The 57671-nt window shown below is 56.0% G+C and carries 40 protein-coding genes, 2 pseudogenes and 1 riboswitch (2 of these 43 cut by a window edge); of the genes and pseudogenes, 23 read left to right on the plus strand and 19 right to left on the minus strand.

Going from position 1 to position 57671, the window contains the following annotated elements:
• The 7 genes from G494_RS0115870 to nifH form a co-directional block, all read right to left on the minus strand.
• A protein-coding gene (locus G494_RS0115870) for a (2Fe-2S) ferredoxin domain-containing protein (RefSeq protein ID WP_028585308.1) crosses the window boundary here: on the minus strand, nucleotides 1-55 show its 5' portion. Its footprint begins 248 nt before the window's first position; 55 of the gene's 303 nt are visible here — the first part of the coding sequence; it begins with the start codon at nucleotides 53-55; its stop codon lies off the left edge, out of view.
• Nucleotides 56-150: 95 nt separating this feature from the next.
• Nucleotides 151-1359 carry a NifB/NifX family molybdenum-iron cluster-binding protein gene (locus G494_RS23950; protein ID WP_051305770.1) on the minus strand — a complete coding sequence of 403 codons (1209 nt, stop codon included), beginning with the start codon at nucleotides 1357-1359 and terminating at the stop codon, nucleotides 151-153.
• A 111-nt stretch (nucleotides 1360-1470) separates the two neighbouring features.
• A complete protein-coding gene (nifK, locus tag G494_RS0115880; protein WP_028585309.1) occupies nucleotides 1471-2844 on the minus strand; it encodes a nitrogenase molybdenum-iron protein subunit beta in 1374 nt (457 codons plus the stop codon).
• Nucleotides 2845-2868: 24 nt separating this feature from the next.
• Nucleotides 2869-4506 (minus strand): nitrogenase molybdenum-iron protein alpha chain, encoded by a 1638-nt coding sequence (nifD, locus tag G494_RS0115885; protein WP_028585310.1) that lies wholly within the window; start codon nucleotides 4504-4506, stop codon nucleotides 2869-2871.
• A 20-nt stretch (nucleotides 4507-4526) separates the two neighbouring features.
• Nucleotides 4527-4901: a P-II family nitrogen regulator gene (locus tag G494_RS0115890; RefSeq protein ID WP_028585311.1), complete on the minus strand. Its 375-nt coding sequence runs from the start codon at nucleotides 4899-4901 to the stop codon at nucleotides 4527-4529.
• Complete coding sequence (locus tag G494_RS0115895) at nucleotides 4898-5263, minus strand: P-II family nitrogen regulator (protein WP_028585312.1); 366 nt, start codon at nucleotides 5261-5263, stop codon at nucleotides 4898-4900. The genes G494_RS0115890 and G494_RS0115895 overlap by 4 nt, the downstream gene beginning before the upstream one ends.
• Before the next feature lie 31 nt (nucleotides 5264-5294).
• Nucleotides 5295-6122 (minus strand): nitrogenase iron protein, encoded by an 828-nt coding sequence (nifH, locus tag G494_RS0115900; RefSeq protein ID WP_028585313.1) that lies wholly within the window; start codon nucleotides 6120-6122, stop codon nucleotides 5295-5297.
• A gap of 566 nt (nucleotides 6123-6688) precedes the next feature.
• Here nifH and nifA point away from each other — a divergent pair.
• Entirely contained in the window at nucleotides 6689-8302 is a 1614-nt protein-coding gene (nifA, locus tag G494_RS0115905; RefSeq protein ID WP_035246979.1) for a nif-specific transcriptional activator NifA, read from the plus strand.
• 5 nt (nucleotides 8303-8307) lie between these two features.
• On the opposite strand, the gene G494_RS0115910 is transcribed toward nifA, so the two are convergent.
• Both G494_RS0115910 and G494_RS0115915 read right to left on the minus strand, forming a co-directional pair.
• Nucleotides 8308-9435, minus strand: coding sequence for a LeuA family protein (locus G494_RS0115910; RefSeq protein WP_028585315.1), 1128 nt, complete (start codon nucleotides 9433-9435; stop codon nucleotides 8308-8310).
• A gap of 266 nt (nucleotides 9436-9701) precedes the next feature.
• Nucleotides 9702-10481, minus strand: coding sequence for an enoyl-CoA hydratase/isomerase family protein (locus G494_RS0115915; RefSeq protein WP_028585316.1), 780 nt, complete (start codon nucleotides 10479-10481; stop codon nucleotides 9702-9704).
• Between the two features lie 588 nt (nucleotides 10482-11069).
• Between G494_RS0115915 and G494_RS0115930 the strand changes: the two genes are divergently transcribed.
• From G494_RS0115930 to G494_RS0116030, 16 genes and pseudogenes are all read left to right on the plus strand, one after another.
• Nucleotides 11070-12524 carry an aspartate kinase gene (locus G494_RS0115930; RefSeq protein WP_232362581.1) on the plus strand — a complete coding sequence of 485 codons (1455 nt, stop codon included), beginning with the start codon at nucleotides 11070-11072 and terminating at the stop codon, nucleotides 12522-12524.
• Nucleotides 12525-12622: 98 nt separating this feature from the next.
• Nucleotides 12623-12889: pseudogene (locus tag G494_RS0115935) on the plus strand (amino acid ABC transporter permease); the annotation flags it as partial.
• A 499-nt stretch (nucleotides 12890-13388) separates the two neighbouring features.
• Nucleotides 13389-15125: a gamma-glutamyltransferase gene (gene ggt, locus G494_RS0115945; RefSeq protein ID WP_028585321.1), complete on the plus strand. Its 1737-nt coding sequence runs from the start codon at nucleotides 13389-13391 to the stop codon at nucleotides 15123-15125.
• A gap of 1266 nt (nucleotides 15126-16391) precedes the next feature.
• Nucleotides 16392-17708 carry a substrate-binding protein gene (locus G494_RS0115955; protein ID WP_028585322.1) on the plus strand — a complete coding sequence of 439 codons (1317 nt, stop codon included), beginning with the start codon at nucleotides 16392-16394 and terminating at the stop codon, nucleotides 17706-17708.
• 19 nt (nucleotides 17709-17727) lie between these two features.
• Nucleotides 17728-21906, plus strand: coding sequence for a response regulator (locus tag G494_RS0115960; RefSeq protein ID WP_028585323.1), 4179 nt, complete (start codon nucleotides 17728-17730; stop codon nucleotides 21904-21906).
• Nucleotides 21907-22105: 199 nt separating this feature from the next.
• A complete protein-coding gene (locus tag G494_RS0115965; protein ID WP_035246984.1) occupies nucleotides 22106-22951 on the plus strand; it encodes a CheR family methyltransferase in 846 nt (281 codons plus the stop codon).
• Nucleotides 22935-23525 carry a chemotaxis protein CheB gene (locus G494_RS0115970; RefSeq protein WP_028585325.1) on the plus strand — a complete coding sequence of 197 codons (591 nt, stop codon included), beginning with the start codon at nucleotides 22935-22937 and terminating at the stop codon, nucleotides 23523-23525. The genes G494_RS0115965 and G494_RS0115970 overlap by 17 nt, the downstream gene beginning before the upstream one ends.
• Before the next feature lie 141 nt (nucleotides 23526-23666).
• Nucleotides 23667-25688 carry an ATP-binding response regulator gene (locus G494_RS0115975; protein WP_028585326.1) on the plus strand — a complete coding sequence of 674 codons (2022 nt, stop codon included), beginning with the start codon at nucleotides 23667-23669 and terminating at the stop codon, nucleotides 25686-25688.
• Between the two features lie 607 nt (nucleotides 25689-26295).
• Complete coding sequence (locus G494_RS0115985) at nucleotides 26296-26922, plus strand: YigZ family protein (RefSeq protein ID WP_028585327.1); 627 nt, start codon at nucleotides 26296-26298, stop codon at nucleotides 26920-26922.
• Nucleotides 26923-27451: 529 nt separating this feature from the next.
• Complete coding sequence (locus tag G494_RS0115995) at nucleotides 27452-28264, plus strand: class I SAM-dependent methyltransferase (RefSeq protein WP_028585328.1); 813 nt, start codon at nucleotides 27452-27454, stop codon at nucleotides 28262-28264.
• 368 nt (nucleotides 28265-28632) lie between these two features.
• Entirely contained in the window at nucleotides 28633-29886 is a 1254-nt protein-coding gene (locus G494_RS23955) for an amidohydrolase (RefSeq protein WP_084456977.1), read from the plus strand.
• 314 nt (nucleotides 29887-30200) lie between these two features.
• Nucleotides 30201-32768: a transporter substrate-binding domain-containing diguanylate cyclase gene (locus G494_RS0116005; RefSeq protein ID WP_084456980.1), complete on the plus strand. Its 2568-nt coding sequence runs from the start codon at nucleotides 30201-30203 to the stop codon at nucleotides 32766-32768.
• 238 nt (nucleotides 32769-33006) lie between these two features.
• Complete coding sequence (locus tag G494_RS0116010) at nucleotides 33007-34776, plus strand: APC family permease (RefSeq protein WP_028585330.1); 1770 nt, start codon at nucleotides 33007-33009, stop codon at nucleotides 34774-34776.
• Between the two features lie 73 nt (nucleotides 34777-34849).
• Nucleotides 34850-35165 (plus strand): annotated as a pseudogene (locus G494_RS28150) (DMT family transporter); the annotation flags it as partial.
• Nucleotides 35166-35616: 451 nt separating this feature from the next.
• The gene (locus G494_RS0116025) at nucleotides 35617-36513 is read left to right on the plus strand and encodes a DMT family transporter (protein WP_208597701.1); all 897 of its coding nucleotides are present in this window, start codon (nucleotides 35617-35619) and stop codon (nucleotides 36511-36513) included.
• A gap of 134 nt (nucleotides 36514-36647) precedes the next feature.
• Nucleotides 36648-37922, plus strand: coding sequence for a diguanylate cyclase (locus tag G494_RS0116030; protein ID WP_028585333.1), 1275 nt, complete (start codon nucleotides 36648-36650; stop codon nucleotides 37920-37922).
• A gap of 222 nt (nucleotides 37923-38144) precedes the next feature.
• On the opposite strand, the gene G494_RS0116035 is transcribed toward G494_RS0116030, so the two are convergent.
• The 3 genes from G494_RS0116035 to G494_RS0116050 form a co-directional block, all read right to left on the minus strand.
• Entirely contained in the window at nucleotides 38145-38810 is a 666-nt protein-coding gene (locus G494_RS0116035) for a response regulator (RefSeq protein ID WP_153305915.1), read from the minus strand.
• A gap of 94 nt (nucleotides 38811-38904) precedes the next feature.
• A complete protein-coding gene (locus G494_RS0116040; protein WP_028585335.1) occupies nucleotides 38905-40089 on the minus strand; it encodes an HD-GYP domain-containing protein in 1185 nt (394 codons plus the stop codon).
• A gap of 398 nt (nucleotides 40090-40487) precedes the next feature.
• Nucleotides 40488-42923 carry a Lon protease family protein gene (locus G494_RS0116050; protein ID WP_028585336.1) on the minus strand — a complete coding sequence of 812 codons (2436 nt, stop codon included), beginning with the start codon at nucleotides 42921-42923 and terminating at the stop codon, nucleotides 40488-40490.
• Nucleotides 42924-43344: 421 nt separating this feature from the next.
• On the opposite strand from G494_RS0116050, the gene G494_RS0116055 reads away from it, so the two are divergent.
• Complete coding sequence (locus G494_RS0116055) at nucleotides 43345-43917, plus strand: DUF4410 domain-containing protein (RefSeq protein WP_161630007.1); 573 nt, start codon at nucleotides 43345-43347, stop codon at nucleotides 43915-43917.
• Between the two features lie 325 nt (nucleotides 43918-44242).
• On the opposite strand, the gene G494_RS0116060 is transcribed toward G494_RS0116055, so the two are convergent.
• The 5 genes from G494_RS0116060 to G494_RS23965 form a co-directional block, all read right to left on the minus strand.
• Complete coding sequence (locus tag G494_RS0116060; protein WP_035246989.1) at nucleotides 44243-46144, minus strand: TonB-dependent receptor plug domain-containing protein; 1902 nt, start codon at nucleotides 46142-46144, stop codon at nucleotides 44243-44245.
• Between the two features lie 283 nt (nucleotides 46145-46427).
• A riboswitch (cobalamin riboswitch) is annotated at nucleotides 46428-46613 on the minus strand.
• A 120-nt stretch (nucleotides 46614-46733) separates the two neighbouring features.
• On the minus strand, nucleotides 46734-47372 hold the full coding sequence (locus G494_RS0116065; RefSeq protein ID WP_028585339.1) for a hypothetical protein: 639 nt from the start codon (nucleotides 47370-47372) through the stop codon (nucleotides 46734-46736).
• Nucleotides 47373-48608: 1236 nt separating this feature from the next.
• Nucleotides 48609-48839: a thioredoxin family protein gene (locus G494_RS0116070; protein ID WP_028585340.1), complete on the minus strand. Its 231-nt coding sequence runs from the start codon at nucleotides 48837-48839 to the stop codon at nucleotides 48609-48611.
• Between the two features lie 68 nt (nucleotides 48840-48907).
• The gene (locus G494_RS0116075; RefSeq protein WP_028585341.1) at nucleotides 48908-49972 is read right to left on the minus strand and encodes a permease; all 1065 of its coding nucleotides are present in this window, start codon (nucleotides 49970-49972) and stop codon (nucleotides 48908-48910) included.
• A 19-nt stretch (nucleotides 49973-49991) separates the two neighbouring features.
• Complete coding sequence (locus tag G494_RS23965; RefSeq protein ID WP_332307535.1) at nucleotides 49992-50345, minus strand: ArsR/SmtB family transcription factor; 354 nt, start codon at nucleotides 50343-50345, stop codon at nucleotides 49992-49994.
• A 425-nt stretch (nucleotides 50346-50770) separates the two neighbouring features.
• Between G494_RS23965 and G494_RS0116085 the strand changes: the two genes are divergently transcribed.
• The 4 genes from G494_RS0116085 to G494_RS23970 are packed head-to-tail and all read left to right on the plus strand — an operon-like array spanning nucleotide 50771 to nucleotide 54270.
• Nucleotides 50771-51706 (plus strand): metal ABC transporter substrate-binding protein, encoded by a 936-nt coding sequence (locus G494_RS0116085; protein WP_035246993.1) that lies wholly within the window; start codon nucleotides 50771-50773, stop codon nucleotides 51704-51706.
• Between the two features lie 23 nt (nucleotides 51707-51729).
• Nucleotides 51730-52233: a hypothetical protein gene (locus G494_RS0116090; protein WP_028585343.1), complete on the plus strand. Its 504-nt coding sequence runs from the start codon at nucleotides 51730-51732 to the stop codon at nucleotides 52231-52233.
• A complete protein-coding gene (locus G494_RS0116095) occupies nucleotides 52223-53011 on the plus strand; it encodes a metal ABC transporter ATP-binding protein (RefSeq protein WP_035246996.1) in 789 nt (262 codons plus the stop codon). Before G494_RS0116090 ends, G494_RS0116095 begins: the two co-directional genes overlap by 11 nt.
• Nucleotides 53011-54270: a metal ABC transporter permease gene (locus tag G494_RS23970; protein WP_035246999.1), complete on the plus strand. Its 1260-nt coding sequence runs from the start codon at nucleotides 53011-53013 to the stop codon at nucleotides 54268-54270. Before G494_RS0116095 ends, G494_RS23970 begins: the two co-directional genes overlap by 1 nt.
• Before the next feature lie 152 nt (nucleotides 54271-54422).
• Here G494_RS23970 and G494_RS25695 read toward each other — a convergent pair whose 3' ends face one another.
• Both G494_RS25695 and G494_RS23980 read right to left on the minus strand, forming a co-directional pair.
• A complete protein-coding gene (locus G494_RS25695) occupies nucleotides 54423-55775 on the minus strand; it encodes a hypothetical protein (RefSeq protein WP_051305772.1) in 1353 nt (450 codons plus the stop codon).
• Between the two features lie 290 nt (nucleotides 55776-56065).
• Nucleotides 56066-56800: a sulfite exporter TauE/SafE family protein gene (locus tag G494_RS23980; RefSeq protein ID WP_051305773.1), complete on the minus strand. Its 735-nt coding sequence runs from the start codon at nucleotides 56798-56800 to the stop codon at nucleotides 56066-56068.
• Between the two features lie 267 nt (nucleotides 56801-57067).
• On the opposite strand from G494_RS23980, the gene G494_RS23985 reads away from it, so the two are divergent.
• Nucleotides 57068-57671: the 5' portion of an ABC transporter ATP-binding protein gene (locus G494_RS23985; protein WP_232362583.1), read on the plus strand. The gene runs 113 nt beyond the window's last position; 604 of the gene's 717 nt are visible here — the first part of the coding sequence; it begins with the start codon at nucleotides 57068-57070; its stop codon lies beyond the right edge, outside the window.

Raw genomic sequence — 57671 nt, forward strand, 5'->3', positions numbered from 1 at the left:
CACCTTTGACACGAAAACTCTGGCAGACGAGAATCTGCCTTTCAGGTAGAGCCATTATTCTATCTCCTTGTTTCTATCCCCTTGTTATTGATCGTTACGATTCCTTGATCCTCTCTCGGCCGACAGGCGCAGACGCCGACTCCAACCACTTCAAGAGCCGCCTTGCCGGGTTCCATCTGTACATCTCCCCTGTTTGCCGCCTCCGTAGAGCCGGTCGACACAGCCTTCGATGGCATCGGTGACCACCATCACCCCTAAGCCGCTCTCCCCCAAGATTTGACGCGGACGTTCACCAACACCGGCAACAAGCAGGGCAAAACAATCATTGGTCACCCTTGCCAGGGCCTGCCAGCGTTCTGCCCCTCCACCAGGTTCAGGCGCGTCTCTGGTTTCAAGCAGGCAGGGAAGCCTATCCCTGTCCCGAGGGCCATAGACAAGGATCTTGCGCGCCTGTCCCAAATGAAGGTCAATATCCATCCCACTGGAACTGACCACCGCCACATTGGGCCGCTCCATGCTCGCCAGGGGGAGAACCTGGCCGCCTGGATGCGTTTCTTTACTCTGCAGGCAGGGTAGACAGCTGGAGAGAGAAGGCACCACGGGTAAAGATCGTTCAGCCAGGCGGAGCAGCTCTGCCAGCGTTTCCGGATCAACCGGGCCATCGATTACAGGATCATGGGGAGCCTTCACCTCTGTCCCAAGCCCTGCTGCCTGAAACGGCTCCACCGCAATCCCATCCGCACCAAGGTCTGCCAGGATCGTACTCACGGGTTCCACTTGGTCCAGATTACAGCCCGGATAGAGTGTGATGGACCCATAGACCCTTATCCCCTGCCTCTTCAAGGCAGCCACCGTTTCACCCTGTTCCCTGCAGAGAAGTGCGGCGGCCTTAGCCATGGGCAGGGTCTTACGCCCAGGCCTGATCCAGAGGTACAACCCAGCCAATGCAGCGGGGCTCACCCCGTTAACAATCAGTTCCACATGGCTCACCCCGGCTGCGGCCAGCGACTCTGCCAGCCCAGCCCCAGCGATGCCCAAGGTGCGCAGGGCAAAACGGGCCGCCGGGTACGGCTGTTGAATCAAGCCAATGGCCTTGAGGGTCGCCTCGGGTGAAGCCAGGGGATCACCAGGACCGATAATCGCAAGAAGCATCCCCTCCCCAGGTACCGTCTCCTTGGCCTTGAGCCATCCTAAAGATTCCCGGGGCAGGAGGCTTTCGCTCTGGCCCAGGACAGATGTTTCAAACTTGGTGCGTGCCACAGCCAAGGGTGCCACAGGCAGCGGCACCAGGGTATTGCCCAGGTATAATGGTTTGACAGCCCCTTCTTTTCGGCAGGTAGAAAACGATGGGATACTCATGGCTCCTCCTTCTCCTCTACAAGGTGACTGCTGCAGCGACGGACGAACATCGCTGCAGCAGGGTGACAAAGCGGAGACCACCCACAGCAACGAGCTGGGCCGGCCCCACGCTTACAGAACCAATTCAAATGTGGTCTCCTCGTCATCGCGATCCTTGCGGTCCAGCAACGCGTTCAGGATCTTTTCCAAGATGCGCAGCCCACCCATATAGCCGACCGTGGGAAAATGCTGATGTCCCTGCCGATCCAGGATCGGAAATCCCCAGCGTACCAGGGGGATATCTTCATCACGGGCGATGTACTTGCAGTAGCTGTTGCCCATGAACAGATCCACGGGCTCATTCTTAATCCACTGGTGTAGGAGGAACATGTCACCCTTGGCCTTGACATTGACCTCCCTCCCCATACCCTCGGTCAATTCCCGAATCCGCTTTTCAAACTTCTTGCCGGGTGTGCCGGTGACAATATGGATGGGGCACATATCAATGGAGACCAAAAACTCGGTCATGGCAATCAACTGATCAGGATCGCCGACCAGCGCGACTTTCCTGCCGTAAAAATACTGGTGCATATCTGAAATCAAATCCAGCAGCCGTCCCCGTTCGACGGCAACCTCGTCGGGCACCGAAGAACCGGCCAGAACGCGCAGGGCATCGATAAAGCGGTCGGTCGCCTGCAGACCAAACGGCATATCCAAAACCGAACAGGGAACCTTACACTTGGTATCCAGTAATCGTGCCGCATCGGCAGAACAGTATTCTCCCAGGGCCAGGGTACCCAGGGCAGCTCCACTCTGCCGGATCTCTTCAATGGGGGTGCCTCCATCCGGAAACATCCTATACTCCCCGCTGAGTGGGGCATTGAGCACCCCGGAGGTATCCGGAAACATGGTGACAGCCACCCCGATCAGCTCGGCCAGACGTTTCAGCTCGGCCATGTCCGAGGGCTCGACCCAGCCGGGGATGATATTAACCTTACCGTTTTTCTGCTCCCCGGGTTCAGCCAGGGCAGCCATCGCCTTGACCATGTTGGAAAAACCAGTCACATGGGAGCCGACATAACTCGGGGTAGGTGCCCCCAAGAGGGTCTTGCCTGGCGGCACCTTGTTATCTTTACGGGCCTTATCAAAGATCTGGGGCAGATCATCACCAATGGTCTCTGACAGACAGGTGGTATGGACCGCGATCACCTCCGGTTCGTAGACGGTGAAGATATTATCAATGGCCTGGACCAGGTTGGCCTGGCCGCCGAAAACCGAGGCCCCTTCGGTAAAAGAACTGGTTGCAGCCGAAACCGGCTCCTTATAGTGTCGGGTCAGGGCGCTGCGGTGATAGGCGCAACATCCCTGGGATCCGTGACTGTGGGGCAGACAGCCGCGGATCCCCAGGGAGGCATACATGGCGCCTATGGGCTGGCAGGTCTTGGCCGGATTGATGGTCAGGGCCTTGCGCTCTGCTACTTCTTTGGGTGTATGTCGTAGTAACATGATGGTACCTTCTCTCCTTCTTTGTTATTCCCACACATAGGTCGCTGAAAGTTCTGGATTTTCCTGCCAAGGCGCCTTCATGTAGCTCCACACCTTGCTGTTGACCAGGCGATCAATCTCGGCATAGAAGTTAACCGCCCCCTTAAAGCCGGCATAGGGTCCGCCGGAGTCATAGCTGTGGAGCTGTTTCATCGGCACCCCGGTTTTCTGAATGGAATACTTCTCCTTGATCCCGGCACAGAAGAGATCGGGCTTCATCAACTCCACCAGCTTTTCCGCCTCATACTGGTTGAGGTCATCGATGACCAGGGTTCCCTCTTCCATCTGGGGATTGAGCCCCTCGTACTCCTTAAACTTCAACCCAGCTTCTTCCAGGGCAGCCAGTTCGGCCGCGCTCTTCCGCGGCCGATAGAGCTCAGGGTCCGCTTCGACCTGGATCTCTTCAATGTTGCGGCTATCGGCATCAACCTTCAGGTTTGGGATAACCTGTCGCCCCTCGTAATCATCCCGATGGGCAAACTCATATCCGGCCGAGATGGTCTTCATTTCCAGCTCTGCAAACAGATCCTGATAATGATGGGCCCGGGAGCCACCGACAAAGAGCATTGCTGTTTTTCCTGTGGTCCGCGGAACCACCTCGAGCTGGGCCGTTTCAACCGCCGCCATCTCTTCGGCGATCACCGTCTCCACCCTGTCGATGAGTTCCTGCTCGCCAAAGTACTGGGCAATCTTGCGCAGGGACTTGGCCGTTGACTTTGCGCCGATGAAATTCACCTTGATCCAGGGGATGCCGTACTTGGTCTCCAGCATATCAGCCACATAGTTGATGGATCGATGGCACATCACGCAACTGAGATCCGCCTGGTTGGCCGTGGCAAACTGTTCATAGCTGGAGTTGCCGGAAAAGGTGGCGATGTTGGTGATCCCGCACTTCTGGAGGATGCGGTCAATCTCAAAACCATCGCCGCCGATGTTGTACTCTCCCAGCAGATTGATCTTGTACCTGTCACTCCTCTCTGTCTCGCTGGTACCCACCAGGTGGGTAAAGACCTGATTATTTGCGATATGGTGACCGGCAGACTGGGAGACCCCCTTGTAGCCCTCACAGCTGAAGGCAAAGACATTGCAGTCGCCGAACTTTTCCTTCATCTTCCGGGCAACCGCATGGATATCATCACCGATCAGCCCCACCGGGCAGGTGGCAAAGACTGCAATTCCCTTGGGATGAAAGAGCTCATAGACCTCCTGGATAGCGGCCTCCAGCTTCTGCTCTCCGCCAAAGATGATATCCGAATCCTGCATATCGGTGGTAAAGGCATAGGGCATGAAGTTATCCTCACCCTTGATGCCGGCATCGGTCTGGTTCCTCCGGGTCAGCCAGGCATAGAAGCTACAGCCCACCGGTCCGTGGACCAGGTTGACGATGTCGCTGGTCGGCCCCATGATCACGCCCTTACAACCGGCGTAGGTACAACCGCGCATGGTAATAATTCCGGGAATGGTTCGAACATTGGCGACTATTTCCGGGGTGGTGTTCTCCAGCGCCTCGTTGATCATGATCTGCCTGGCACGTTTGCGGGCCACCTTGGGAGGATACTTCCTTAACAGCTTCTCCTTGATATCATTGGGCTCCCACTGCACCAATGTTTCTGCATTTCCCATAACATCTCCTCCTGAAGAAATTATTGAATTGAGGCCATGCCCCGTTCATTGGTTCTCACCCGGGCGGCATCATCCATGGGAAGGACAAAGATCCGGCCGTCACCAGCCTTGCCTGTTTGATTGGCAGCAATGAGTACGGCAACAACCCCATCGACCTTGTCGTCGTCAACCACAATGGTCACCATGCGTTTGGGATAGAGATTACCCTTCTCGCCGAGCAGGGCCGAGGCCTCCTCATAGCCCTGCTCAGCACCTTGAACCAGCTCTCGGTTCACCAATCCCACCCCCCGGCCCTGGGCCTCGTTGGCAAAGAAGGCATCCACCCCGGCCTCGGTCAGGGCCGCCTTGGTCCTGTTCATCATGTTCATCCGGACAATGGCTACGATCTCTTTCATGCGCTCACCTCTTCAGCTGCCATTTCCCCGGCGGTCCCCTCCTTGACCCCGGAGCTGATGGTATAGACAGCGTCCACTCCGGAGACAAAGATTTTACCGTCTCCAAAGGCTCCCTTGTTCCCTGATCGGGCGGTATCTATGATGGTATCAATCACAAAATCCCTGTCCGCCTCAGGAACCACGCTGATCAACATGGTCTTGGGGATCTCGTCATAGGTCACCTCACCGATCTTGATCCCACGTTGCTTGCCCCGTCCAGCCACCGCATATTTGGTTACCGCCGGAAAGCCGGCATCCATCAGCGCCGCCAGGACCTCATCTGCCTTTTCCGGTCGAATAATCGCCCTTATCATCTGCATCATCTTAATTCTCCTTGCTTGTAGTAAAGAACGCTTAGGCTTCCAGCAGACCGAAGTCCAACAACAGCTGCTCCAATTCTTCTATTTCCAGGGGCTCGGGAATGACGAACATATCGTTGTCGTCAATGGCCTTGGCCAGACCGCGATACTCGTTGGCCTGATCGCACTCCCCGTTCCACTCGATCACGGTTTTCCGATTAATCTCCGCTCTCTGGACATCGTTATCCCGGGGCACAAAGTAGATCATCTGGGTACCGAGCTTTCGAGCCAGCTCCTCGATCATCTCCTTCTCGTTATCCACGTTTCTGGAGTTGCAGATCAGACCGCCCAGGCGAACCGCACCGGACTGGGCATACTTCATGATCCCCTTGCAGATGTTGTTGGCGGCATACATGGCCATCATCTCACCGGAACAGACGATATAGATCTCTTCTGCCTTGCCGTCGCGGATGGGCATGGCAAAGCCTCCGCAGACGACATCGCCAAGCACATCGTAGAAGGCGTAGTCCAGGCCTTCGCTCTCTTCATAGGCCCCCAGAGACTCCAGCATGTTGATGGAGGTGATGATGCCACGACCGGCACAACCTACCCCGGGTTCAGGCCCACCGGATTCCACGGACCAGGATCCGCCATAGCTCGGCTTGCGGATATCATCGAGTTCCACATCCTCACCTTCCTCCCGCAGGGTATCCAGCACCGACTTCTGGGCCAGCCCACCCAGAAGCAGCCGGGTGGAGTCGGCCTTGGGATCACAACCGACCACCATGACTTTGCGCCCCATCTCCGCAAGCCCAGCCACTGTATTCTGGGTGGTGGTGGACTTGCCGATCCCGCCTTTACCGTAAATTGCTACCTTTCTCATGATTGTCTCCTTGTTGCTCAGGTTGTGCGCCCCAGCCTCTCAGGCGTGGATGTACCTGTTCACAGCCACCAGGCCGGGCAAAACATGTGTTGCTCACACGTGGTATACCTCTCCCTTGAGCAAGGGCTGTGCCAGGAAGAGCCCTTCAGGAAAACAATAACAAAAACAAACCATTACAACAAAGGACCTTACAGACCATCCCCTGCATTGCCTGCCACTCTCTTCATTCTTGCCAGGATCCTTCCCTTTGGTAGCCTTTGCTACAATTCTGTCTCTCCGGAGTCTCCCCGAGCCACAATCCAAATATTTTACATTTCTGAAACAGAGACTTGATTTCACTCACACAATTGTCAACAACCTGAACAGAAGAATCCGGCCTGTGTATTTTTCCAATATAATATCAGGATATTAACTGGACAAACGCCTGAAAAGGCAGCTGGCATCCCTCTTGCTTCAGAAGATGAAGAACAAGGCCGGTCTCTTCTTTGCCACAACCGTCACGGCCGACAAAACAGAACCAAGCCCAGCCAAGCCGCTTACCTCAGCAGCACCAACGAGAGCAGATCATGGATTCAAACCAGAGGACAGGGCCTACAACCAGCGCCGATGCCCAGAAGATGGAGCTGTTGGCGCTCCACCGAATAACCGAGCTCATCGGCAACGCCGCCAACCTGGAGACGACCCTGGCTAACATCCTGGCCGTGCTCTACAATACCATGAAGATGGAACGGGCAACCCTGTTGCTCTATGATCAGCAACGGCAGAAGCTCGCCATCAAGGCCTCCTACGGTCTCTCTGCAGCGGAAGAAATGCGGGGGGTCTACAGTCTGGATGAGGGGATTTCCGGCCGGATTTTTCGGACCAAGTCCCCCTTTGTGGTCCCGGATATTCAGAGTGAACCCCTCTTTCTCAACCGGACAGGGGCCCGTTCACAACTGGACCGGACCAAGGTCGCCTTCCTCGGGGTACCGGTATCGGTACAGGGACGGCCAGAGGGGGTGCTCACGGTGGATCGACTCTTTGGAGACGAGGTCTCCTTTGACGAGGACATCCGCTTTCTCATGGTCCTGGCGACCCTGATCGCCCAGTTCCTTACCCTGCACCGGGAGATCCAAAAAAAGGAGGCCAGACTGGTCCGGGAAAACGAGTCCCTGAAGGCCAAGCTGCATCGAACCCATAAGGGCCACTACATCATCGGTCACTCCAAGCCCATTGGAGAGGTCTTTAATATCATACAAAAACTTTCGCGAAGCAATGCCACCGCCCTGCTTTTGGGAGAGTCCGGGACCGGCAAGGAGCTGGTGGCCCGTGCCATCCATGAAAGCGGCCTGCGCTGCAAGCGCTCCTTTATTAAGATCAACTGCGCGGCCCTGCCCGAGACCCTGCTGGAGAGTGAGCTGTTCGGCCACGAACGAGGTGCCTACACCGGCGCGCACACCTCCCGTGCAGGACGATTTGAGCTTGCCGACAGGGGCACCCTCTTCCTGGACGAGATAGGAGAGATGCCCCTGGCCCTCCAGGCCAAGATGTTACGGGTACTCCAGGAGAGGCAGTTTGAACGGCTGGGCGGGACCAAGACCCACAGCGTGGATGTCCGCATCATTGCCGCCACCAATGTCAGCCTTGACCAGGCAGTGACCGGGGGGAGGTTCCGTGCAGACCTCTACTATCGCCTCAATGTGGTACCCATAACCCTGCCCCCGTTGCGGGAACGAAGCGACGATATCCCCCTGTTGCTCAACCACTTCCTCAGCGCCAGTAACCAACGCAACGCTCGGCGGATAAAGATCAGCTCTGAACTGCTCGATTTCCTGATGAGCTACCAGTGGCCGGGCAATGTCCGGGAGATGCAGAACCTGGTTGAGCGAATGGTGATCCTGGCCGAAGGCGACCGACTCACCTTAAACGACCTCCCCTCTGACCTCCTGACCTGCTCTGCACCCCTGGGGAGCGTTCTTCCCCTGCCGGACAGGGACAGAGGGAGGGTCACGCCTCCGACGCCCCCTCCGTCATCGCTTCAGGAGTTGGAACGCAGCCAGATCATTGCCGCCCTCAACCGCAACGGCTGGGTCCAGGCAAAGGCGGCCAGGGAGTTGGGACTCACCCAGAGGCAGATCGGCTACCGCATCAAAAAGTTCAACCTGCAGCAGGAAAACCCCTACCGCCAGGACTCGGAGTAGCCCCTTCAGCTGAGCTGCCAGAGGCTCTTCAGTTCCTGAAGGGTCAAACCACGGCCCTTGTCCCTCCCTGCCCGGCGGACCTTCTCGACCAGGCCATCGAGCCTGGCCTCACTGGCCGGACCCTCAAGCAGGCCAAGACGCTCCAACTGGTGACCCAGGGCCGCCTTACCGCTCTTGGCCCCGATCAACAGCCGGCGCTTGCTGCCGATTCGTTCCGGCGGGTAGGGTTCATAGGTGCGTGGCTCTTTGAACAGGCCGTCGAGATGGAGACCGGACTCACAGCTGAAGATGGCCTCTCCCAAGAGCGGCTCTCTGGAGCCGATGACGACTCCCGCTTCGGCTGCAAGGTAGAGGGCCAGAGACTTCAGGGGCTTGAGTTGCATCCCCCCCTCTCCCCGCAGGATCACCAGGTAGGCGACCAGCTGTTCCAGGGGAGCACAGCCGGCCCGCTCCCCCAAACCGAGGAGCGCCCCATCGGCCCAGTTGGCCCCGGCCTCCAGGGCGGCGACGGCATTACCGCAGGCCAGGCCAAAGTCATTGTGGGTGTGCACCCCCAACTCTGCCCGAATGGTCACCTCGCCTACCTGTTCCACCAGTCTGCTCAGGCTCCCGGGAGAGGCAACCCCCACGGTATCGGCAAGCCTGATCCGGACGGCACCTGCCTCTTCGGCAAGCCGGGCCATTTCCCGGACAAAGCCGGCCTCTGCCCGGGTGGCGTCTTCGAAGCCGACCGCCACCTCCAGCCCCAGGCCGATGGCCAGCCCGATGCTCTCTGCCAGGGTCCGGCAGGCCCAGGCACGATCCCTCTCCAGCTTATGGCGCAGATGGATATCAGACACCGGTATGGAGAGGGAGACCACCCTGCCCCCCAACTCGGCTGCATGTCGAATATCAGCATCCAGACAACGGGCCCAGAGGGAGGTACGAAGCCCGGGATGGTGGCCTGCACAGTAGGCCAGCAGTTCAGCGAGTTGGTGGGAAAGGGGGGAGGCAATCCCCAATTCGACCTCAGCCACCCCGACTTGGGCCAGGTGATCGACGATGCTCTTTTTCTGCTCCAGGCTGAAGTTCAGCCCTGGGGTCTGCTCCCCTTCTCTGAGGGTGGTATCGATGAGTTTGTACGAATCTGTCATGAAGGGCTCCTTGAATGAGGTTCTCCCGAGGGTACAGCAAGAGCGATACCAGTCCGTGGCGGTGGCTACAGATGATTCAGGAGAACCGCCGCCTCATCGGCTGAGCCGAGTTCATCCTGGACGCTCTCCCCTTAAAAAAAGAAGAGCCGAACAGCACAGTGCTGTTCGGCTCTTATCTGCAAAGGCCCCTCAAGCTGCGTTCAAGGCAGCCTCAAGAGAGGCAAAAGGGCTGCCCTTCCAGAGCCTGCCACAAGGCAGGATGATCCCTACTTTTCCTGCCAGACCGGGTTGCGCCGTTCAAAGAAGGCCCGGACCCCCTCCTTGGCGTCATCGGTGGTGCAGAGGCGGGCAAAGGCCTCGTTCATCAGGTCAAACTGACGGAAGTAGTCCATATCCTCAGAGGCATAGTAGCCCTGCTTGGCAATCTGAACCGCCACCGGGCTCTTCTTGGCCAGGGTCTCTGCCCAGGCCAGGGCTGCGTCCTCCAGCTCCTCCTTGGCGACTATCCGATTGAGCAGGCCAAGCTCCTTGGCCTCAGGGGCCTTGATCAGGTCACCGTAGAGTAACAGTTCAAGGGCCTTTTTCCTCCCCACACAGCGGGCCACCGGCACAATCGGGCCCACACAGTTCAGGCCCACATTGATGGCGGTCAGTCCCATCTTGGTATTGTCTGCGGCAATGGCCAGATCCGCTGCCGCAACCAGGCCCATACCGTTGGCCGCCGCAACTCCCTGCACCTGGGCAATAACGGGTTTTTTCAGACGGGCGATGGTGATCAGCGGCTGCTCCATGTGTTCGATCCAGGCCCGGTACTCCATGGCACTCTTGCCTTCCAACTCGTTGACATCGATGCCCGCGCAAAAGGCCTTGCCCGCCCCCTTGACCAGGATCACCCGAACCGCGGGCTCCTCGTCCATGGCCCGCAGGGCCTGGGCAAGCTCCCCGGCAAGACCACTGTTAAAGGTGTTGAGCTGCTCCGGCCGGTTCAAGGTGATGGTGCCGACAAATCGGTCGTTTACATCGCTGAGAAGATGGGTGTACGCCATGGGTCTACCTCCTGTTTAGTGTCTAGCCCTAAAAGGCTGCTTCACTCCATCTCGGGGTCATACTCAAAAAAAACATCCTCGAAATATCAATCAGCCACCTTGAAAAATTGCTTTTTTTTCCAATCTCGGCGTTGCACTCAAAATTTTATCCTAGGAATATCAATTATATGCCTGCGGTAAAATTTATCGCGCGCCTTGACTTTGATCGAAAAATCTCATTTTTCAAGGTTCCCAATTATATGTCTGCGGTGTTTTTTCTCGCAGTCCTTGAGCTTGAGCGAAAGAGCCCATCTATGGACAGGCACTGTTTTAAGTTGAACTACGCCTACCTCCGACAAATCAGACTTGGTTAGTCCGTGTTTTTTTGAAAAACGCTTACCCTTCCAGCGGGTTCTCCAGGTGAGCCGCAGCCCGCCGGGCCCGGAACGGCCCCGGTTCCAAGGGGAGTATCCACACCACCCTGCAGTTCAAGGCTCCCTAAAAATCCCCTGGTCAGAGAAAACAGGGTTTTGTATTTTCCTCTTCTGTGGCATATTCAGCCACCCCAGGCAGACAGGGATCCGCTCCCGGACACCTGGGAAAAAAGCCATGCACAACAAGGAGATCGAAGAGAACACCTCCTTCACCAATACCTCAAAACGCCAAAAATACCATCGAAAAATGAAAGTAATAAAAATCGGCGGCGGCTGCCTCAAGGGTATCAAGACCATCCGTCACATCTCCCGTCTCATCCCCAGCTACGGCAAAGGCCATATCCTTGTGGTCTCGGCCCTCTACGGGGTCACCGATATCCTGATTAACGGGATAGACAAGGCCCTGAAAGACGAAGAGCTGATCCTGCCCCACCTGGAGATCATCCTCAAGCTCCACCTCTCGGTTGCCACCCACCTGATGGAATCGGCAGAGTGTGTCCAGGGCTACAAGCGTGAACTGGCGGACACGGTCAAGCTCCTGGAGCGCTATTACTACGGCCTCAACTTCACAGGGGAACTCACCCCCAAGATGGCCGACGCCATCAGCTGCCTGGGTGAGCGCTTCTCGGCCCAGCTCCTGGCCTGGACCCTCCGCTCCTACGGCCTCAACTGCGGCTATATGTTTCCCCAGGAGATGCCCCTCTACACCGACGGCAAGTTCGGCGACGCCACCGTTGACCTGGAGGCCACCGGCAAGGCCCTGCAGGACTCGCTTCTCCCCTACCTTGCCGCCCATGACATGGTCTTTGTTCCCGGCTTCTACGGGGTCAGCCAGAAGGGAGAGATTACCACCTTTGGCCGTGGCGGCAGTGACTACTCGGCTGCTGCCATTGCCGCGGCAGCCGATGCCGAGGTCCTGGAGATCTGGAAGGATGTGGACGGCTTCATGACTGCTGATCCCAAGTTTGTTCCCCAGGCAGAGTTTATCCACTGCCTCTCCTACGAGGAGTGCGCCGAGCTCTCCTACTTCGGGGCCACCATCCTCCATCCCAGGACCGTGGAACCGGTCCGCCAGCGCGGCATCGAGATCGTGATCAAGAACACCATGCGCCCCGAGGCACGGGGCACGGTGATTACCGACTCCTCGGGCCAGAGCGCAAAGATCATCAAGAGTATCACCTATACTGAGGATATCGCCATCCTCAAGGTCCATGCCTCGGGAGTGGGCTACCGGCCGGGGATCCTCAGCATCGTCTCCGGGGCGATCACCGATGCGGCCTTAAACATCAAATCCGTGGTCGCCACCCAGACCTGCATCAGCTTCCTGCTCTCCAAGAAGGACCTGGACCCGGCCTTCGCAGCCCTGGAACGGATCCAGCCCAGACCCTATCGCCTGCTGGAACGGGAAGACGAACTGGTGCTCCTGGCCATCGTCGGCGAAGGCCTCTCCAGCAGCATGGGGGTAGCGGCCCGCTGCTTCAGCGCCATCTCCGGGGAAGATATCAACGTGGAGATGATCTCCTTTGGCCCCTCCAAGGCGGCACTCTACTTCCTGCTCCACCGGGATAAACTCTACCAGGGGGTCCACGCCCTCCACCAGACCTTCTTTGCGGCAGCACAGCAAGCGTAGCATGCTGCCTGCGGACACTGCCGGCCTTGTTGGCTGAGCCCCTGTATGAGGGTTCAGCCAACAGCGCCGGCCGACCATCCCCGCCCCGGCTGCCGACGATCCTGCCCCAGGCCCTCAAACAGATGCTGCCGGCCATTGTCGGCCTGTTCATCGCCGCCGTCAAGGATACCTCCCTGGCCTATATCATCGGGGTGATGGAGCTGACCACCGCGGCCTACTCCATCAACAACCGGCTGATGCTCTACCCCTTTGAGATCTACACCACCATAGCGGTGCTCTACTTCATCTGCTGCTACCTGCTCAGCCGCTACGCCAACCGGCTGGAGCGCAGACTCAGCCCGGAACGGACCAGGCTGGCGATGTAGGCCCGCCCACACTCCGCCAACAGGCCCCCCGGAGAGTTGCTCAGCCCTTACAGGCGAGCACAACTCCAAAGACGGTCACCATTGCCCCCGAGACCTTCTCCACTCGAAAGATCCACCTCCTCAGCCCCTGTTTGCTCCGCCGGTTCCCCAAGACCTCCCGGACCAGAACCACCAAGGTCATCCAGGGGGCATAAAGCCAGGCCACCAGGCTAGGGCCCTTGCCAAGCTGAGCACAATCTTCCTTTGCCTCAGCCCACACCATTCTCCCGTCCCAGCAACATTCCAGCCACCTTCCTGTCGGAGCCGACCCCATTGCCGCTGCTGCAGCCAAGATACAAGCACCGGCAATAGTTGCTTTTCAGCAGAATCCATGCTAGCTAACTGCCAAAATTCTATAAAAATTATTACCAAAAAAGATTAACACTGTAGCTGTCAAAAAAAATTACATGGCAACTGCACATTCCCCGGTTCCGGGGACAACATTTTCCAGGAGAATCGTATGAGGCAAGATAACCTTCTCACCCGCTGCAGCCGGTTGGCATTGCTGGCCTGCGGGGCCCTGCTCATCCAGGCCCAGCTCGTCCTTGCTGCCGCCATCATCGAGGGCGAGCGGATGCATCCGGTCCAGGGCACCAGGGGGATGGTGGTCACCAGCCACTTCCTGGCCACCCAGTCGGCCCAGGAGGTACTGAAAAGGGGCGGCAACGCCATTGATGCCGCGGTGACGGCCGCCTTTTCCCTGGCCGTCACCCAGCCCCGTTCAGGCAACATCGGCGGAGGCGGTTTTATGCTGATCTCCTCGGAGAAAAAAGATGAGGTGGTAGCCATCGATTACCGGGAAAAGGCCCCGGCCAAGGCCTATACCGAGATGTTTCTCGACCAGGATGGCCACGCCGACAACCAGCTCTCCCGCTTCTCCCACCAATCCGCAGGCGTGCCCGGCACGGTGGCCGGTCTGGCCCTGGCCCTGGAAAAGTACGGCACCATCACTCTCCAGGAGGCCATGGCCCCGGCCATCAAACTGGCTGAAGAGGGCTTCATCGTCACGCCCCGGTTCAGCGAGGGTCTCAAGGCCAAACAGAAGCGCCTCCAGCAATGGGACTCCTCCCGGAAACTGTTCTACAAGGCGGACGGCAGTTTCTACGAACCCGGCGATCTCTTTGTCCAGCAGGACCTGGCCGCGACCCTGAAGCGGATCTCCGCCCAGGGACCCCGGGAGTTTTACACCGGCAGGACCGCAGAACTCCTGGTGGCAGAGATGGAGCGCCACGGCGGGATGATCACCATGGAGGACATGAAGAATTATCAGCCTGCCATCCGCACCCCCATCCACGGCAGCTACCGCGGCTACGATATCTACTCCATGTCGCCGCCCAGCTCCGGCGGCACCCACGTGGTCCAGATCCTCAACATCCTGGAGGGCTATCCCATCGCCGACTATGGCCACAACTCGGCCAGGACCATCCACCTGATGGCCGAGGCCATGAAGCGGGCCTATGCGGACCGTTCCCTCTACCTGGGTGACGAGGATTTTGTCCAGATCCCCCTCAAGGGACTCACCTCCAAGGCCTATGCCGCCTCCCTCCGGGAAACTCTCAACCAGGAACAGGCCACCCCCAGCAAGACCATCCTGCCGGGTACGCCCGTGGGCTATGAGAGCAACGAGACCACCCACTTCTCCATCACCGACCAGTACGGCAACGCCGTCTCCACCACCTACACCATCAACTTCAGTTATGGGTCCGGGATCGCCGTGGAAGGCGCCGGCTTCCTCCTGAACAACGAGATGGACGACTTTTCCGCCAAGCCCGGCTCTCCCAACGGCTACGGCCTGATCGGCGGCAAGGCCAACAAGATCGAGCCCAACAAGCGGATGCTCAGCTCCATGTCCCCCACCATTGTCAAGGATAAGGGCAAAAACTTCCTGGTCACCGGCAGCCCCGGAGGTTCCCGGATCATCACCACCACCCTCCAGGTGATCATGAACGTGATCGACCACGGCCTGAACATCCAGTCCGCCGTGGCTGCCCCCCGGGTACACCACCAGTGGCTGCCCGATGAGATCCGGATCGAGGAAGGTATCAGCCCGGACACCATCGCCAAACTCCAACAGATGGGCCATGCTGTCCAGCAGAAGTCTTCCATGGGGGCGATCCAGTCCATCATGGTCAAAGACGGGGTGATGTACGGCGGTGCCGACCCGAGACGAAGCACCGGCCAGGCCATGGGCTTGTAAGCCTCTTCATTTTCCCGGGTGGACAGCAGAGTCTGCCCACCCGAACCGTTCCCCCTCCCCTCGAACACCTCTACCCTGCGTAGCCGGAGTCCTCTGAACCTGAGGGGTAGAAAAAAACTTTCTCTGTTGTCTCGCCTCCTTCAAAGCCTGCAAAGAGGAGCAGGGCGCCCCCCCATGGGCCCAGGCCTCATTGGACAGCTCAGCCATCGCTCTATCGTTTATTCCTGATCGCCTCAGCCATTGCCCCACCTCCCTGGTCAGCTTCTTTTTTTAGGCCTCAACCCTTGCCAGTCCTGCCGCTCCCCTGGCCTCTACAGGACAAGGGCTTGGTCAAGGCGGAGAGACTGCCGTAAGCCAGACAGGTGCAACCAAGCCAGGGGAAGAGATCCCTTTGACACGGCAGCCCAGAAGACAAAGAGAGACCTGACCCCTTGCCCCTTTCCCGGACTGAGCACTATCCTCTGCTGGCCAAACAGGGGAACAGCCAGGAACTGCGTCAGGATATTTTCCAGTGACACCAGGCCCTCTGTCGGGACGGGCAAAAGTTGTTGGTAGCAGCGGGCCCTCTCCCTCACCAGTTAGAGGCCAAGAACAACGAGAGAGCCGGACAAACAAATGCGTTGAATAATCACCTAGTTTCAACCAAAGCCACCACATAACCACAAACTAACATTTCTATCATAAAAACTGATATCATGATATTTCCTTGACAAAACAGGGCGAAAAGTAAAAAATGAATGAGCACTCAGCTATAAAACCACCTTCAGATCTACCTGACTCACCACCATCCACCTTAAGAGGGCTCTTCTTCGCATGACAACCACGCTGTTTCCTGGGCACAGGCTCCAGGACACCTCCAGTAACTGTTTTTCCTCCTTCAGCCCTCATCATCCCGCCCTGACTGTTCGCCCTACGGGCTACGAACCATTCATTACAACCCTCTTGGGAAGATGACAGGCCGGCCCGTTCCCGGGGCAGCACCGAACCGCTCGAAACTGGCAGAGAGCTCTTATCCAGGGGATAACGGCTGCACGGCTTAAAAGCAGGGTTCGCCTTTCCCGGATAGAGCTAAGAAATTGACCACGCAGCAAGAGTGGGGCAGAGATCAAGACAAGAGGGTGTACAATTACTGATACCCCCTCTATACTGTAGCAAGGCTCACCTTTCAGAAAAGAGCAACAGCCCACAGACGAGCCGGTATGGAGCGGCTGCTCCCAGACATCATCTCAACATAGAGTTTCAGAAGATCCGCCAAGGAATCCAGCCATGAGAAACCAGATCTCCACCATCTCGCGGGTATCCCTCACCCTCCTCATCCTCCTGTTCTCAGTTTCCCGCTCATCCGCCAGCACCCCAGATACCACCTTATCCATCGATACCACCCTACGCATCGGCCTGAACTACCCCAAAACCGGCCCCTACTCTGTTCAGGGAGCGGATCAGTTCAGGGCCGCAAGCCTGGCAGTTGAAGAAATAAACCGTACCGGCGGTATCCTGGGCAGAAAGGTGGAACTGATTAGCCGTGACTCTCAATCAAGGGTGGCTACCACCTATCGCAATGTGAGAGAATTGATAGACGAGGAAAAAGTAGCCATGGTTTTTGGCGGCTCTGCCAGCGATACCGCCATTGCCGCCTCAGATCTCTGCCGACGAAAAGGAGTCCTCTTTTTCGGGACCCTCACCTACTCCACAGCCACAACCGGTGCAGAGGGCAACAGATATACTTTTCGTGAATGTTACAACTCCTGGATGGGGGCAAAGGCTTTAGCAGCCTATCTGAACCGCCTCTATCCAGCCAAGACCCATCGATACTTTTATATCACCTCTGATTACACCTGGGGACATACCACCGAAGAGTCCCTGAGGATCTTTACCGGTACAGAAGAGCGAAAGACCCACAAGAGGATCACCACTCCCTTCCCCGATGCAAGGGACCAAGATTTCAGAAAGGCCATCGCCTTTGCAAAACTCATCAACCCTGATGTTCTGGTCCTGGTACTGTTTGGCAAGGATATGAGTACCGCCATACGTCAGGCAACGATCCAGGGACTTAAAACAAAGATGCACATTGTGGTCCCCAACCTGACCCTGGGTATGGCTGAAAGCGGTGGCCCCAAGGTTATGGAAGGGATCATAGGCACCCTGCCCTGGACCTGGCAGGTTCCCTATAGATACAACTATCCGAGGGGAAAAACATTTGTTGAAACATTTGCCCAACGATTCAACAGATACCCAAGCACATCCGGGGCATCTGCATATACTATTGTCTACCAATACAGGGATGCCGTGGAGCGCGCCGGCTCCCTGCAAACGCCCGAGGTGATAAGGGCCCTGGAGGGACACAGCTATCAACTGCTCAAAGATAAGCAGAGCTGGCGTTCCTTTGATCACCAATCGGTGCAAACGGTGTACACCGTCAGATGCAAGCCCCAGACAGAGGTACTCAAAGACAAGTTCAAACTCGACTTCTTTGAGATAGTGGACTCCATGCCTGGTGAACAGGCGGTGCGAACACGATCGGAATGGAATGCAGCAAGGGTAACGGCCGGAAAGCCTTTGAGTCTGGAAAAGCTGGATCTGTAAAAAAAAGCAGGAAAACGACATGAGAGCAGCCGCCTTGAACACCTTTTATTTTGCAAGCCTGAAGCATAAGATTCTCTTTGGATTCCTGTTCTCCATCCTGCCCATGTTGGTCATTGTCTTGATCAGCTTTTTTCCTGCCAGGGAAAGTGCCCTGAGCAGCAGTCGTAATCAGATTGGCCTCATCAGCACCAGTGGCAGTGAAAAGATAAACGGGTTTTTCCAAAGCGGAGCAAACATCTTCTCAGAATGGACCCAGGAGGATGTGTTTGGCATGGCCATAGAGTTTGAGGCACTTGACGAGTTAAAAAAGCATGTTACCTCCTTACAATCTCGACATCCCGAGTTTCATCTGGTCCTGATCACCGATGCAAACGGTATCATCCTTGCGAAAAACAGCAGTTCACATCTCAATGGCCAAAACATCCACTTGACCACAGGCAGCAGTGTCCGGGAAACAGACCTGATCATTTCCGGCCAGGATCGTGCTGTATTCCTGGTGGACAACAACCCCATCGCAAGCTCGCAATCGCAAGCTCGCCCATCTCTGCTCTACAGCTTCAGGACTTCCGACTCATCGGGTAAGGCAAACGGTTACCTCCTCGCCTACAGGGAATTAACAGCCTTATCGGCCAACACCGAGAGTATCCTTCTGGAAATGAAACGCAGCGGATTCATGACCAGTCGGGTTGCTGTTATGAATACGGCTTCGGAAAAGCTCATCGTCTTTTCAGGCGAGAATATTTCCGCTGGCCAACAGGCCTTTGGCCCCTCCCTGCAGCCCCTCCTGCGCCAAGCCATGCCTGGCGAGATCAGCAGCATCAGCAGCGAACGCGGCAGCGAACAGATCGTATTTATGCCCTTGATCATGGCTCCCACGACCTATCGTAGCTTCGCCTCCGCTCAAGACGGCTCAGTGCTCTCGCTGGTGATCTCGGTCGAAGAAGAGGAGATCATCTCAAGGGTGAACAGGACCTTGATGATCTCGGTGATTATCGGAGCAGTCGCTCTCTTTGCCATCATCTTCATCGCTTTTTTTACGGTCAGATCAATAACAGGCCCCATCGGCAACCTGGTTGAGGTTCTCCAGAGGTATGCAAGCGGCGACCCAACGGTACGAGCTGAAATAACGAGCCGTGACGAAATAGGCTATCTTAGCGAAGAGTTCAATACCATGCTGGAGCAGATCAACCATTCCGCCAGCTCCCTTCAGGAAAGTGAATCTCGATACCGCCTGATCTTTGCCAATCTTCAACAGGCGGTCAACGCTAAGGAGTATGCCTTCAGGTTTAATCCCGGCTCAACAGATGATGACCTGGCCATCTCCCTCAACAAGATGCTCGAGACCCTGGAAACCAGTGACCTCAGGGCAAACCGGGAAGACTGGTTGAAAACCGGCCTGACTCACTTAAGTGAGAAGATCAGCGGCGAACATAAACTTGCAGACTTATGCCGAATCGCCATCACCTTTATTGCAACCTACACCGGCGCCCAGGTGGGCACGATCTTTGTCAAAGAGGGTGATTCTCTGGGCAGTGGGGATGAGTGTTTCAAACTCATAGCCAGCTATGCCTTTCGCAGCAGAAAGGGATTGGCCAACAGCTACCAGAAAGGCGAAGGACTGGTCGGCCAGGCAGCGCTGGAAAAGAAGACCATCCATTTCAGCGATATTCCGGACGACTACATCAAGATTGAATCTTCGCTGGGGATGACCCCCCCAAAAAACCTCCTGGTTATCCCCCTGATCTACGAGGGCGATGTCAAAGGCATTATTGAACTGGGCGCAAGTTTTCTCTTTACGCCACGCTATCTCGACTTCTCCGAACAGGTCGGCAGCGTGGTGGCCGTTGCCATCAATGCAGCCATGGCCAATGACCGCTTAAAAGAGCTTCTTGAACAGACCAGGAGACAGTCGGAAACACTCCGCAACCAGCAGCAAGAGCTCCAAAAAGCCAATGCCGAGTTGGAAGAGCAGACTGCAGAGCTGAAGGAATCTGAAGCCAGGCTGCAGGTCCAGCAGGAGGAGCTCCAGGCGAGCAACGAGGAGATGGAAGAAAAGAACGAGCTGCTTGAAGAACAAAAGAAGGAGAATGAATCCAAGAACCGTCACCTGCGGGAAAAACAAGAGGAGATAGAGGAGAAGGCACGACAGTTGGAACTTGCCACCAAATACAAGTCGGAATTCCTCTCCAACATGTCCCATGAACTCAGAACCCCATTGAACTCGATCCTGCTGCTTGCAAATCTGCTTGCAGAAAACGAGGAGAATAACCTGAACGATGATCAGGTCGAGTCAGCCACAGCTATCCACAGGGGCGGCCAGACCCTGTTACACCTCATTAACGAGATCCTGGATCTTTCCAAGATAGAGGCAGGCCAGGTGGAACTGAGCCTGTCCGCAACCACTCCGAAAACCATTGCCACCAACTTTGAGTTGGAATTCAACCATCTTGCCAAGAGCAAGGGACTGGAGTTTCGAACAGAACTCGGAGAAAACCTCCCCGAAAGCCTGATCACCGACGAATACCGCCTGGAGCAGATCGTAAGAAATCTCCTTGGAAATGCCTTTAAATTCACAGAAAAAGGAAGCATCACCCTGACTATAGCACGACCAGGAGCCGGAACCATCATCAGCAGAAAAGATCTTGACCCCAGCCATGCAGTAGCAATTTCGGTGACAGACACCGGACCCGGAATACCGGCAGACAAGTTGAACCTGATCTTTGAATCCTTCAGGCAGGTTGACGGATCCATCAGCCGGAGCCATGGCGGGACCGGTCTCGGCCTTTCCATATCCAGAGAACTGGCTCAGCTTATTGGCGGTCACCTCACGGCAACAAGTACCCTCAACCAGGGGGCGGAATTCACCCTGATCCTCCCTGAGACCCTGAGCAGAGATGAGGTCCAATCAGTACAAGCACGCCAACAACCGCTGGCGCCCCCAGGGGAGACAGAAGCCGCTCCAACCGCTCAGGCGGAAAAGGTGACTGAAGAGCTGGTTGCTGCTCCAGCCAGTGAAGGCAGCAGTTCCGGGAAGAGTATGCTGATCATCGAAGACGACAAGGTGTTCGCCACCATCCTTTCTAATTACTTCCAAAAAAACGGCTACCAGAGCATTGTCGCCGACAGCGGAGAATCCGGGGTCAAGTACGCCATCGAGCATAAACCGACAGCTGTCATCCTGGACATAGGCCTTCCTGGGATTGACGGCTGGACGGTTTTAAATGAACTGAAAAAGAACCCTGACACCAGACATATCCCTGTTCATATCATGTCCGCCTTCGATGCCTCTGGCAAGGGGCTCCAACAGGGGGCTGTTGGTTACCTGACCAAACCCGTCGGCAGCCAAGAATTACGAACCGCCCTGGAGAGCATAGAGTACGTCCTGGAAAACGAGGTAAAAGAACTGCTGGTTGTTGAAGACGACGCAACCCTGCGCAACAATATCATGAGGCTCATGGAAACCCAGGACATCCATACCACAGCCGCGGAAACCGGCGCCCAGGTAATGGAACTGCTGAGATCGACCCGTTTTGACTGCATGATCCTCGACCTTGGCCTGCCGGACATTTCCGGCTTCACCCTCCTTGACGAGATAAAAAAAGACGCCTCCATCACCCCTCCGCCGGTGATCATCTATACCGGACGTGACCTGACACGGGAAGAGACGGAGAGGTTGGAACAATACTCCTCCACCATTGTCGTCAAGAGCGCCTACTCCCAGGAACGACTGCTTGATGAAACAGCGCTTTTTCTCCACCGGGTTGAACAGAACATGCCGGATGCTCACAAGAAGATGATTCGGGAGGTGCGGGAGAAAGATTCCAGCATCAAAGGGAAAAAAGTCCTCCTGGTGGATGATGACATGAGAAACGCCTTTGCCTTGAACAAGTTTCTGACAAGCAAGGGGGTCGAAGTCACCATTGCAGACAACGGCAGAAAGGCCCTGGAGCTCCTGGAAAAAGAACAACGTCCTGACATCGTCCTGATGGATATCATGATGCCGGAGATGGATGGCTACGAAGCGATAACAAACATCAGAAAAAACAAAAAGTTCAAGGAGCTGCCCATCCTCGCCCTAACGGCAAAGGCGATGGAGACAGACCGTGAAAAATGTATCAGCTGCGGCGCCAATGATTATCTCTCCAAACCCATTGACACCACCAAGCTCTTGTCCATGTTGAGAATTTGGATGTACTAGAGGGTATCATGGATACTGAAATATCTTGTTCAAGATCAGTTAAGCGCAGCCCCCGAGGCATACGAGGAAAAAAGACCACAGGTATCCAAGAGGAGTCTACGCTTAGCTCCGAGGATAAACCCTTGAGCACGAGGCAGGCACTGGGCGAAGTGACAACGCATCACGCTAGCCTCAAACCATAAAGTCCAGACAGGGAACAATGGACAACGAAGAACTGGAAATAACGCTTTTACTCGAGGCCATGCAATCCCGCTACGGCTATGACTTCCGGGGATATGCCCGGGCATCGTTGACAAGACGAATCAAGAAAGGCTTGGCAGAAACAGGGCTGCAGAGAATCTCCGAACTGATCCCGCCGATACTTTACGACAGGGATTTCTTCAACAAGTTTGTCGCAAACCTCTCTGTTCACGTGACGGAAATGTTCAGAGACCCCCTTTTCTTCAAGGCCCTTCGTGAAGAGGTCATCCCCTATCTCAAGACCTTTCCATTTATAAAGATATGGTCTGCAGGTATCTCCACAGGCGAAGAGGTCTACTCACTTGCCATCGTGCTCAAGGAGGAAGGGCTCTACGAGAAGAGCAGAATCTATGCCACGGATTTTAGCGATACCGTCCTTGAAAAAGCCCGAAAAGGCATCTACCCCACAGACTTGATAAAGAAAAGCACCAAAAATTACCAGAAATCGGGCGGGAGTACATCGTTTGGAAACTATTACCACGCCGATTATGAGTCTGCTATCTTTGACCGAGCCCTCAAAAAAAATATAGTCTTTGCCAACCACAACATGGTGACCGACAGTGTTTTCGGCGAGATGCACCTTATCCTCTGCAGGAATGTCCTGATCTATTTTGATGCCAATCTCCAAAACCATGTGTTCCAACTCTTCTTTGACAGTCTGCGCCCCAATGGCTTCCTCTGCCTGGGCAGCAAGGAGACCCTCGAGTATTCAAAAGAAAAGGATAACTTTGTAGCTGTTATCAAGAGACAAAAAATTTACCAGAAAAAGAAAACCCATAGAGGGTACCATGCAGAATCACTATGAGGCCGTTGTCATAGGCGTATCTGCTGGTGGATTCAGGGCCCTGCACACTCTGCTTTCCGAGTTGCCCGACCATTTTACCCTTCCGGTCATGATCGTTCAGCATCGCAAGGCCTCGGCCGAAAACTACCTGGTCACCTCCCTTAACAAGAACTGTCGACTCCTGGTCAAGGAGGCTGACGAGAAAGAAAAAATCACCTCTGGGACGGTCTACCTTGCTCCGGGGGATTACCATCTCCTGGTGGAAAAAGACAAAACCCTATCCTTATCCATAGATGAACCTGTCTGCTACTCGAGACCATCAATCGATGTCCTCTTTGAAACAGCGGCAGCGACGTACCAGGCCGGCCTCATCGGAATAATTCTCACCGGCGCGAACAGCGACGGCAGTGCAGGGATACGGTCAATAAAAGCAGGCGGCGGACTGACGATCTCCCAACATCCTGAGACGGCAGAAGCTGATACCATGCCGCTGGCCGCCATCGCTACCAAGGCGGTTGATTACATCCTCACCCTGCAGGAGATCTCCCCCTTCCTCAATGACCTGCTGGAGCAGTCCCATGAAACCAAGGAGTAGTAAGGAAAAAATTGACCTCTGCAAACAGGCGAAGACCAGCAGCTGCCATGTAGAAGAGCAGCAGAGCAGGGTTCTCTGTCCTGACAGGACGATGCATTTTGCGATTATAAAGATAACACCAGTCTCTTTCAGTTAGATTCCATGAATAAAGATATCGACCAGAGTAGATCACCACAAAATAGCGCCCCCCCCAAGGTGCTCGTTGTTGACGACACCCCTGAAAACATCATTGCCCTCAAAAAGCTGCTCAACAAACTTGACCTCACTGTTACAACCGCAAATTCCGGAAATGAGGCACTGGCTGAAACCTTATACAACGACTTCGCTCTCATCTTTCTGGATGTACAGATGCCGGAGATGGACGGTTATGAGGTAGCCGACATTCTTAAATCAAATGAAAAGACCGCCTCGATACCGATTATTTTCATTACAGCCATTGATCGAGATCACACCAAGGAGCTCAAGGGCTACGACAAGGGAGCAGTCGATTTCATCTTTAAGCCTTTCAATGAATTCATCCTCCTCAACAAGACCAAGATATTTCTTGACATACATAAGATGAAATCCAGCCTGGAGACACTGGTGTCCGAAAGGACATCTGCCCTCAACGAGAGCAACCTGCAACTACAAAGGGAAATATCCAGGAAAGAGGAGACTGAAAGAGAGCTCATCAGGACCAAATCACACCTCACCAGCATCATCAATTCCATGTCATCGATTCTGGTGGGAACGGATGCCAAGGGCCTCATCAAGGACATGAACCTGACCGCTGTCAACTTTTCAGGCATAGACTTTAGCGATGCCCAGGGGAAATCGATTCATGAAGTTTTACCTTTATTTTCAGAGACAGTAAGAGAGCTTCTCGAACGATCCACCAGCAATGGTCCTGTTGAAAAGACCAAGATTCCGATAAGCGTTGATGGGGTCGAAAGTGTTTTCAACTTTGCACTCTACCCTCTGATTGGCGAAGATTTTGACCAGGTCGTGATCAGGGTCGATGACGTGACCAAGGCTCAACAGATGGAAGAGGAAATAGAAAAACGCCGTCACATCGACTCGCTTGGACAACTGGCCGGAGGCGTTGCCCACGACTTCAACAACATGCTCAGTGCCATCATGGGAGCGGCAGAGATGCTTCGGCTTAAAGCCGGAGGCAACCCCAGCCTGGCCAAATATATCGACGGCATCATATCATCGGTGGAACATGCTGCAAACCTCACCAATAAGCTGTTGAGGTTTGCCAAGAAGAAGGCAGGAGGAGAGGAGACCGTTGACGTCCACAGCCTAATTAAGGACACCGTCCTCATCCTGCAGAGAAGCATAGATAAGCGTATCGAGATTGTCGTCAAGACAGATGCAGCCCAGAGCATGGTACAGGGAGACAACTCAGAACTGTCCAATGCCCTGCTGAACATAGGCATCAACGCAAGAGACGCTATGCCCAACGGAGGCCTCTTAACGATCACCACTAAAAACCGCCTCATCAATGACAGCCACACAGCCTCCACCCTTGAACTCTCAAAAGGACAGTACCTGGAGTTGAGCGTCGCAGACACCGGAACAGGTATGAGCGACGAGGTAAGGAACAAGGCCTTTGAACCTTTTTTTTCGACCAAGGAACCGGGCAAGGGGACAGGGCTCGGACTGGCCAGTGTCTATGGCACCATAAAATCACACTCCGGAACCATTCGTCTGGAAAGCTCGCCGGGAAAAGGAACCACCTTTACCCTTCTCCTGCCAACCAGCACCAAGGTGGCCAAACATCCCCGCCCAACGCCGCATCCTGATTTGGAAGAAAAAATTCAGGGCACGGTCTTGTTGGTAGATGACGAGGAAAACGTTCGTACTATCGGCTCCGCCCTTCTTGTAGAGTTGGGCCTGGAGGTGCTCACTGCAAAAAATGGCCGGCAGGCGGTTGATATTGTACAAGCGCAACAGGATAAGATTTCACTTATCATTCTCGACATGATAATGCCCGAGTTAAACGGTCACGACTGCTTTCAAGAGATTAAAAAAATCATGCCGGACGCAAGGGTTCTCATCTGCAGCGGCTACGCTCCCGATGAAACAGTCGCAAAACTCCTCCGGGAAGGTGTACTTGCTCTCATCAAAAAACCATTCCGCTTTGCCGAACTCAAAGAAGTTGTCCACACCTATCTATGAACCAGGGGAGTGCAGACCTCATCTGACAGCCTGGCTCTTGGCAAGAGCCAGGGGCAGCGGCTTTCAGAGAGAAGCAACTTGCTTGCAAATGGATAGCGGCTGTGGCCCTCTTCCAGTCGCTCTCCAAGAGCTCCCTCAACGGCTCGATTCGAGCAGACGCCTGGCCCTTGTTTTTCCGGATATGCGGCTGCAGGCAACACTGCCCTCGTCAGGGGCCACTTCTGCTGGTACCTGCAGGCCGGACAACAAATAGCCCGCCCTGAAACAGACCCTATTTTTTCATGGATTCCGGGTTGAACCCTTTCCCATCCCCAGTCCGTTCTTGCCGCTCCTTCCCCTCTCCTGCAGGACTCCTCTGCCTGGACCAGCCCTGGAGATCCAAACGATAATTGCTTGGAAAAAATAATAAAAGACGATAGCCTTGTATCATCGCGAACACGATAGAGGATCATCCCAAAAGGGATGCCAGCAGAGAGGACAACAGAGGGATAGAGATGACCGTTCAACCAATCCTGATGATAGGCAACGATACCTTGGGGAAAAGATCCACGGATATCGACTTCAGAAAAGACAAAGACGCCAGCCAGGAAACCAGCAACTCTCTTCCATGAGTGAGCGCTATCTCATCCCAGCCCTGGCCGGTAGCGAGATCCACCGGGTGGAGGAGACCATCAAACGCAGCCGCTTTATCACCACCATCGCCCACAGCCCTGATCCGGAAGGAGCCCGAGCCTTTATCGCCCGCTTAAAGGAAGAGTTTGGCGATGCCAACCATAACTGCTGGGCCTTCCAGTGCGGCCCGCCGGGAGATACCTCCCAGGTAGGTATGAGTGATGATGGAGAACCCCACAACACTGCCGGCAAACCCATGCTCAACATGCTCCTCCATGCCAAGGTCGGCGAGTTGGCCTGCGTGGTCAGCCGTTACTTTGGCGGGATCAAGCTGGGGAGCGGTGGTCTGGTTCGGGCCTATTCCGGAATGGTACGACTGGGCCTGGAAGAGCTGGCAACCCGGGAAAAGGTCGCCCTGATCGATCTCCAACTCATCATGGCCTATGCCCATATCAGCCCGTTCAAACGCCTCCTGGCCGAGTTTGAGGCAGAGATCATCGCTGAAGAGTTTGCCGCTGATGCCGGCTTCACCCTCCGCCTGCCCCAGGAGCAGCTGACCAAACTGGAAGAGCGGCTCACGGACCTGACCCGTGGCGAGATCTTGATCGAGCCGATTGCGTAGCCGGGTTCCCTGCTCGGTTCAGCAAGGGCTCAACCGGACTCTGACCATCCCCCCTGGAGACAATGGAGAACGGTAGGGTCTGGGGGGCCTTGGTAGCCCCTACCAAACTCAAAGGGGATGGAAGCTATCGAGCTATTTTTGAACAGTATCTCAAAGAGGGGCCTCTGCCAGGGGCAGAGGAGAACAATCATTCTGACCTTGCCGGTAAGGTGAAAATTCGCAGCAAGTAAAGACTCCTTTGAAAGGTCGATTTTTCAAAACACCTGGGTTCGACCTCGGCAAAGGATAGGGGCCGATGCCGGCAGGATACGGCTGGAGCTGGAACAAGGACCTCCCAGGTAAACCGATTTGCGAAACTCAGCCACGGCGAGCTCTTGGTTTGGCAGAGTGCGCAGCCCGCCTAGGCGGGCAAGTTGTTGTCATAGATATAAGCGCCATACCCAGTAATAGAACAACGCCGACACGAGCCAATCAGCAGCGATCAGCGGAAAACGGATAAGCAGAGCAGCAAGCAGAAAGGAGCGCCCCGATGAAACAAACGACCTCTTCAAAAGACCAACAAAAAGGCTGGCAGCGCAAGGCCACAGCCTACGACGAGATCTCTCTTCCGGCGACCAGCCAGGCCTTTGCACCGCTTTTGGACAGCATCGGAACGCTCCGGGGCCTGCGGGTGCTGGAACTTGCCTCAGGCACCGGACACCTGGCAGAACAGGCGGTGGCACGCGGCGCCACGGTCGTCGGGGTTGACATAGCCCCAGAGATGGTGGAAAAGGCACGTCGGCGTGTCCCTGCAGGGGCCGAATTTTTCCAGGGCGACGGGGAGGAGCTCTCCTTTGAGGAGCAGAGCTTCCAGGCCGTCCTCTGCAGCTTCGGCTTCCTCCACTTTGCCCACCCGGAACAGGGTCTGCGCGAGGCGGCACGGGTGCTGAAGCCCGGCGGCTGTTGTGCCTTTACGGTCTGGCAGGCACCGGAACAGGGCAACGAATTTTTTCAGCTTATCATGGGGGCCTACCGAACCCGGATCAAACCTGAACCTGGATCGCCTCCGTCCCTCTTTGGCCTGGCCGATCCCGAGGTCCACCGGCCGATGCTGAGCCAGGCAGGTTTTACGGATATTCACCACCAGGAGTTGGAGATCAACTGGCCCCTGAACGGACCGGAGACCCTCTTCGAGTTCGCCCTCAAGGGCGGGGTACGGACCCGGATGCTCTACGAGCAACAGCCAGCCGCTATCCGCCAAGCTATCCGCAAGGCACTGATCAGCGGGGCCCAGTCCTATCTGACTGCGGGCAAGACAGCTGTCCCCTGTCCGGCGGTGCTGGTAAGGGCACGCAAGCCCTGATGAACACAGCGCCCTCAAACCACCAGACTCAAGCCACCACTGCGACCCCAAGTAGATGACCAAGCCGCACGCCTCGGCCCGACAGATCAGGGATCGCCATAACCAGACCCTCCAAGACCTAACACCTTTTGGCCCCAGGATCAGCGCCATCCCCTCTGGGGAAATCATCTTTTGGCTGTCGGGAACAGCGAGAGCGGACAGCTGCGGCCCAAGGCCTGCTTTTCAGCTCCGAGTCCTGACAGGGAATCGAGCAGAACCTATCCTCCCCGGCACCACCCAAGAGCCGAACTAAAAAGAGGTCAAAGCCGGAACACGATGAAGTCGCCCTGATCCCGTAAGCCCTAGATGAATCCTCAAAAAGAGCAGCCATGATCGAGCCAATCCTCCACCTCCGTCGCGAGTTGCATCAATACCCGGAACTGTCCGCTAAGGAAGCCGATACTGCAGGGCGCATTGTCCGATTCTTCACGCCCCTGGCAGCAGACTCCATCGTTGAGGGCCTGGGTGGCCATGGCGTGGCAGTGGTCTTTGGTGGTAAAGTGGCCGGCCCCACCATCCTGCTCCGCTGTGAACTGGATGCAGTACCGATCCAGGAACTGAGTCAGCGTGACTATCGCTCCACCAGAGCCGGCATCTCCCATAGCTGCGGTCATGACGGCCACATGGCTATCCTGGCGGCGGTTGGCGCGGAACTTGCTGCCAGCCCTCCGGAGCGCGGCAGAGTGGTCTTGCTCTTCCAGCCAGCCGAGGAGACCGGCTGTGGGGCCGCTGCAGTGCTCCATGACCCCAGGTTCGCAGCAATCAGGCCAGACTTTGCCTTTGCCCTCCACAACCTGCCGGGGGTTCCCCTGGGCCAGGTCATTGTCCGTAGAGGTGCCTTCAACTGTGCCTCCCGGGGCATGACCATCCGTTTGAGCGGCAGCACCGCCCATGCAGCCCAGCCGGAGTCCGGCCGAAGCCCTGCCCGGGCCATGTGCCGCCTGATTCAGGGACTCTCCCTCCTCCCACCCGGGATCGCCGAGCAAGGAGAGACAGCCTTTGCCACCGTGGTGGGAGCAGAACTGGGAAAGAAGGCCTTTGGCACGGCCCCGGGAGAGGCCGAGATCTGGTGTACCCTGAGAAGTGAGAGCGATGCAACCATGGCCCGGCTGGTCCGGTTCAGCGAACAGCTGGCAGCAGAGCATGCAGGCGAAGACGGCTTAACCGTCAGCATTGCCTGCCAGGACGTCTTTGCGGCAACCATCAACTCAGAATCGGCCGTACAGCGGGTGCGGGAGGTGGTGGCTCCGGAGACACTGACCTTCGCTGAGAGACCGTTCCGCTGGTCCGAGGATTTCGGCCTGATCACGGCCAGCTGTGAAGGTGCTCTGATCGGCATCGGCGCCGGGGAAGAGCTGCCGGCTCTGCATAACCCGCAGTATGACTTTCCCGAGGCCCTGATCCCTCCGGCAAAGGCGCTGTTCCTGCGACTCATCCAAAGGTGCCTGACCGGGGGGGGGAGTTGTGAAGCGATGAAGAACAAGGGACCATCTCTGCCCAGGTTCCCCCTCGCGGTCTGGATGGCCATAGCCCTCCTGGTCATAGATGATACCTCGCAGCTCTCTCTGCCGGGACTCATCTGAGAAATGAGATGTTTTATTCAAGCTACCCTTAACCCGATTAAAGCAAAAAACAGTAACAGCGTATCCTTTCATTTTTAGGATGTTACGGCTACAATACGATATATTTTTCCCAAAACGATCTTCTCAACGGGGAAAAAGAGCATCTCCACTGGCCCACTGGCATGGCAAAGAATTTCCTCCATACCAGGAGTTCAAGCGAATGCAGCAGGCACAGACCAACAATCCCCCTTTCAACGCCATTCAATTTCAAGCTATTGCAGGTGACAGCCGGCGAAACATAACCTCCAACAACAGCCAGGCTCAACAACAGCACCATGACTCGAACTCTTCCACAGCCAGGGATCTCCGGCCATTGGCTCACCCTGCTCATGATCATTGCCGCACTCTTTGCAACAGCACCCCAGGCCGCAGCACTTGAACTGAGCGATGATGAACAGGCCTGGATCGCCCGGCAGCAGACGATTACTGTTGGCGGGGAAAGAGACTGGGCTCCCTTCGACTTTGTCGATGGAGAGGGAAACTATACTGGTATTGCCAAAGCCTACCTGGACATCCTCAGTGAACAGACCGGGCTGCAGATCAAGATGGAGATCGATGACTGGGACCGCCTGCTGACCAAGATCAAAGCCGGCCAGATTGATCTGCTCCCGGCCATCTACTACTCCAGGCAACGGGAACGCTTTGTCAACTTTAGCGAATCCTACAGCAAGCATGCAGAATTTATCTTTGTCAGAGAGGGGCAGAAACACTTCTCTTCCCTTGAGCAGCTCCACGGTAAAAGGGTCGTTGTCGTCAAGGGGTATACCATCGAGGCCTTTCTCAAGAAAAACCACCCGGAGATCACGGTTACCACCGAACCGAGCATACTCAGGGCCTTGAACGCCCTGCTCACCGGTAAGGCAGACGCCCTGATCAACGACATAGCATCCACCTCCCATGTTGCTCACACCTACAACATCACCGGCTTTGAGCCCACCGTACTGCTCGAAGAGCGCATCAACGAGCTGCGCATGGCCACCCGCAAAGGGGCCGCCCCGCTGACCCGTATCATCAACAAGGTGTTCCAGGGGATCGATGCCGACACCCACCGCCGTATCCAAAAACGATGGATCACCCTGACTCCCCAGAAAACCAAGACGCCGCAACTGGTCCTGACCCCCAAGGAAAAGAGCTGGCTCGAACTCCACCCCATCATTCGCTGTACCAGCGACCCATCCTGGATGCCCTACGAGGGACGTGATGAATCCGGCAACTTCATCGGTATCTTCAGCGACATAACCGAACTGATCTCCCAACGGCTGGCCATCACCATCGACTATATCCCCTCCAAGAGCTGGGATGAGGTCATCCGGCGGGCACGGCACAAGGAGGTCGACTTTATCACGGCCATACCCTCACAAAAACGGCAGGAGTTTCTCCGCTTCACCTCGCCGATCATCGTCAAGGAGCTGGCACTGCTCACCCGAAAGAGCCATCCCATCATCTCCTCGTTCAGCAGCTTCCCAGGTAATAAGGTCGCCATGATCACGGGCTACGGCTACAACCAGGAGGTCTTAAAGAAATATCCTGAGCATGACTATGTCTATGTCGCATCCCTCAAAGAGGGGCTCTATGGCCTGAGCAGTAACAGGTACGACATCTTCATCGCCAACATCACCTCGAGTCTCTACTACATCTCCAAGGAGATGCTCAACGACCTCCAGGTCGCCGGAACCCTGGATATCAGCTTCGCAGTGGCCTACGGTGTGAGGGATGACTGGCAGATCTTTCACGCTATTCTGGAAAAGGCGCTGCGCTCCATCAGCGACGAGGAGCGGCAGGAGATCTTAAACCGCTGGGTCAGAGTCGATGTGGTCCAGAAGGTGGACTACAGTCTGCTCTACCAGCTTGGTGGCTTTTTCGTACTCATCGTCCTGATTATCCTCTACTGGAACAGGCGGATGCACCGGGAGATCAAGAGGCGTGAACAGGTGGAGAGCGCCTTACACAAGAGCAACGAAGAGATCCAGACCATTCTCGACACCGCCCAAAACATCATCATTGTCAGCGACAGCCACAAACTGCTCAACACCAATCAGGCCCTGCTGGACTTTTTCGGCTACCCGAGCCTGGAGGACTTCTTCCAGGAACACCGCCGCGTCTGCGAGTTGTTCATCCGCCATGATGACTACTTTCACCTGGGCAGAATCGATGATCCCGATCTCTGGATCTCGGCCATCAGCAAGCTCCCCGAGACCGAACAACTGGTCTCGATGCAGGGAAAACACACCATCTTCCCCTCCGTATTTTCCGTGCACATCAACCAGTTGGATGCATCAGACGTTTTTGTCATCTCCTTTACCGATATCACGGGTATCAAGCTGGAATCCAAAGAGCACGAGTACCGATCGACCCACGACCAGCTCACCGGCATCTACAACCGGCTCTACCTCAACCGTTATCTCAAGCATGAACTGCAAAGATGCAAGCAACTCAACGAGCCGGTCAGCGTGATCCTGCTGGATATCGATTTCTTCAAACAGGTGAACGATACCTACGGCCATTCGGCGGGTGACGAGGTACTCAAAGAGCTGAGTACAATTTTAAACGCCAATATCCGGGCAAGCGACAAGGCGGCGCGCTGGGGCGGCGAGGAGTTTCTCGTCGTGCTGACAGGCACAGACCTGGAGCAGGCCCTGTTTCTGGCTGAAAAGCTGAGAAGGAACATAGCAGCCCATCTCTTTACCAAGCCCCAGCGGATCAGCTGCAGTTTCGGTGTGGCCACGGCCCAAAAGGGAGATACCATGAACTCGCTGATCAAGCGGGCCGACAGGGGGTTGTACCAGGCAAAGGAGCGCGGCAGAAACCGGGTCGAGGTCATCGGCGAAGAGGCCGGTCTGTAATCCCGGCTCACCCCTGGCAAAGCGACTCCCTGCCCTCTTGTCTGCAACCGCCTCCATCGGCTCCGGCAGGCCACGATAATAGACGCAGCCGGCTCAGGGATAGCTGCTTATCCGGCTGTTGTTTTTAAGGGACAATCACCCATTGCGGCCTGCCCCAGAGCCTTAAGACCGCCTTGAGCCATCGCCTTTTCAACGGTTATTCCATCTCTACAGCCCGTATCAACAGAGGAACGCGCCAGTGCTCTACCCTGAACGCCAAGAAAAAAAATTGGGCCAGCTGCCGGCCACGGCCATCTGCGGCAACGACATCTCCTCCTCGGTCCTCTATGTCTCCTCCCTGACCATCATTGCCGCAGGCCAGTATGCCTGGCTGGCCCTGCTGGTGGTGGCCGCAGTGCTCTTTCTCTTCCGCCGGATCTATGGCGAGGTGGTGGGGGCCCTGCCCTTAAACGGCGGGGCCTACAATGCCCTCTTAAACACCACCAGCAAGTCTGTTGCCTCCCTGGCCGCCACCCTGACCCTGCTCTCCTATATGGCCACGGCAGTGATCTCCGCCTCCACGGCCATGCACTACCTCCACGGGATCCTGCCGATCCTGCCGGTGACCATGGCCACCGCAGCATTACTGGCCCTGTTTCTGGGGATTACCATCCTGGGCATCGGAGAGTCTTCCCTGGTGGCCCTGGTGATCTTTTGCTTTCACCTCTTCTCCCTGGTCCTGCTCAGCGGGGCCATGGGCTTCCATCTCTTCCATAGCGGCCTGGAGGTCTTCCACCACAACAACCAGCTGCCGCCTGCCCACGGCAGTATCGGTATGGCGATCTTCTGGGGCGTGGGTGCGGCCATGCTGGGCATCTCCGGTTTTGAGAGTTCTGCCAACTTTGTCGAGAAACAGGAGGAGGGGGTCTTTGCCAAGACCCTGCGCAACATGTGGGTCGTGGTCAGCGTATTCAACCCCCTGATGGCCTTCCTGGCCCTGGCCGTGGTGCCGATCCAGGAGGTGGCCGGCCATGAAAACAACCTGCTCTCCCACCTGGGACAGCTCAGCGGCGGCGACTGGCTGGCCTCCCTCATCTCCATCGATGCGGTGGTGGTGCTCAGCGGGGCGGTACTCACCTCCTACGTGGGGGTCACCGGCCTGCTGGAACGGATGACCCTGGACCGGATCCTACCCGGCTTTTTCTTGAAGAAGAACCAGCGGGGCAGCTCCTACCGGATCTCCCTGGCCTTCTTCCTCCTCTGTGTCTCCATCCTCCTGATCACTCGCGGCGAGGTCGAGACCCTGGCCGGGGTCTACACCATCTCCTTTCTGCTGGTCATGGGCCTCTTTGCCGTGGGTAATATCCTGCTCAAACTCAAACGGGCCAAGCTGCCCAGACCGGAACGGGCCTCCTGGACTGCGCTGCTGCTTGCTCTCCTCGCCGTGGCTACGGCCCTGGTCGCCAACATCATCAAGGAGCCCACGCCCGGCGAGAGCTCCAACCTGGCCATCTTCACCGAGTACTTTGTGCCGGCCATCATCCTGGTGGCCATCATGCTCAACCGCATCGCCCTGCTGGAAGGAGTGATGCGCTTCATCAGCTTCCTCTTTGTGCCGCTGCTCAAACTGGTCAAGCGGATCAACAGGGGAATCAAGGCGGTGATCGAGCGGATCCAGTCCCAGGAGTTTATCTTCTTCACCCGGGGCGATAACCTCAACAACCTCAACCGGGTGCTGCGCTACATCCAGGACAATGAGCACAGCAAGCGAATCAAGATCGTCCATATCAGGGGTGAGGAAGAGGAAGAGGAGCTGGAGAAGCTCTGCCAGGATATCGAGCTCCTGGGCCGCAAGTATCCGCAAATCACCATCGAGCTGATCACCATCCAGGGAGAGTTCGGGCCGGAGCTGGTCCGCCAGCTCTCCAAAGATTGGGATATCCCCATCAACTTCATGTTCATCGGTTCACCGGGTGAGCACTTTGCCTACCGGGTCCAGGATCTGGGAGGCGTCAGGCTGATCATCTGAAATGCCCTTTTAAACAGCTTGTTATGCAAGTTACCAACACCAAGGGACATCAGGGGAAGGGGGAGACGAACTGATGGGACGAGCCTGGACCTGCCTGGTTAGAGCGGGACTGTTTGAGATTGGTCGGCCGGTTGGCCTGGAGATGGCGCAGTCGCCGGGAAATCAGTGATCGGCATCCTCTTGGCCGGCGCCTGCATGGCAATCAGCCGCTGGCTGTTGTTTCCGGCCCAGCGCCAGATCCCCATGGGCACAGCCTATGCCGTCTGGACCGGCATCGGAGCTGCAGGCACCTTCCTGGTTGGGATTTTTCTCTACGTCGACCCGGTTGAGCTGTTGAGGTTTCTGGGCTCCTGCTGATCATCTCAGGGGTCTGTGTCCTGAAGCTGGCCCACTGGGCCTTCCTCTCACTCTCCACCCTGGTCCGATTCTCAAAACCATTCCAGTCAAGGGAGTGAGGAGCGAACAAGCCCTCAGCCTCCCCACTCTCACAGCCGGCGGCAACGGTTCAACTCGCCTCATCCGCTGACCAACTCAGCCGAATCCCCTGGTCCACCACAGCAAAACCCGCGGCTGCCAGCGCCTCACTGCTCCAGCCATAGGAGCTCTTGACCAGTTGACGCCAGCGTAGCGCAGAAATAACTATTATTCAGGATAGAGTGGTTGTAGTATGCACCGCCCCCTTGAGATCCGGCTGCCGCTCCCTCAACGAGCCCCACAGGATCGCCTGCTCGTTCAGTGGCCACAAGGGGGAGCTCAACCGCAATGCTCCCATTGACGAGATCCTCAAGCAGCCAAGAAGAGCACAACCTCGCCTCATGGGTCGAAAGGAAAACAATCGCCATGATCACCCTGCCTGATCTCCTGCTCGCCCTGGTGGCCAATCTTGTCTGGGGATTCAACTTCATTGCCGGCAAAGCCGGGGCTGCCCAGTTTCAACCCCTCTTTTTTACCTGTATCCGCTTTATCTTTCTGCTGCTGGTGATGCTCCCCTGGTTAAGACCGGCACCAGGACAGATGAAGCCGCTGCTGCGGGTTGCCTTTGTTCTGGGGGTGGTCCATTTTGGGATGGTCTTTATCGGCCTCAATGCCGGGGGCAACATCGCCTCCATCGCCATCACCACCCAGCTCTATGTTCCCTTTTCGGTGCTCTTGGCTGCGCTGTTCCTCAAGGAACGCATCACCTTTATCCGGGGAACAGCCATCTTCACCGCCCTCCTGGGGGTGATGGTGATCGGCTTTGATCCGGTGGTCTTCAACCACCTGGATGCCATCCTCTGGGTCAGCGGCGCTGCCCTGGCCATGGCTGCAGCCACCATCATGATGCGCCAATGCCCCAACCTGGGGGTGTTCAAGCTCCAGGCCTGGATTGCCGCTATAGCCATGCCATCCCAACTGCTGCTCAGCCTGATCTTTGAATCGGACCACCTCCTGATCCTCTCCCAGATGAAGCTGATCGACCTCTGGTCACCGCTCTACTCCGCCATCGGCGCCTCGGTGGTGGGCCACGGCATTGTCTACACCCTGCTGGGCCGCTACCCTGTCTCCACGATTACCCCCCTGCTGCTCCTGGCCCCTATCCTGGCCTCCCTGTTCGGCATCCTCTGCTTTGGTGATGAGATGAGCTGGAAGCTGATCGTAGGCGGCGCCATGACCCTCCTGGGCATCTTGCTGGTCTCCGTCAAGCCTGAACTCTTGGCCAAACAGATGCAAGGCTTGGGGAATACCGGCAGGCAGTAGCTCCCCCCCTTGTCAGCCAGCCAACCAGGGATTAATTTTCATTTATTCTTTGTTTGCAGGGCGGAAAGCGTATACTGTCTGCAACATCGTGGTACCTGTCCAATCACGATGCTTTCAACTGAGGTGAAACCATTATGCGCAATATTCTTCTGGTCGAAGACAGTACTATGTTTGGCCGCCTGACCAAAAAAAAGATTGAGACGGTCTTTAATGTCCCTGTTTACTGGACCAGATCGCTGGCGGAAACGGAAAAGGTGCTGCAAATGGCAGCAGCCAGTTTCTCGCTGGCCCTGCTTGACTACAACCTTCCCGATGCACCCCATGGTGAGGTGATTGACCGGGTCACTCAAGAGGGGATATCCTCTCTGGTCTTCACCTCCAACATGAGCGAAGAGGTACGGGACTTTGTCTGGTCCAAGAAGGTTGCCGACTATATCCTCAAGGAAGATCCAAACAGCCTCGACTATATCATCTCCTCCATGCGTCAACTTGAGGAGAACCATAACAACCTGGTACTCGTAGTTGACGATTCAGCCACCTACAGGGCAGCAATCTCCCAGCTCTTATATGTGAGGAAGTATCGTGTACTCAATGCAAGGGACGGGGAAAGCTGCCTGAAGATCCTCCAGCAACACCCGGAAATCAAGCTGGTTATCACCGATTTCAACATGCCCGGCATGGACGGCTGTGCACTCTGCCAGAAAATACGACGTAACTTCAAGGCCGATCGAGTGGCGATTATGGGTATTTCTTCGGAAGACGACCGAAATATAGGCGCCCGCTTCATCAAGAGCGGTGCCAATGATTTTATCGTCAAGCATGCCTTCCTGGTCGAGGAATTTTACAGTCGGGTCAACCACTGCATTGAAACCGTGAACCTGTTCAAACAGATCCATGAGAATGCTATTCGAGATTTCCTGACAGGGCTCTATAACAGGCGATACTTTTTTGAGACCGGCACAGATCTTTGTAATCAATATCCACAGGATGATGAACGCTTGGCCTGCGCCATGATCGATATAGATCACTTCAAGGAGGTAAATGATACCCATGGCCACGACATCGGCGACCAGGTGATACAAAACATCGCGCAGTTACTGCAGGATTCCGCTGGAAGCAGCGACCTTGTTGCCCGTATCGGCGGCGAGGAGTTTTGTATGTTGACGCCGATCTCAAACAGCGAAGAGCTTAGGCGCAGGTTTGAAACGCTCAGGAGGGAGATTGAAACGACAGCGATGGCAACGACAGCGGCCAGCGGGAAACTCTTCGTCACCGTCAGTACCGGCCTCTGCCTCTTGGAGACCGACTCCCTTGAGACGATGATGAAAGTCGCCGATGAATGTCTGTACCAGGCCAAGAGAAAGGGAAGAAACAGGATTGAAGAATCAGTGTTGCCACCAAGCGGCTGAGTCCGCTCTCAAGCAGCATCCCGCTCGGTCTGCCCCCACAACTGGACCCCAAAAGAAAAGAGAAACCCACCTGCTCCAGGCAACCGAAGCTGTTTGACCCAGAACAGGGCCTCGTGCAGCGACAAAACAGTTCAGTAATCGGCGATCTCCCTCCTCCCCCTGATCGCCTCTGCATTTACCCTAACAGGGCTCTGTGCCAGAGCTTATCCAGGCAATCCCTGCCTACAGCAACGATGCCTGGGCGTTGCGGTCTATTTCAGCAAACAGGGGCTGAAACAACTTTTCATATTGCTGCAAACCGACATCCAAGACCTCACAGATACATTCAAGATGTTTATATCCAACAGTGAGATTGGCACTTAAACTGAGTGCTTCGAGGTCGTATAGGGTGTGGAGTTCCCTCCCCAGGAGCACATAAAAGATGGTCCTTCTTCTCTCCATCGGCAGCCAACAGATATAATCGTGAAATTTCGCTGTCGCATCTGCGAAATCACAAATTACCAGCGAACAGCTAAGACTCTGTACCTTCTCAATTCCACTTTCAGCGGATTCGACACTGTATATGGAGAAGCCCTCTCGACGCAGTAACTCCGCCACAAGCGATCGAGTATGCTGATCAGGAATATACAGCAATACCGATTTGGAGCCGTCGCCTGGTTGCCCTGAGTCCCCACTGGCATCTTGGAGTATCTTTTCCAGGGGGAGAGGTTCTGGGGGAGCAACTGTCGATGTTGCGGGAGGCAGTCTCTGCTCAGCCGGCTCTTGGCTGGAAGCAGAACGCGAAAGCAATGGAGGGGGACGCGTAGATGTAGCGGCTTGCTCAAAAACATCTGGAAAGAGATCAAACGCTGTTCGTCCGTTGAATGATTCCTTTTCGATTTTCTTCAAGGCGATCCCACTTTTTTTCATTCAGCAGGTCAAAAACCTGGGCAGAGAAAAGATAACACCAAGTACTTGCCCCCCGGAGCAGCTCTGTTACGGATCAGGGATTGATCATATTTTTATCAACGTACCCTTTTACCGCTCCACCGGTTTCGGAAAGATTCACAAGGTATGGGTTCACTTTCCGCTTCATCTTTTGATCATAGCAAATTTGAACAACAGGTTGACACATGCTGGCGGTTGAACCGACCACAACGCCGACAGTGCCCTCATTCGTTTCCACATAGGAACCAACAGGGTACACTCCAATGAATCGGATAAAATTATAGAGTATATCCTTTGAAAAATGTTGTCCAGCCATCCTATACATGATCTGCAACCCGGAGATAACATCCACCTTATCCTTGTAGCACCTTGCCGAGGTTATAGCATCGTAAACATCGCATATCGATACCAGCTGAGTGCCGTAATTTATCTCTGCTCCACTCAATCCATGGGGGTAACCGCTACCATCAAAGCGCTCGTGGTGATGAAGGGCAATATCAAACGATTCAACCGGCAACCCCTTGCTGTTTCTCAACAGATCTACTGAAAACTCCGCATGCTTTTTTATCTCGTTATATTCAAAATCATTGAGTTTTCCCGGCTTATTCAAAATATTACTGGGAATGATGGTTTTACCAATGTCATGAAATAACGCCCCAACGGCTATATCAAGGGACTGTTTCTCCGAAACACCCGAGTGTCCGCAGAGTCCCAGTACCATGGAGCTGACACTGATTGAATGGTAAAGTGTGTATTCATCCTTATTTCTTATCCTGGTCAGCAAGATCAGAGCGTCTCGGTTTCGAATGATCGATTTTTTCATTTGCCTGACGACCGCATAGGCATTTTTGGCGTTTGGAGCCTGACCAGATTCGACTTGCTTGACCGTTTCTTGCACCACCGTTATGGCATTACGCAAGATATTTTTAGCCTCTTTCAGCTCCTTGCTCAGAGGTACATATTGCTGCTCAGATTCCTGCCACCCCTCCAGGTCGATATTGCCCGAAAGCTGATGATGACTCTGAAGATGAGCCGCTGGCCTGCCTGCTTCCCGTACATTCTCCCCCTTACTCGTGTCTATGTACACTTCCTTAATGCCCCATGAATGGAGGATCTTGATCATTGAGTCATCTCTAACCGGCCCCGGCTCAATGAAAATATTCTCATCGTTCCACTCAAGGTTAAAGTCATGGATATATACCCCTGGCACCAGATCGATCACTTTGACTCTTTTAATCATTCGGACCTTCCGCTTAGTTAACCACTCTTGAAACGACCTGTTTCAATGTTGAAAAATCGTTTTTTCAAAGAGAAAGTAAGCATTGCCCAGCTCGCCCCACCAAGCCCACCCCGGGATATGTATCCACATTTCGCCCTGGATAAGGCCTTGGATCATTTCCGCCGGGAAAAGGGTTTGCAACAATCCCAACAACACAGGCCTGGCCTAGAGCAGCAAGGCCTTGAACACCAGCAGGCAACAGTTCAACCATGGGGTGGCCAATATGCCCCGCCCCTGGAAAGGGGGTTCGTGACAGCCAAGAAACCTTGAACAGGCAGAGCCTCCGGATGGCATCCCCTCAGGCTACGACCGAACGATCATATCCAAACGCAACCTGACAAGAGCCCACAGACCAAAGGTCACCTTGAAGACAACAGAATATCAGGGGAACCTTTGTCGTCATCTCCCTTGGGGTTTTTAAATTTCTGCAGATCCCGGGCAAAGCGGAGGAGGGTCGCCTCGACCCGGCCATTGACAGAATCTTCCGGATAGACGCCACCGCTGTCGCTCTCTCCGGCCTCCCGGCCGGTGAGCAGGGAGATCGCCTCGTCCACGGTTGAGATCGGATAAATGGAAAATTGCTTCCTAGCAATGGCCTCTACCACCTCTTGGTTCAACATCAGGTGGCGAATGTTGGTTTCCGGAATAAGAACCCCTTCGCTGCCGGTCAAGCCCCGGGTCTTGCACACCTCGAAGAAACCTTCAATCTTCTCGTTGACGCCTCCCACAGGCTGGACCTCTCCCTTCTGACTTATGGAACCGGTCACAGCCAGGCCCTGCCTGATGGGCAGATCGGCAAGCGAGGAGAGCAGGGCACAGAGTTCCGCACAGGAGGCGCTGTCTCCCTCCACACCTCCGTAGGACTGCTCAAACACCAGGCTTGCCTGCATGCCGAACGGAATGGTGCGTGCATAGCGGGAATTCAGGAAGGCAGCGAGAATCATCACGCCCTTGGAGTGAATAGGGCCGGAGAGTTCCACCTCACGTTCGATATCGATGATATCGCCCTTGCCGGGCCGGGTCACCGCAGTGATCCGGGTGGGGAAACCAAAGGCGTTCCCGCCCAGCTCAATCACCGACAGACCGTTCACCTGGCCGAGTCTTTCTCCGGAGGTCTCAATATGACGGATATTTTCTTCGATGGATGTAAAAACCCGGTCCTGAATCCGCCCTCCCCGTCTCTTGGCTGCCGCCACTGCCGTTACCACATGCTCGGTTTCAATACACTCCTTCTTAGCTTTTCGGGCGATACAATCGGCCTCCTTGATCAGATCGCCAATTTTTCTGATTTGCAGGGACATCTTTTTACCGTCGCCGGCATGTCTGGCCGCCTCCTCAATCACCCGGGCTACCGCTGTCTTATGCAGGGGCAACAGCCCCTTTTCCCGGGCAAGACCTGCAATCAAGGCCGCATATCGCTGTTGACTCACCGAGGTGCGCTCCATGTCGTACTCAAAATCCGCCTGCACCTTGAACAGGGGGCCGAATTCCGGATCATAGGCGTCGAGAAGGTAGTAGATCATCGGCTCACCAATGAGTACCACCTTGATGTCAAGTTCAATGGGCTCCGGCTCCAGGGTAACGGTACTCACCAGGCCCAGGAGACGCTCAATCGGCTCCATCCGAATCTGGCAGGAACGCAGGGTTCGCTTCAAGCCTTCGTAGGCAAAGGGCTGCATGAGCAGTCTTCTCGCGTCGATGATGATGTAGCCGCCGTTGGCACGATGCAGGGCACCGGGCCTGATCAGCGAAAAATCGGTGGTGAGCATCCCCATCCGCGCCTGATGCTCGATGCGGCCATGCAGGTTCTGGTAGGTGGGCATATCCTCATACACCACCGGTGCGCCATCCTCTTCATGGCTCAGCAGTATGTTCACCTCATACTGACTAAACTTTTGAGTTTCAGGATGCATACCAAAGAGCGCCCGCTGTTGCGCATCGGGACTCTCCAGAAAGTCATCCACGTTGTCGATGAGCTGCCGCTCGACCCTCTCTAGATAATGGAGAATTTTTTCCTGCTTGCCATACTTTGCCTTTAAGGTGTCGAGCAGATGGCCGATACTGTGACTGGCGGTCTCCTTCTTGAGGGACGCCTTCCGTTCCCTTGCCTCACGGTTCAAGACGTTGATTTCGCGCACCGTCTTCTGGAGTGCATCATGCAACTTTTCGATATTTTCTTCGATCTGTCGCTGGGTTTCTGCAGGCAGTTTTTTAAATGCTTCAAGATCTATGAGATTGCCCTCGCCGTCCATGGGGGTGAACACCACACCCTGCTCGTTTCTGACCATGGCAATGGACTGCTCCCTGCCCCTGGCGATCAGGCTGTCATAGATTTTATCGACCCTCTGCTTCAGCTTCTCGCTCAAAAGGCGTTTTTTTACCCGATAATCGTCTCCTTCAAATACAGTGGGAATGGTCGTCTTCAAGGCCTCGATCAGTTCCAGCATCTCCCGCCTGAAGACCGGTGCCTGTTTGGGGGAAAATTCCAGGGCAAGGGGTTTGTGCGGAAGATCAAAATTAAAGACATAGCACCAGTCGCTGGGCGTGGGTTCATCCCGAGCCTGCCTGTTGATGAATGATTGCACCAGGCTGTGACGGCCTGAGCCTTCCGGGCCGATAACGAACAGGTTAAAGCCCCGATACGGCATGGATATGCCGAACTCCACCGCCTCAAGGGCGCGATCCTGACCGATGTAGTGGGTCAGTTCGTCTACTTCGGCAGTGGTTTCAAAGGGGAGCTCATCCGCATTGCAGTGATGGTAGGCTTCTTTCTGGGTAATGGTGCGTATATTCATAGGCTTCCCGATCTTGAAGGTTCGAGCTATTACCTGGCCAGGCTCTGGTTCTGTCGAAAACCTGAGGCCGCCACGAACAACCTTGCCAGCTTCTCCTTTAATTTTCTCATTTCCCGGGAGGGAAGTCAATGGCAGGAAAGCAAAGCAGCACCCTCGGACATTTGCAACACCCGGCGTTCTCCGCGCATTTTTCCGCTCTCTGCGCTCCAGCCGGGGTTATCGCACGCTCGGGACAAGGCCAGAGCCGAGGTCCTGCGCCCCAGTATTTACAAAAGGAAATTGAGGTGCTATATCCTCCAACAAATCCTGTATTTAACACACTGGAACAAACTCAAAGGAGAGGGAGTAAATGAATAAGATGAAAAAACCTGTTTTGACGATTGCGTCGCTCTGTCTGGTTCTGCCTGTTTTATGTGCCTGCATGGCGGGCCAGTCAGGCAAGGGAAGCGCTCAGGATACGGCCCTGCCCAGCGCTTCGGCAACAGCACAGCCAGGGGGAGATAAACTGGAATTAAGCTCCATCGAAGAGATGGAGGTTCTTGCCCCGCTGACCACACCATTCGATAATATTATTATTGGCAAGTTTACCAGCAACAGACAGATTCAAACCGATTATCCCAAGGCAGCTCGGGATTGTGAGCAGCAGATAGTCAAGCAGTTGAGCGCCAACAAAGGCTATAAACACATCACAGCCACGAACAGCAAAAAGTTTGCAGGTAAAACAGCGGTGGTTGATTTGAACATTGTTGACATGAGAATCGCCAGTGGTGCGGCTCGAATGTGGGGAGGAGCCTTTGCCGGAAGCTCCTTCATGGAGGTGACGGTGAAGGTCCGAAAGGCAGGGAGCAAGAAGGTGATCCATCAGCAGCTGCTTTCCACCTCCAACAATGCCTGGGCTGCGGCCTATAGCGGCGGCTCCTCGGATCAAAGCCTGCCTTCAGACTTCGGCATCCTCATCGGCGAATACCTGGCGAAAATTATCCCTGCCAAATAACCGGCCGCCGACTCTGCTGGATGGATGGGGAGGGGCCTCGGAGGAGAGGTTCTCCAAGGCACCCTCCAACTGCTGCTGAGGGTCCCGGGGGGAGCAGGACATCGGCAAGCAACGGATTGCCGGGCAGTGAGGTCCTTAGCTGGAGAGAAGCCGTGGCAAGGACCACCCAGGCACCAAGACCTGTCCCTGAACGCGCAGCAGCACCCCCCGCCCCAGAGAGAGGTGGCTAAAGCGCAATGCACCACCTTTGCAGCACGACACGGCATGGGGTGGAGGAGCGCATCCCTCCATCGCGCATCCCCCATTCCCTCATTATGGCTGCCGCCTAAAAGCTGAGGCTATAGCCCAACTTCACCAGCCGCCCGACTCCATAGTAGAGATACTGGTTGCTGGCGTCCTCCAGCAGATTACCGCTGACCTGGACCTCGTCGTCAAAGATATTATCCACCCCAAAGGTCAGGTAGCCTTTCCACAGCCGATATTTGGCATAAAAATTAACGATGGTACTGCTGTCCAGATTGCGTTCCCTGGAACTCAAGAGTTGACAGTTCAGGTCCATGGTCAATGGCTCTGTAAGGTAATTGAGGCCCACGCTGGTTTGCAGCTTTGCACCGGTCTGGTATTCGGCACCACTGGTATCCTCAGCCGTGGGATCCGCCCAGTATCCCGCCAGCCGAAGAGAAAGATCCTCTGCCCATCCGCCCTGCTGAACAAAGGGGCTGATTCCCAGATCCCATTCAATGCCCGTGGACTCGTAGTCCGTGGCGTTGAAGTAGGTATTGGGATAGCCGGCGGAACGATCGATCTCAATCTTGTCTTCATACTGCATGGAAAAGAGGGCCAGCCGCAAGCGCAGCATCGGGTTGTCATACTTCACCCCGGCTTCATAGGTCCACCCCTCCTCGGGCCCGAGTTCGGGGTTGCCAATGATGAAACTACTGCGGTAGTAGAGGTTGTTAAAGGTTGGGGCACGAAAGGCCTTGCCGGCATTGGCAAAGAGGTTCAGGTTGGCTGTGGCCTGGTAGACGAGCCCTAAGCTGGGCAGAAAACGGTCATAGTCGGCTGTTCCGGATTCGCCATCGATAAACTGCTCCCGAGCCCCGAGGGTGGCGGTGAATTGATCCCAAAATGTTTTTTTGACCTGCATGAAGAGGGCATAATCGTTACGGTGATGCTCTCCATATTTATTGTTATAGTCTGCTCCCCGATACGTCCAGTCGCCCCCCAGGTTGAATGCCCAGTCTGAGAGTTCAACCTTGTAATCTCCCTCCAGGCCAAAGTTGTAATTCTTGTTCGTATCCTCGGGTTCGTCCAGAGCCGTATATTCATCGCGCTGCATCTCGTCGTAGAGCCCAAAGGCCTTGGCCCGGAAGCTGTCGGTCTCGTAGCGCAGATCGAGAAAATGTTTGATGGCATCCTGGTTGGTACCTTCATCCGCTTTACTGTTGCGGTCATAATACTTATGAAAACCGGTGGTGTAATAGGAGCCGAGATAATCAAGATAGAGGTGATCAAGGATCCTGGCATTGACATTCCAGCCATACTTGTCGGTATTATCCAGATCGTAGTGATATTTTCTGGAAAAGCTGCGGGATATCTCGTCCAGGGCGTCGAGATGCTGATAATTAAAGCCGATATTCACCCCCGGCATGACTGCTGAAATACTGTGGTTCTGATAGCCTTCATTCCCAAACTCCACCGAGCCCTGGACCGCGCTTTCCTCTTGGGTCTTCTTGGTGATGATATTGATCACCCCGCTCATGGCATCGGCTCCGTAGAGGGTGGAGGCCGCGCCCTTGAGGATCTCTACCCGTTCAATCTGGTCGATGGGGATGGTGTTCAGGTCGTAGGCGTGACCGGCCGCCCCCTGAACAGGCACACCGTTAACGAGCACCAGTTCTCCATCCTTGACCCCGCGGATGGGCAGGGTGCTGTTCATGCCGCCGTGGCTGATGCCCAGGGGGGCAAAGGCGGTGTAGCCGAAACCTCCGCTCCGCCGTAGTCCATCCACCAGGGTGTTGGCCCCGCTCTCCTCTAACTGTTCCGAAGAGACCACCGTGATAAAACGGGGGCTCCCCTTCTCTTCCACCGGAAAGCGTTCCGCAGTTACCGTCAGGGTGTCCTCCTGGATTGGCTGTTCCTGGCCTATGGCAGAGGTGGCTGCCAGGAACAGGGGTACAAGCAAGAGGGCGTGACGCGTTTTTTGTGTACAATAATTACCGACCATGATTTCTCCTTTTGTTGAGGGTACCCTGAAAAATAAGATTCTTCGACCATGGTCAAGGCGGGCGACACATTTCCCCGCAGGCATATGTCTCATATTCCGGCACAAAGCCTTGAACGCGACGCCAAGATTGGAAGAAAAATCAATTTTTCAGGGTGGTCTTGAATTCAGGCAGGGCTCATTACCCAAAAAAAAACCCCGAATCGAAATCAATCGATCCGGGGATAGCCCTTTTCTTATCCGCAGGGTGGTACAGCGATCGGGCAGCACTCTTGTCCAGGGAGTTCTGCCAGCGGTCATTCAGGCAGGTCTTCTGACTTTCGGCTCAAGCGGCAAACCGCGCCTTCCCGGCAGGCTCATGGCCGACCAGTGACATCATGCGGTCTCCCTCCCCGATTACAGCGGCGGGCCCGTTCCCGATTTTCACGGGATTCCCTTTTTAAGTGTAAACACCTGAATGCAACGTAGGCCTGTAGTTAAAAAGAAGAGCCGGAAATGTCAACACATTTACTTAAAATACAGACAGATATAACACTACTGTTGCAGGGGCCGCCAGCTTGAGGGAAAGCTCATCCGGGACTGTTCCTTTAAATTATCGTCGGCAGCGTCGTCCGGCCACCAGGGCCATCATGCCCGAGCCAAGGAGGTAGACGGCAGCCGGAACAGGCACCGGAGCCCCCATGTCACCGGCTGCAATGGCCTGCCCAGGGGTACTTTCATAGGCAAAATCGTAGATGGTGGTGTGCTGATTGTCCGGGTTGACATGGGCCTGCAGCCAGCCATAGTGGAGTTCCTCCCCGCTATCGACAAAGGCAAAGCCCAGGTAGCCGGTCTCACCACTTCCCATGTTGTCCCAGTTGCCCCACTTGGAGAGCCCATCCCACCAGTCATCGTAGGCGTTGAGCATGGTGGTGTCCGCAGCATAGGCCCGAGAGGCGTCGATGAGCTCCCCCTGATCCAACCTCAGGGCTGCCGCGGATTGAGCGGCAATACCGTTTCCTGCAGGCGCCCCCAGGGGAATCAAGGCAGTGGCAGTGGTTCCTTCCCAGTCATCATAGTCAAAACTGAAGGCAATATCATCGCTCCCCTTGCCGTCGATATCCAAGGCCCGAAAGATGGGAGAGGGGATCTGGAGATCCTCCAGGTCCTGATACACCACTGCAGCCTCGGTGGTGATAGGCAGGGAGAGGAGCATTATTGCACTGCTGAGCAGGGGGCCAGGTTTGAGCATGGTTTTCTCCTGATAGAGTTTTCTTTTCAAGCGGCCGAAGCCCCAACCATCGAGGCCATCTGGGTTCCAACTCGCTTGCCAGGGGCATAAAAAACTCCGGCCCGGAAAACAGCAGGCCGGAGAAGAGGATGCAGGGCTCGCTACTCCCAGCCCCCATCCCGGATGGGTGCGTCTGTGTTTAAAGTGGACCCTATATACGCGCAACAGCCAAAACCGGCAGGTAGTTTATTGCTGAAAATACGAAATAAATTGCTCAAACACGGAAAACAGCAGTCAACTCAGACAAGGGCGAGCCTTCCTGTCACGACCTGAACAGCCGGAAACAAATGCGGGGCTATCCGGATCTGCCGACCCATTAGCCGGGAGGATCTCCCTGCTCAGATATTCATTTTTGGCACCGCTAAATAGCCGGCTGAACACATTGGCACGCTGCCGAGAGAACAGCTGGTGAACAAGGGCTCAAGCAACAGCACGCAAAGCAACAAGAGTTAAGATCTCAATTTGACACCAGATAAAGCCTGTGGTTTAATCATCTCATTTCCAGGCCGTTCCGCTCCCTCGGGCAGCCTCCAGGCAACAAGGAGCGGCCGCTCCAACCTCAACAGGAAAAAGCTACCATTGAAGAAACTACTATTCGGATTCGGACTCCTTGTCTTTATAACCGGCTGCGGACCAATGTATGAAACCCACTACTCCTATACCAGACCGAGCTCACCTGAAGGGACAGCCTGTGTCTTTCAGTGTGACAACTCACGGATGCAATGTATGGAAAATGTCCGCCTCAGGCAGCAGAACTGCGAGACAGCTAACCGCATCGCCCGACTCGAGTACGAGCAATGTGTCAGTAAAAACGGAAAGGATCGATGTTTCGAAGACTGGAATTTCTGTGACACAGATGAAGAGTCATGCAAGACCTTATACAATCAATGTTATCAGTCCTGCGGCGGGGAGGTAAGGATGACAAGAGTTTGTACATCCGGATGTAACGAGTAAGGTGGAGCGATTCAGACGTAAGGCTACCCTGAAGAGTTGTTATCTCGCCCAAGCTCTGCCGTATGCTCAGAAAATATCACTTAAATATCATCAAGATATCTGTGATATTTTTTCGCAGGCCTTAATCTTGATCGAAAAAGCTCATTTTTCAAGGTAGCCTTAAGCTGACGTTATCGGTCCTTGAGAAGGGTCCGGCAGATCAGGTTCGGGTTACCGGCAGCAACAAAAACAGCCCCATAAGAGCTAGCCCAGCCACTGTTCCACTTCAGCCTGCTTGGGAGCCCTGCCGACACACTTGACCTCACCATCGATGACCACAGCCGGGGTCGAGAAAACACCCATCTGGGCAATCTCCTGAAAATCGGTCACCTTGATTACGGTGGCCTCACGTCCTTGAGCGGCAAGAGCCGCCTCAACATTTTTCTGTGCCTGCTCACAGGCAGCACATCCGGGACCACATACTTTGATTTCCATGGGATTCTCCTAAAAATAGATATAAGGAATGGATTGGCAGCAACAGCCGGGTTACGCTGCACTCCCCATCAGATAACCAGGTTGAAGAGGTAGCCGGTAAAGAGGATACCCAGACCTACAACCGCTATAAAAACGACAATCAATTTTGGTTTCAGGACCTTGCGTAATATCACCATCTCGGGCAGGGACAGGGCGATTACGCTCATCATAAAGGCCAGGACAGTGCCCAAGGCCGCTCCCTTGCCAAGAAGGGCCTCAACCACCGGTACGATGCCTGCCGCGTTGGAATACATCGGGATACCGACGAGCACTGCGGCCGGCACAGACCACCAGGCGTCTTTTCCCATGATAGAGGCCATGAAGGCCTCAGGCACATAGCCATGGATGACGGCACCCACTCCGATACCGAGCACCACATAGAGCCAGACCTTACCGACAATATCCCGTACAGCCTCACCACCACGTTCAATCCGGTTGGCCCAGGTGAGCTTCTCCTCAATCACGATGGCCTCACCTGCCCGCAACTCCTGGACCCACTCTTCTATCCATCCTTCCAACCGTAAACGACCGATCACCCATCCCGCCACCATGGCAATGAGGAGGCCCGTCCCCAGGTAGAGGGCTGCAACCTTCCAGCCGAGTAGACCGTAGAGGAGGACCAGAGCTATCTCATTCACCATCGGAGCGGCGATCAGAAAGGAAAAGGTGACCCCCAGAGGGACACCGGCTTGAACAAAGCCGAGAAAGAGCGGCACAGCGGAGCAGGAACAGAAAGGGGTAACAATACCCAGCAGGGCGGCCATGACATTACCGGCAGACTCTCTTCTTCCAGCCAGGTAGCTACGGGTGCGCTCCTGGGTGAAAAAGGAGCGGATCACGCCGACCACAAAGACAATGAGCGTCAAGAGCATCATCACCTTGGGCGTGTCATAGACAAAAAACTGGATCGCCTCACCAAGATGGCTGCCTGGTTCAAGACCGACCAGGGTGTAGGCAAAAAAGTGGGAAATGGGCTCCAGTTGGCTGTAGAGCAGGTACCAGGCCACCAGAACGATGGCACCGAGAACAAGAGGTCTTCCCGGGATCAGGGCTTGTGCCTCGCCCGCCTTGGCGTCGACTTGATACTTTTCCATAATCGTGTACTCAGTTAAGTTAATCTTTGGGCCTGCAACTGCGCATCACCAATGCTTCGGGCAGGGCAGAGAGCATCTCCTTGAGTTCCTGGTCGTCGTCCAGCCAGGTTCGGAGTTGGGAGAGCAGACTCTCCGCGTACACCGATTCACCACCATCTGCCAGGCAATAGATGATCCAGGTGCCCTGCCGGGATCGTTCAACCAGTCCGGCATCTTCCAACAGTTTCATGTGCTTGGAAACTGTGGACTGGGCCAGCCCCAGGAGCTTTTGGATTTCACAGACACAGAGCTCTCTCTCTTCCAAAAGCTTCAGCACACGCACCCTGTTCGGGTCGGAGAGGGCTTTCATTACCCTGATAAATGGTTTCATCATCCCTTTCACTCATTCAGATATCGTCATTTAGCGATTAATATAGAACTGTGCTCCCTTTTGTCAATCCTTTTCTCTCGCCTCTTCTCCTGGCGCCTCCCCCAAGAAAACCCTGTCCGGAATCCCGGATACGACCAGGGAGGGACAGAGCAGGCGGGCTGCAACGACTCGCCATCAGCTGCCCCCTCCCTGGGTTGCATCCAGCCGCCGGCAGAGCCTTCCCGCGCCATGGGCGTAACAGGGAAGCCAGGGAAAGCAAGCCCCTTTCCAGGCTCAAGCTGGTAATAATATAGAAGATTACCATGGACTTTTGGCAGGTTTCACTGCTACAGTTTAAGAAACATTCTTAGGGGAGCTTGCCCCCCCTTTCAAGGCCCCAGGGCCGTCAAACCCCTCAGCTCAATTTCACCTCAACAGAGGCATAAAAGATGAGACCTGTTATTAGAACCCTGCTCCTGCTCCTGCTCTGTTCTGTCCTCAGCCTTTCTCCACTTTCGCTGCAGGCACAGCCAGCGAGCAAAAAGCTCCGGATCGTCACCTCCACCACCCAGATCGCCGATTTTACCCGCCAGATCATGGGGGACCGGGCCGAGGTCATCAGTGTACTCGCCCCGGGTGCCGATCCCCATACCTACCAACCCACACCCGACGATGTCCAGCTGGTGCTCCGGGCCGATATCTGCATGGAAAACGGCCTCCATCTGGAAGGCAAGAGCTGGATGGCCACCCTGGCCAGGGATGCGGACAAGCCCCTGGTCACCGCCACTACGGGACTGGCGCCCTTGCTGGTGGGTGAGGGCGAGGAGGCCATCATGGATCCCCATGCCTGGTTCTCCCCGCGTAACGCCGCCCTCTACGTCAACAATATCCTCAAGGCGGTCAGCGGTTTTGATCCGGCCAACAGGGCGGAGTATCAGGCCCGGACCCGACTCTTCCTCCAGCAACTGCGGGTCCTGGATGCCTGGATCCGGGAGCAGGTCAGCCGCATTCCTCCCCACCGACGGATCCTGGTGACCACCCACGATGCCTTCAACTACTTCTGCCGGGAATATAAGTTCAACCCAGGCAACGACTTCCTCTCCATTGCCCCGGTGGGCTGGTCCACGGGTGCCGAGGTGGGCGCCGGCATCACCCCGGAGCGACGGCGCAAGGTGGTGCAGTCCATCAAGGAGTCCGGGGCTCCGGCCATCTTTGTGGAGACCACCATCAATCCCAAACAGATCCGGGAGATTGCCCAGGAAACCGGGGTAGCCATCGGCGGTGAACTCTACTCAGACTCCATGGGGCCGGCCGGCAGCGCCGGGGAGACCTATATCGGCATGCTCCGGGAAAACGTGCTCTTGATTGTCAATGCGCTTCAATAATCCCCCACACCTAAGGTGACCTGATGCGATTTATCCTCACCCTCCTGATCTGGCTGGTAATCATCGGCGGGCTCTGGTCCTATAGCAGACAGCGGCAGGCGGCCGAAGCCGAGATCGTGATCCGCAACCCGACCCTGACCCTGGCAAAAGAGGTCTACTCCCTCAAGCTGACCCCGACCTTCTCCAGCGAAGCCGATCCCTTTGCCCTCCAGACCGAGGATAGCGGCCCTGTGGCGTTGGAGCTGCGGCTCAACGGCCGGCTCCTGCCGGTGCCTGCGGATCAGCTCAACCGGGGCATCCCCTGGACCCTGGAGGGGGTTGAGGGGCTGGTGATGGGCGACAACGAGATCTACCTTGCGGCAAGCCCGCCGCTGAGCGAAGGCAGCCTGGAGCATGGGATGCGGGTGCAGCTGGCCCGGGCCGGGGTCAGGGTGGTTGATACCACCCTCTGGAGCAGCCAGGGCTCCCTGGTCTCCGGAACCATCCACTTTGCCCTGACAGCGAAGGAGGAGAGCCATGACCACTGACCACCCCACTGCTGCAAATCACAAGAAACGGGCCAACGCCATCGATGTGGAACACCTCACCGTCAGCTACCATGCCCGGGCGGCACTGCTCGATGTCTCGGTGAGCATCGAGCCGGATCAGCTGGTGGGGGTGATCGGTCCCAACGGTGCCGGCAAATCCACCTTTATCAAGGCGATCCTCGGCTTTGTCAAACCGGATATCGGTTCGGTGCTGATCAACGGCCGGAATGTCCAGCGGGTCAAGGGGCAGGTGGCCTATGTGCCCCAGCGGGGATCGGTGGACTGGGATTTTCCGATCACGGTCCAGGAGGTCGCCCTGATGGGCAGGTATCAGAAGATCCCCTGGTATACCAGCCCCCGGAAAAGAGACCGGCAGGCGGCTGTCGAGGCCCTGGAGATGGTGCGGATGGCGGACTTTGCAGATCGCCAGATCGGCGAGCTCTCCGGCGGCCAGCAGCAACGGGTCTTCCTGGCCAGGGCCCTGGCCCAGGGGAGTGAGATCCTCTTGCTGGATGAGCCCTTTGCCGGGGTGGATGCAGCCACGGAGCGGGCCATCCTGGACGTGTTGGGCCGGGCCAAGGAGGTGGGCAAGACCCTGGTGGTGGTTCACCACGACCTGGCCACGGCCGGCGAGTACTTTGACAAGCTGCTGCTGATCAAACAGCGTCTCTACGCCTACGGCCCTCCCGAGGCGGTCTTGGAGGAAGAGTTGCTGAGCAAGGTCTATGAGGGGCGGCTCCGCATTTTCAGTGACCTGACAAAGAGGGGGGAAGGCTGATGCTCGATGCGATTCTTGCACCACTGACTGAGACCTATTTTCAGAAGGCCCTGATCGGCGGCTCCATCGTTGCCGTGGTTGCCGGAGTGGTAGGGTGCCTGGTGGTACTCCGGCGGATGGCCTTTCTGGGGGACGCCCTCTCCCATGCCATGATCGCAGGAGTTGCCGGCGGCTACCTGGTGATGAAGATGCTCTTCGGTTACGAGGCCCATGCCCCGGGGATGCTGCTGGGCTCGCTGATTGCGGCCATCGCCACGGTGGCGCTGATCAGTTTTGTCTCCCGGGTCTCCCGGATCAAGGAGGATACCACCATCGGCATCATGTATACCGGGATCTTTGCCCTGGGGGTGGTGGCGGTCTCCATCTTCCGCCACTACATCCACATCGACCTGATGCACTTTATCATGGGCGATATCCTGGGGGTGGCTGACACCGACCTCTGGGTAAGCGCCTTCACCGCGGTGGTGGTCCTGAGCATCATCATCCTCTTTTTCAGGCATTTTCAGCTCGCCACCTTTGACCCGGTGATGGCAGCCTCCATCGGCCTGCCGGTACTCTTTCTCGACTATGTGCTGACCACCTGCGTCTCTTTGGTGGTGGTGAGTGCGGTCAGCATGGTGGGGGTCATCCTGGTGGTGGGGCTGTTGATCACCCCGGCGGCCACGGCCTACCTCTTAAGCGACCGGCTGGACCGGATGATGATCCTCTCCGGGATATTCGGAGTGACCAGCGTGGTGGGGGGCCTCTTTCTCTGCGTCTGGCTGGACTCTGCCGGCGGCGGGGCGATCATGCTCTTCTGTACCCTCCAGTTTCTGGTGGTCCTGGCCCTGGCCCCCAAGTACGGGCTGCTGGCCCGCTGGCTGCGGCTGAAGCGAATGGTACCCCAACAGGTGGTGGAGGACGTGCTCACCACCATCCTCAGAAACGAGGGGGTGACCCCGCTGGAAACAATCCGCACCTATGTCCAGGAACCGGCCAAGAGCCTCAACAAGGCCCTGCAGCGGATGGTCCAGGACGGCCTCCTGGCCGCATCGGAAGAAGGTTATGCCCTGACCGCCGACGGCCAGGTGGAGGCGGACAAGGTGCTGCGGGCCCACCGCCTATGGGAGTCCTACCTGGCCCAGATCGGCACCCCCAAAGACCAGCTGCACAGCACGGCCCACCACCTGGAGCATATCCGGGAGGGAGAGACCATCGAATACCTGGATGAAAAGCTGGGCCATCCCAGGAGAGACCCCCACGGCAGGCTTATCCCCTAGGGGGGATCACAGCAGACTCTTGTCCTCATCCTCGGCCGAGACTGCCCGGGGCTGGGCGAAGCACAAGGCCTCCCGCCTCCCAAAGGGCCCCGCTACTTTCCCGGAGCTTGTGCTCCGGGAAAAGGACTGTTCACGCTGCTGGGGCCGGGCGCCTAGCTCTGTAGTGAGCGAACAGGGACCGAGTCCTCAAGCGGGGGGATGACCTCCTCCGGCTGCGCTACCGCCAACGGGCGAGGCTCTTCGACCCTGGGAACAAGAAGCGAGGACAGGGAGGCCTGCCGTCGCTGATCCAGCTGCTCAAAGAGCTGGGCCAGCGCTTCCGGCCTGTTGTCCCGGCCTTGTCCCATCCTGCCTCTGGCAAGCAGCATCCTGAGTTGGAATCGCTGCAGCTCGATGATCTGCCGCATGGCAACAATGGCCTGATCCAGTTCAGCAACCGCCCCTGCTTCCTGGCGGTCACCATAGATGTTGCTGCGAGGGGTCGGTGTTGCCAGGTCTATCTCCTGGAGGGAACGGACCTCACCTGCCTCGCTGAGAAAGATCCCGCTGGCCTTGACCTGGCCGACCACCATGCCGGTGCTGCTTTCCAGGGTAAAGCGGCTGCCCACATGGCCGATGGAGATCGCACCCACGCCGGCCTCCTTCATGCTGAGCAACTGCCCCTCACCATGGTCCCCCATCATCCAGACCTGAAGCCTGGCAAAGATGGGGTCCTGTTCATCAATCCACTGGTTGCCATCGCTGTCAAAGCCGGCAAGCTCTCCAAATCCGGAGCCGCTGCTCGGACCAAAGAGTTCCAGACCATCATTGATGATCCCGTCCCTGTTGCGATCAAAGCTCAGAAAGCCGCAACCGCTTCCCGGACAGGCGAGCTCATCCTCCACCCCATCCCCGTTCAGATCAAACTGAAAGGAGCTATCACTCATAAAGGGTGGATTGCCTCCAAAGTTGAGCACCAGGGGATCGATGAAGAGCGGTGCCAGTCCCAGGGAAGTCGACTGCACGCTGACGGACTGCCGCTCCATCTCCAGGCCAAAGGTAAAGGAAATCTCCCGACCGTCAGCCGTCTGCACACTGCCGCCTGCCGAAACCCTGATCTGCTCCTGCTGGGTGAAAATGCTATGATGAACCAACTCGGCCCTGCGTACGGAAAAGCCGAGTTCAGCGGGACGGTCTATGCCAGGGGGAGCCGGGGATTTCAGTTCCTGAACAACATCGTTGACAGTCACCTGCTGACCGATAAGCTGCTCAGTCAGGGTCGAGAGGAGCAGGGCAGGCTCTTCGCAATGATCATTCTCCCGGCCGGCCGGGTGCGTTACCACGGAACTGCTCTGGACGCGGCTTGAGGTTGCTGTGGAGATAAGGTTGGAGAAGCGAGCACTGAAATCATTGGCAGGAGTACTCGATGAAGCGATGGCTAGGGGGGCGGTGCTCGTTTTCTGTTGTTCTACTTCCTTGTAGACACGTGCTGCATCCATGCTGACCGCAGTCGCAGCAATGATCATGAATTCCTCCTCTGTTGGAGTGGATGTTGTTCTGAGATGACCTCTGGATCCAAAGGTGATGTAAGGCTAATGTAAGGGGACAGCCAATACCAGGCTACCATGGCTGCACCTCGTTGAGCGGTACAACCGTCAGGACTCTGCTCTTCTTATCGGCAGCAAGCGGCGGCGTATTTATACCATTTGCAGATGGGCTATCTTGAATGATGAGACTGTTCATTCACGGTAAAGGCGTGAATAAATAGATCCATAATGACTTCAAGCTGCCGGTGTCTTGGGAAAAGCAGAAGGAGCTAAAGCTGGAAAACAGCCCGATAGAGGATCACCAGGGCCATCATCACCAGGAGCAGGAATATCATTGTCCGGTAGGAGCGCTCAGCCAGCCGACGGGAGAGGAGAATCCCGCCTCGGCAGCCCAGGGCGACGGCAGGAGCACAGACCGCAACGTAGGAGAGGGAGGTCAGAGAGTGCAGCCCATAGGCCAGCTGTACCACGACCATGACCATGCCGGCGCAGAGAAAGAAAGAGGCGATCCCTGCCTTGACCGCCTCCTGGGACCAGCCCGCCAGGGTGGTATAGACGATGGTGGGCGGTCCGCCCATGCCAAAGGCGGTGCCGATGGCCGTGGAGCAGAGCCCGGCAAGATAGCCCCAGCGGGGAGAGACTGCGCGGGCCCGTACCTTGGGAAAGAAGAGGCTCCACAGGGCGTAGCCGAGCAGGAAGATTCCCATGATCATCTTGATCCCGGCTTCAGGCATGTGGCTGAGCACCGTTGCCCCGATGATCGCTCCGGGCAGGGCGCCGATCAGGAGCGGCCGCAGGCGCTGCCAATCGGTGCTGCGCCGGTAGGTCCAGCCCATCTGCAGATTCATGCTCAGGCCGATCAGGGTCCCGGCCGGCACGGCATAGCCCAGGTCCACATATTGGGAGAACAGGGGCATGGCGATCAGGGCCAGGCCAAAGCCGGTCACGCCGTTGATCACCCCGCCGATCCCCCAGCAGAGTGCTGCTATCAGATAGGTTTCCATGTTTCCTCTTCTCGATAATTCATTGGCCGCCTCAGCACCTTTCGGAGGGCAGCGAACGGACACGATAAACCGATTCTTCTCAGACGCAAGCCCGGATGACTCTTTCTCCAGCCAGGGACGGGGTAACGATCCCCTTTGCAATCATGACCTTTAAGGATACAGTTGAGTATGGAGCTGTTTCTGTTGGGCCAATGAACCGCTCGAGGCACTGGCCGCTGTTTTTGGCCGAGAGCAAACCGGCGTCCTGATTTCTTCCTGGGGTATACCGTGGCAGCAAACAAGGTACTGATGCAGTTGAAAGATGTACACCGCACCTTTACCGTGGGCGAGGTAAAGGTCCATGTCCTCCGGGGCATCAACCTGGAGATCCTTGCCCGGGAACTGCTGATCATCAAGGGGGAGTCGGGCTCAGGAAAGTCCACCCTGCTCAACCTGATCGGCGGCATCGACCAGCCCAGCCAGGGCTTCATCAGCTTTAACAATCGGGATCTCACCGGCCTGGACGAGCAAGAGATCACCCGCTTCCGGCGGGACCACATCGGCTTTGTCTTTCAATTCTACAACCTGGTCCCCACCCTCACGGCCCTGGAAAACGTGGCCACAGCCACGGAGATCGCGGCCCGGCCCATGGAGCCGGCGGCCGCCCTTGAGCTGGTTGGCCTGGCTGATCGGCTGCACCACTTCCCCTCCCAGCTCTCCGGCGGCGAGCAGCAACGGGTCGCCGTTGCCCGGGCCCTGGCCAAGCGGCCCGAACTGATGCTCTGCGACGAACCCACCGGGGCCCTGGATCAGGAGAACACCATCATGATCCTGGAGCTGCTCCAGAAGATCAACCGCGAGACCGGCACCACCATCGTGATGATCACCCATG

It is taken from the genome of Desulfogranum mediterraneum DSM 13871 (genome assembly GCF_000429965.1).
Classification (GTDB): domain Bacteria; phylum Desulfobacterota; class Desulfobulbia; order Desulfobulbales; family Desulfobulbaceae; genus Desulfogranum; species Desulfogranum mediterraneum.

What these genes read in the sequence shown, in the direction of transcription:
- G494_RS0116060 (WP_035246989.1), bottom strand. Translation starts at nt 46,144, where the DNA reads ATGGTCGGTAATTATTGTACACAAAAAACGCGTCACGCCCTCTTGCTT.
- G494_RS0115895 (WP_028585312.1), bottom strand. Translation starts at nt 5,263, where the DNA reads ATGATGCAGATGATAAGGGCGATTATTCGACCGGAAAAGGCAGATGAG.
- G494_RS0115975 (WP_028585326.1), top strand. Translation starts at nt 23,667, where the DNA reads ATGAATAAAGATATCGACCAGAGTAGATCACCACAAAATAGCGCCCCC.
- G494_RS0115955 (WP_028585322.1), top strand. Translation starts at nt 16,392, where the DNA reads ATGAGAAACCAGATCTCCACCATCTCGCGGGTATCCCTCACCCTCCTC.
- G494_RS23955 (WP_084456977.1), top strand. Translation starts at nt 28,633, where the DNA reads ATGATCGAGCCAATCCTCCACCTCCGTCGCGAGTTGCATCAATACCCG.
- G494_RS0116065 (WP_028585339.1), bottom strand. Translation starts at nt 47,372, where the DNA reads ATGCTCAAACCTGGCCCCCTGCTCAGCAGTGCAATAATGCTCCTCTCC.
- G494_RS23980 (WP_051305773.1), bottom strand. Translation starts at nt 56,800, where the DNA reads ATGGAAACCTATCTGATAGCAGCACTCTGCTGGGGGATCGGCGGGGTG.
- G494_RS0115965 (WP_035246984.1), top strand. Translation starts at nt 22,106, where the DNA reads ATGGACAACGAAGAACTGGAAATAACGCTTTTACTCGAGGCCATGCAA.
- G494_RS0115890 (WP_028585311.1), bottom strand. Translation starts at nt 4,901, where the DNA reads ATGAAAGAGATCGTAGCCATTGTCCGGATGAACATGATGAACAGGACC.
- G494_RS0115930 (WP_232362581.1), top strand. Translation starts at nt 11,070, where the DNA reads ATGCACAACAAGGAGATCGAAGAGAACACCTCCTTCACCAATACCTCA.
- G494_RS0116030 (WP_028585333.1), top strand. Translation starts at nt 36,648, where the DNA reads ATGCGCAATATTCTTCTGGTCGAAGACAGTACTATGTTTGGCCGCCTG.
- G494_RS0116090 (WP_028585343.1), top strand. Translation starts at nt 51,730, where the DNA reads ATGCGATTTATCCTCACCCTCCTGATCTGGCTGGTAATCATCGGCGGG.
- G494_RS0116085 (WP_035246993.1), top strand. Translation starts at nt 50,771, where the DNA reads ATGAGACCTGTTATTAGAACCCTGCTCCTGCTCCTGCTCTGTTCTGTC.
- G494_RS0116070 (WP_028585340.1), bottom strand. Translation starts at nt 48,839, where the DNA reads ATGGAAATCAAAGTATGTGGTCCCGGATGTGCTGCCTGTGAGCAGGCA.
- G494_RS0115915 (WP_028585316.1), bottom strand. Translation starts at nt 10,481, where the DNA reads ATGGCGTACACCCATCTTCTCAGCGATGTAAACGACCGATTTGTCGGC.
- G494_RS0115910 (WP_028585315.1), bottom strand. Translation starts at nt 9,435, where the DNA reads ATGACAGATTCGTACAAACTCATCGATACCACCCTCAGAGAAGGGGAG.
- nifK (WP_028585309.1), bottom strand. Translation starts at nt 2,844, where the DNA reads ATGTTACTACGACATACACCCAAAGAAGTAGCAGAGCGCAAGGCCCTG.
- nifD (WP_028585310.1), bottom strand. Translation starts at nt 4,506, where the DNA reads ATGGGAAATGCAGAAACATTGGTGCAGTGGGAGCCCAATGATATCAAG.
- G494_RS0116040 (WP_028585335.1), bottom strand. Translation starts at nt 40,089, where the DNA reads ATGATTAAAAGAGTCAAAGTGATCGATCTGGTGCCAGGGGTATATATC.
- nifA (WP_035246979.1), top strand. Translation starts at nt 6,689, where the DNA reads ATGGATTCAAACCAGAGGACAGGGCCTACAACCAGCGCCGATGCCCAG.
- G494_RS0116025 (WP_208597701.1), top strand. Translation starts at nt 35,617, where the DNA reads ATGATCACCCTGCCTGATCTCCTGCTCGCCCTGGTGGCCAATCTTGTC.
- G494_RS0116005 (WP_084456980.1), top strand. Translation starts at nt 30,201, where the DNA reads ATGACTCGAACTCTTCCACAGCCAGGGATCTCCGGCCATTGGCTCACC.
- G494_RS0116050 (WP_028585336.1), bottom strand. Translation starts at nt 42,923, where the DNA reads ATGAATATACGCACCATTACCCAGAAAGAAGCCTACCATCACTGCAAT.
- G494_RS0115985 (WP_028585327.1), top strand. Translation starts at nt 26,296, where the DNA reads ATGAGTGAGCGCTATCTCATCCCAGCCCTGGCCGGTAGCGAGATCCAC.
- G494_RS0116055 (WP_161630007.1), top strand. Translation starts at nt 43,345, where the DNA reads ATGGCGGGCCAGTCAGGCAAGGGAAGCGCTCAGGATACGGCCCTGCCC.
- G494_RS25695 (WP_051305772.1), bottom strand. Translation starts at nt 55,775, where the DNA reads ATGATCATTGCTGCGACTGCGGTCAGCATGGATGCAGCACGTGTCTAC.
- ggt (WP_028585321.1), top strand. Translation starts at nt 13,389, where the DNA reads ATGAGGCAAGATAACCTTCTCACCCGCTGCAGCCGGTTGGCATTGCTG.
- G494_RS0116075 (WP_028585341.1), bottom strand. Translation starts at nt 49,972, where the DNA reads ATGGAAAAGTATCAAGTCGACGCCAAGGCGGGCGAGGCACAAGCCCTG.
- G494_RS23950 (WP_051305770.1), bottom strand. Translation starts at nt 1,359, where the DNA reads ATGAGTATCCCATCGTTTTCTACCTGCCGAAAAGAAGGGGCTGTCAAA.
- G494_RS0115970 (WP_028585325.1), top strand. Translation starts at nt 22,935, where the DNA reads ATGCAGAATCACTATGAGGCCGTTGTCATAGGCGTATCTGCTGGTGGA.
- G494_RS0115995 (WP_028585328.1), top strand. Translation starts at nt 27,452, where the DNA reads ATGAAACAAACGACCTCTTCAAAAGACCAACAAAAAGGCTGGCAGCGC.
- nifH (WP_028585313.1), bottom strand. Translation starts at nt 6,122, where the DNA reads ATGAGAAAGGTAGCAATTTACGGTAAAGGCGGGATCGGCAAGTCCACC.
- G494_RS23970 (WP_035246999.1), top strand. Translation starts at nt 53,011, where the DNA reads ATGCTCGATGCGATTCTTGCACCACTGACTGAGACCTATTTTCAGAAG.
- G494_RS0116095 (WP_035246996.1), top strand. Translation starts at nt 52,223, where the DNA reads ATGACCACTGACCACCCCACTGCTGCAAATCACAAGAAACGGGCCAAC.
- G494_RS23965 (WP_332307535.1), bottom strand. Translation starts at nt 50,345, where the DNA reads ATGATGAAACCATTTATCAGGGTAATGAAAGCCCTCTCCGACCCGAAC.
- G494_RS0115960 (WP_028585323.1), top strand. Translation starts at nt 17,728, where the DNA reads ATGAGAGCAGCCGCCTTGAACACCTTTTATTTTGCAAGCCTGAAGCAT.